This window comes from Pseudoalteromonas sp. GW168-MNA-CIBAN-0100, from assembly GCF_040309225.1.
Classification (GTDB): domain Bacteria; phylum Pseudomonadota; class Gammaproteobacteria; order Enterobacterales; family Alteromonadaceae; genus Pseudoalteromonas; species Pseudoalteromonas arctica.
On record NZ_JBEOOL010000007.1, the window covers coordinates 115,344 to 173,014 of the forward strand.

At 38.7% G+C, this 57,671-nt stretch carries 51 protein-coding genes and 1 tRNA gene (2 of these 52 cut by a window edge); 39 read left to right on the forward strand and 13 right to left on the reverse strand.

The window, feature by feature from the left end; translation table 11 throughout:
- Window positions 1-605: the 5' portion of a CAF17-like 4Fe-4S cluster assembly/insertion protein YgfZ gene (gene ygfZ, locus AAEY62_RS06090; protein WP_024609020.1), read on the reverse strand. 307 nt of this gene lie to the left of the window's left edge; 605 of the gene's 912 nt are visible here — the first part of the coding sequence; its start codon is at window positions 603-605; its stop codon lies beyond the left edge, outside the window.
- A 164-nt stretch (window positions 606-769) separates the two neighbouring features.
- Between ygfZ and AAEY62_RS06095 the strand changes: the two genes are divergently transcribed.
- Together AAEY62_RS06095 and AAEY62_RS06100 are read left to right on the forward strand one after the other, a co-directional pair.
- Entirely contained in the window at window positions 770-1,021 is a 252-nt protein-coding gene (locus tag AAEY62_RS06095; RefSeq protein ID WP_007581709.1) for an FAD assembly factor SdhE, read from the forward strand.
- A gap of 55 nt (window positions 1,022-1,076) precedes the next feature.
- Entirely contained in the window at window positions 1,077-1,433 is a 357-nt protein-coding gene (locus AAEY62_RS06100) for a hypothetical protein (RefSeq protein WP_350634720.1), read from the forward strand.
- Here AAEY62_RS06100 and nadB read toward each other — a convergent pair.
- Window positions 1,408-3,018: an L-aspartate oxidase gene (gene nadB / locus AAEY62_RS06105; protein ID WP_007581714.1), complete on the reverse strand. Its 1,611-nt coding sequence runs from the start codon at window positions 3,016-3,018 to the stop codon at window positions 1,408-1,410. The two genes, AAEY62_RS06100 and nadB, sit on opposite strands and share 26 nt — an antisense overlap.
- A gap of 246 nt (window positions 3,019-3,264) precedes the next feature.
- Here nadB and rpoE point away from each other — a divergent pair, with 246 nt between their 5' ends.
- The 10 genes from rpoE to pdxJ all read left to right on the forward strand — a co-directional run bounded on the left by rpoE (window position 3,265) and on the right by pdxJ (window position 11,973).
- Window positions 3,265-3,846 carry an RNA polymerase sigma factor RpoE gene (rpoE, locus tag AAEY62_RS06110; protein ID WP_002958721.1) on the forward strand — a complete coding sequence of 194 codons (582 nt, stop codon included), beginning with the start codon at window positions 3,265-3,267 and terminating at the stop codon, window positions 3,844-3,846.
- Between the two features lies 1 nt (window position 3,847).
- Window positions 3,848-4,465: a sigma-E factor negative regulatory protein gene (locus AAEY62_RS06115; RefSeq protein WP_007581717.1), complete on the forward strand. Its 618-nt coding sequence runs from the start codon at window positions 3,848-3,850 to the stop codon at window positions 4,463-4,465.
- Window positions 4,466-4,469: 4 nt separating this feature from the next.
- Window positions 4,470-5,420: a MucB/RseB C-terminal domain-containing protein gene (locus AAEY62_RS06120; protein WP_007581719.1), complete on the forward strand. Its 951-nt coding sequence runs from the start codon at window positions 4,470-4,472 to the stop codon at window positions 5,418-5,420.
- 19 nt (window positions 5,421-5,439) lie between these two features.
- A complete protein-coding gene (locus AAEY62_RS06125) occupies window positions 5,440-5,889 on the forward strand; it encodes a SoxR reducing system RseC family protein (protein WP_024589999.1) in 450 nt (149 codons plus the stop codon).
- A gap of 275 nt (window positions 5,890-6,164) precedes the next feature.
- Window positions 6,165-7,952, forward strand: a complete 1,788-nt coding sequence (lepA, locus tag AAEY62_RS06130; RefSeq protein ID WP_007581724.1) for a translation elongation factor 4 — start codon at window positions 6,165-6,167, stop codon at window positions 7,950-7,952.
- Window positions 7,953-7,968: 16 nt separating this feature from the next.
- On the forward strand, window positions 7,969-8,904 hold the full coding sequence (gene lepB / locus AAEY62_RS06135; RefSeq protein ID WP_024589998.1) for a signal peptidase I: 936 nt from the start codon (window positions 7,969-7,971) through the stop codon (window positions 8,902-8,904).
- Between the two features lie 2 nt (window positions 8,905-8,906).
- The gene (rnc, locus tag AAEY62_RS06140) at window positions 8,907-9,584 is read left to right on the forward strand and encodes a ribonuclease III (RefSeq protein WP_007581728.1); all 678 of its coding nucleotides are present in this window, start codon (window positions 8,907-8,909) and stop codon (window positions 9,582-9,584) included.
- Complete coding sequence (gene era, locus AAEY62_RS06145) at window positions 9,574-10,506, forward strand: GTPase Era (protein WP_007581730.1); 933 nt, start codon at window positions 9,574-9,576, stop codon at window positions 10,504-10,506. Before rnc ends, era begins: the two co-directional genes overlap by 11 nt.
- A 20-nt stretch (window positions 10,507-10,526) precedes the next feature.
- Window positions 10,527-11,219: a DNA repair protein RecO gene (gene recO / locus AAEY62_RS06150; protein WP_007581733.1), complete on the forward strand. Its 693-nt coding sequence runs from the start codon at window positions 10,527-10,529 to the stop codon at window positions 11,217-11,219.
- Window positions 11,220-11,241: 22 nt separating this feature from the next.
- Window positions 11,242-11,973 carry a pyridoxine 5'-phosphate synthase gene (pdxJ, locus tag AAEY62_RS06155; protein ID WP_007581734.1) on the forward strand — a complete coding sequence of 244 codons (732 nt, stop codon included), beginning with the start codon at window positions 11,242-11,244 and terminating at the stop codon, window positions 11,971-11,973.
- 82 nt (window positions 11,974-12,055) lie between these two features.
- On the opposite strand, the gene barA is transcribed toward pdxJ, so the two are convergent.
- Window positions 12,056-14,830 (reverse strand): two-component sensor histidine kinase BarA, encoded by a 2,775-nt coding sequence (barA, locus tag AAEY62_RS06160; protein ID WP_007583105.1) that lies wholly within the window; start codon window positions 14,828-14,830, stop codon window positions 12,056-12,058.
- A gap of 109 nt (window positions 14,831-14,939) precedes the next feature.
- Here barA and rlmD point away from each other — a divergent pair, with 109 nt between their 5' ends.
- The 5 genes from rlmD to eno all read left to right on the forward strand — a co-directional run bounded on the left by rlmD (window position 14,940) and on the right by eno (window position 22,438).
- A complete protein-coding gene (gene rlmD, locus AAEY62_RS06165; RefSeq protein WP_101164293.1) occupies window positions 14,940-16,265 on the forward strand; it encodes a 23S rRNA (uracil(1939)-C(5))-methyltransferase RlmD in 1,326 nt (441 codons plus the stop codon).
- Window positions 16,266-16,273: 8 nt separating this feature from the next.
- Window positions 16,274-18,430, forward strand: a complete 2,157-nt coding sequence (relA, locus tag AAEY62_RS06170; RefSeq protein WP_007583109.1) for a GTP diphosphokinase — start codon at window positions 16,274-16,276, stop codon at window positions 18,428-18,430.
- A gap of 2 nt (window positions 18,431-18,432) precedes the next feature.
- Window positions 18,433-19,230 carry a nucleoside triphosphate pyrophosphohydrolase gene (gene mazG, locus AAEY62_RS06175; protein ID WP_101164292.1) on the forward strand — a complete coding sequence of 266 codons (798 nt, stop codon included), beginning with the start codon at window positions 18,433-18,435 and terminating at the stop codon, window positions 19,228-19,230.
- A 162-nt stretch (window positions 19,231-19,392) separates the two neighbouring features.
- Entirely contained in the window at window positions 19,393-21,027 is a 1,635-nt protein-coding gene (pyrG, locus tag AAEY62_RS06180) for a CTP synthase (protein ID WP_010553216.1), read from the forward strand.
- Between the two features lie 112 nt (window positions 21,028-21,139).
- Window positions 21,140-22,438, forward strand: a complete 1,299-nt coding sequence (gene eno / locus AAEY62_RS06185; RefSeq protein ID WP_024589994.1) for a phosphopyruvate hydratase — start codon at window positions 21,140-21,142, stop codon at window positions 22,436-22,438.
- A gap of 191 nt (window positions 22,439-22,629) precedes the next feature.
- Here the strand turns inward: eno and mutH are convergent, their stop codons facing one another.
- The gene (gene mutH / locus AAEY62_RS06190; protein WP_350634721.1) at window positions 22,630-23,301 is read right to left on the reverse strand and encodes a DNA mismatch repair endonuclease MutH; all 672 of its coding nucleotides are present in this window, start codon (window positions 23,299-23,301) and stop codon (window positions 22,630-22,632) included.
- Window positions 23,302-23,985: 684 nt separating this feature from the next.
- On the opposite strand from mutH, the gene rppH reads away from it, so the two are divergent.
- The 17 genes from rppH (at window position 23,986) to AAEY62_RS06275 (ending at window position 40,227) form a co-directional block, all read left to right on the forward strand.
- A complete protein-coding gene (rppH, locus tag AAEY62_RS06195; protein ID WP_002958704.1) occupies window positions 23,986-24,504 on the forward strand; it encodes an RNA pyrophosphohydrolase in 519 nt (172 codons plus the stop codon).
- Between the two features lie 229 nt (window positions 24,505-24,733).
- The gene (gene ptsP / locus AAEY62_RS06200; protein WP_007583118.1) at window positions 24,734-26,998 is read left to right on the forward strand and encodes a phosphoenolpyruvate--protein phosphotransferase; all 2,265 of its coding nucleotides are present in this window, start codon (window positions 24,734-24,736) and stop codon (window positions 26,996-26,998) included.
- Window positions 26,999-27,088: 90 nt separating this feature from the next.
- Window positions 27,089-27,898, forward strand: coding sequence for a sulfite exporter TauE/SafE family protein (locus AAEY62_RS06205; protein WP_290293156.1), 810 nt, complete (start codon window positions 27,089-27,091; stop codon window positions 27,896-27,898).
- 13 nt (window positions 27,899-27,911) lie between these two features.
- Complete coding sequence (gene lgt / locus AAEY62_RS06210) at window positions 27,912-28,715, forward strand: prolipoprotein diacylglyceryl transferase (protein ID WP_007583122.1); 804 nt, start codon at window positions 27,912-27,914, stop codon at window positions 28,713-28,715.
- Window positions 28,716-28,725: 10 nt separating this feature from the next.
- A complete protein-coding gene (locus tag AAEY62_RS06215) occupies window positions 28,726-29,577 on the forward strand; it encodes a thymidylate synthase (RefSeq protein ID WP_350634722.1) in 852 nt (283 codons plus the stop codon).
- A 23-nt stretch (window positions 29,578-29,600) separates the two neighbouring features.
- Window positions 29,601-30,479: a UTP--glucose-1-phosphate uridylyltransferase GalU gene (gene galU, locus AAEY62_RS06220; protein ID WP_007583126.1), complete on the forward strand. Its 879-nt coding sequence runs from the start codon at window positions 29,601-29,603 to the stop codon at window positions 30,477-30,479.
- A gap of 342 nt (window positions 30,480-30,821) precedes the next feature.
- On the forward strand, window positions 30,822-31,505 hold the full coding sequence (locus AAEY62_RS06225) for an SPOR domain-containing protein (RefSeq protein ID WP_024589988.1): 684 nt from the start codon (window positions 30,822-30,824) through the stop codon (window positions 31,503-31,505).
- 372 nt (window positions 31,506-31,877) lie between these two features.
- Entirely contained in the window at window positions 31,878-32,432 is a 555-nt protein-coding gene (locus tag AAEY62_RS06230) for an SPOR domain-containing protein (protein WP_350634723.1), read from the forward strand.
- 115 nt (window positions 32,433-32,547) lie between these two features.
- The gene (locus AAEY62_RS06235; RefSeq protein ID WP_350634724.1) at window positions 32,548-33,150 is read left to right on the forward strand and encodes a DUF4402 domain-containing protein; all 603 of its coding nucleotides are present in this window, start codon (window positions 32,548-32,550) and stop codon (window positions 33,148-33,150) included.
- A gap of 3 nt (window positions 33,151-33,153) precedes the next feature.
- Window positions 33,154-33,636: a DUF4402 domain-containing protein gene (locus AAEY62_RS06240; RefSeq protein WP_350634725.1), complete on the forward strand. Its 483-nt coding sequence runs from the start codon at window positions 33,154-33,156 to the stop codon at window positions 33,634-33,636.
- 9 nt (window positions 33,637-33,645) lie between these two features.
- Window positions 33,646-34,476, forward strand: coding sequence for a fimbrial biogenesis chaperone (locus tag AAEY62_RS06245; protein WP_350634726.1), 831 nt, complete (start codon window positions 33,646-33,648; stop codon window positions 34,474-34,476).
- A 34-nt stretch (window positions 34,477-34,510) separates the two neighbouring features.
- Window positions 34,511-37,408 carry a hypothetical protein gene (locus AAEY62_RS06250; protein WP_350634727.1) on the forward strand — a complete coding sequence of 966 codons (2,898 nt, stop codon included), beginning with the start codon at window positions 34,511-34,513 and terminating at the stop codon, window positions 37,406-37,408.
- A 10-nt stretch (window positions 37,409-37,418) separates the two neighbouring features.
- Window positions 37,419-38,048, forward strand: coding sequence for an SPOR domain-containing protein (locus tag AAEY62_RS06255; protein WP_024609028.1), 630 nt, complete (start codon window positions 37,419-37,421; stop codon window positions 38,046-38,048).
- A 56-nt stretch (window positions 38,049-38,104) separates the two neighbouring features.
- Entirely contained in the window at window positions 38,105-38,698 is a 594-nt protein-coding gene (locus AAEY62_RS06260; RefSeq protein WP_007583140.1) for a FlgO family outer membrane protein, read from the forward strand.
- A 13-nt stretch (window positions 38,699-38,711) separates the two neighbouring features.
- Window positions 38,712-39,404, forward strand: coding sequence for a FlgO family outer membrane protein (locus AAEY62_RS06265; protein ID WP_007583141.1), 693 nt, complete (start codon window positions 38,712-38,714; stop codon window positions 39,402-39,404).
- Window positions 39,405-39,411: 7 nt separating this feature from the next.
- The gene (locus tag AAEY62_RS06270) at window positions 39,412-40,080 is read left to right on the forward strand and encodes a FlgO family outer membrane protein (RefSeq protein ID WP_101163255.1); all 669 of its coding nucleotides are present in this window, start codon (window positions 39,412-39,414) and stop codon (window positions 40,078-40,080) included.
- Between the two features lie 72 nt (window positions 40,081-40,152).
- Window positions 40,153-40,227: transfer RNA gene (locus AAEY62_RS06275), tRNA-Arg, on the forward strand.
- Window positions 40,228-40,304: 77 nt separating this feature from the next.
- On the opposite strand, the gene AAEY62_RS06280 is transcribed toward AAEY62_RS06275, so the two are convergent.
- The 4 genes from AAEY62_RS06280 to AAEY62_RS06295 all read right to left on the reverse strand — a co-directional run bounded on the left by AAEY62_RS06280 (window position 40,305) and on the right by AAEY62_RS06295 (window position 44,355).
- Window positions 40,305-40,898 carry a DUF4303 domain-containing protein gene (locus AAEY62_RS06280; protein ID WP_350634728.1) on the reverse strand — a complete coding sequence of 198 codons (594 nt, stop codon included), beginning with the start codon at window positions 40,896-40,898 and terminating at the stop codon, window positions 40,305-40,307.
- Window positions 40,899-41,018: 120 nt separating this feature from the next.
- On the reverse strand, window positions 41,019-41,951 hold the full coding sequence (locus tag AAEY62_RS06285) for a DHH family phosphoesterase (protein WP_024609032.1): 933 nt from the start codon (window positions 41,949-41,951) through the stop codon (window positions 41,019-41,021).
- Between the two features lie 144 nt (window positions 41,952-42,095).
- Window positions 42,096-43,544, reverse strand: coding sequence for a dihydrolipoyl dehydrogenase (locus AAEY62_RS06290; protein WP_350634729.1), 1,449 nt, complete (start codon window positions 43,542-43,544; stop codon window positions 42,096-42,098).
- A gap of 82 nt (window positions 43,545-43,626) precedes the next feature.
- On the reverse strand, window positions 43,627-44,355 hold the full coding sequence (locus AAEY62_RS06295; RefSeq protein WP_010553231.1) for a glutathione peroxidase: 729 nt from the start codon (window positions 44,353-44,355) through the stop codon (window positions 43,627-43,629).
- A gap of 112 nt (window positions 44,356-44,467) precedes the next feature.
- Between AAEY62_RS06295 and AAEY62_RS06300 the strand changes: the two genes are divergently transcribed.
- Complete coding sequence (locus tag AAEY62_RS06300) at window positions 44,468-45,367, forward strand: LysR substrate-binding domain-containing protein (protein WP_010553232.1); 900 nt, start codon at window positions 44,468-44,470, stop codon at window positions 45,365-45,367.
- Here the strand turns inward: AAEY62_RS06300 and AAEY62_RS06305 are convergent.
- Window positions 45,364-46,557 carry a flagellar assembly protein FlgT gene (locus AAEY62_RS06305; protein ID WP_350634730.1) on the reverse strand — a complete coding sequence of 398 codons (1,194 nt, stop codon included), beginning with the start codon at window positions 46,555-46,557 and terminating at the stop codon, window positions 45,364-45,366. The two genes, AAEY62_RS06300 and AAEY62_RS06305, sit on opposite strands and share 4 nt — an antisense overlap.
- 140 nt (window positions 46,558-46,697) lie before the next feature.
- On the opposite strand from AAEY62_RS06305, the gene AAEY62_RS06310 reads away from it, so the two are divergent.
- The 3 genes from AAEY62_RS06310 (at window position 46,698) to AAEY62_RS06320 (ending at window position 49,966) form a co-directional block, all read left to right on the forward strand.
- Window positions 46,698-47,156 carry an LPP20 family lipoprotein gene (locus AAEY62_RS06310; RefSeq protein WP_008168853.1) on the forward strand — a complete coding sequence of 153 codons (459 nt, stop codon included), beginning with the start codon at window positions 46,698-46,700 and terminating at the stop codon, window positions 47,154-47,156.
- Between the two features lie 147 nt (window positions 47,157-47,303).
- The gene (locus AAEY62_RS06315) at window positions 47,304-48,011 is read left to right on the forward strand and encodes a transglutaminase-like cysteine peptidase (protein ID WP_024589974.1); all 708 of its coding nucleotides are present in this window, start codon (window positions 47,304-47,306) and stop codon (window positions 48,009-48,011) included.
- Window positions 48,011-49,966, forward strand: coding sequence for a bifunctional diguanylate cyclase/phosphodiesterase (locus AAEY62_RS06320; protein ID WP_024589973.1), 1,956 nt, complete (start codon window positions 48,011-48,013; stop codon window positions 49,964-49,966). The genes AAEY62_RS06315 and AAEY62_RS06320 overlap by 1 nt, the downstream gene beginning before the upstream one ends.
- A 22-nt stretch (window positions 49,967-49,988) precedes the next feature.
- On the opposite strand, the gene AAEY62_RS06325 is transcribed toward AAEY62_RS06320, so the two are convergent.
- From AAEY62_RS06325 to AAEY62_RS06340, 4 genes are all read right to left on the reverse strand, one after another.
- Entirely contained in the window at window positions 49,989-50,576 is a 588-nt protein-coding gene (locus tag AAEY62_RS06325) for a response regulator transcription factor (protein ID WP_007583159.1), read from the reverse strand.
- Between the two features lie 23 nt (window positions 50,577-50,599).
- Complete coding sequence (locus AAEY62_RS06330; RefSeq protein WP_024608819.1) at window positions 50,600-52,021, reverse strand: HlyD family type I secretion periplasmic adaptor subunit; 1,422 nt, start codon at window positions 52,019-52,021, stop codon at window positions 50,600-50,602.
- On the reverse strand, window positions 52,018-54,156 hold the full coding sequence (locus tag AAEY62_RS06335; RefSeq protein WP_024589970.1) for a type I secretion system permease/ATPase: 2,139 nt from the start codon (window positions 54,154-54,156) through the stop codon (window positions 52,018-52,020). Before AAEY62_RS06335 ends, AAEY62_RS06330 begins: the two co-directional genes overlap by 4 nt.
- A gap of 120 nt (window positions 54,157-54,276) precedes the next feature.
- Window positions 54,277-56,253 carry a TolC family outer membrane protein gene (locus AAEY62_RS06340; protein WP_024589969.1) on the reverse strand — a complete coding sequence of 659 codons (1,977 nt, stop codon included), beginning with the start codon at window positions 56,251-56,253 and terminating at the stop codon, window positions 54,277-54,279.
- Between the two features lie 239 nt (window positions 56,254-56,492).
- Between AAEY62_RS06340 and AAEY62_RS06345 the strand changes: the two genes are divergently transcribed.
- Window positions 56,493-57,671 carry part of the coding region annotated (locus tag AAEY62_RS06345) for a beta strand repeat-containing protein (protein ID WP_350634731.1) on the forward strand (this coding region is incomplete at its 3' end). The annotated region continues 3,368 nt past the right edge of the window, so 1,179 of the 4,547 annotated nt are shown.

Here is a 57,671-nt window from a genome sequence, read left to right on the forward strand (position 1 = left end):
CCTTTTTTAAAGCTTATACCGCCAATAGCATGTAGGTTTACCATTTGAGGAACATACTCGCCAATTGCATCTGCACTTAACTGAGGTTCACCTGCAAGCATAGATGCTTGTTGCCAAGGAGCTTCGTTATCAAGTGTAGATACGTCATCAGGCATACTAAACTGGCTATCGACCATTAATAAAACACGGTTATCAGCTAATTTTAGTGCTTTACCGCTTTCAAAGTCACACGCGCTCGCATCACCTTCAAAGTTAATATCAAGTTGTGCGAGTACACCCGATAAATCATCACCAATGAGACCAATTAATCGCTTTGAACATGCACTAATGTCAACTTTTGCAAATACGGCATACTTTTTTAGCTCAGCTAACGATTTTTCTACTTCGTTTTCGCTGCCTGTAAGGTAGTAGCTGTCTTGATAAGTAAATAATTTAAATACGCCCCAAAGTTTACCTTTAGCGCTGCAATGGCCAGCCCACAAATAATTACTGCTGGTTAATTTATTTAGATCTTGAGTGATTTGCCCGTGTAAATAAGATAATTTATCAGCACCGCAGAGGCTAATAAGTTGATGAGATAACGGACATGCATAAACGCTCGACATAAAAACCTTCTTTGCAATATAAATGAAGTGACATAATAACGCAGTTGTTACGTATGGTACAGACAAGCGCTTATTCGTGCGGGTTTATTCTTTAATGAGAGATTAATAGCTGCTAAATAGGCTTGTGTTTGTTAAACTCGAGTCAATTAAGTATGAGGTTTAAAATGGTTGAAATTCATAGTAAAGCACGTATTCGTTGGGCTTGCCGTCGTGGCATGTTAGAGCTTGATGTTTTGTTTATGCCGTTTGTTGAAGAAGCATACGACTCTTTAAGCGCAGAGCAACAGGCTATTTTTCAGCGTTTGCTAACAGAAGAAGACCCTGACTTATTTGCATGGTTTATGGGTCATCAAGAATGTAAAGATGAGCAGTTAAACGGTATGGTTTCGCTGATCTTAGACCGAGTTCGTGTATAGGTTTACAGTTACTAATAATAACGCTGACCACAAACCTATTGTGGTCTTTTTTTGCATGCTCATTTTAATATTATGTTTATTTTTAGATTCGCTACTAGCTATGCTTTTTTGTTTGATAATTAATATATTAGCTGGCTTTTTAGTGTGGCAAAAAGTGTTGGTAATTCATCCAAACCATGGCGTTATAATTCTAGAACCCAAGCTATTTAGGTTTGAGGGTGAAGGTTTAAAAATTCAGGGTGAAATTAGTAAAAAAAGCCGTTTTTATGGCAATAATATATGGCTACATATTAAAGGTTTTAGTAACAACCATTGGCTTATAATTTCAGCCAATGGTGTTAATGAACAAAGCTATGCGCGTCTAAAACGTGCTACTTTAAGCGCGATTAATTGCGTTTTGGAGTCAAAATAGTCGGTGTTGGATTTTCATTTTGTTCAGGGTAATCAATAGTATAATGCAGGCCTCTGCTTTCTTTTCGTTCCATTGCACTTCTAATAATGAGTTCTGACACTTGTACTAAGTTACGAAGCTCAAGCAAGTTATTACTTACTCTAAAGTTTGCATAATAATCGTGTATTTCTTGCTGCAGCAACTCAACCCTATGCAGTGCACGTTCTAAGCGTTTAGTAGAGCGTACAATACCTACATAATCCCACATAAATAAACGTAGTTCATGCCAGTTATGGGTAATAACAATTTCTTCATCAGAGTTACTAACACGGCTTTCATCCCAATGAGGTAGAGCCATTGGCTCTGGTGCATGTTCAATTTTACTTAAAATATCTTTAGCTGCAGCGTGGGCAAATACAATACATTCCAATAATGAATTACTTGCCATACGGTTTGCACCATGTAGGCCTGTGTAAGCGACTTCGCCAACAGCATACAAGTTATCGAGATCTGTTTTACCGTTAAAGTCGGTCATTACGCCACCACAAGTGTAATGCGCAGCAGGTACAACTGGGATTGCTTCTTTTGTTATATCAAGCCCTACACTTAGGCATTTTGCGTAAATAGTAGGAAAGTGCTCAATAATAAAGTCTTTATCTTTGTGGCTAATATCTAAATAAACACAATTAGCACCTAAACGCTTCATTTCAAAATCGATTGCGCGTGCCACTATATCGCGTGGAGCAAGTTCTTCACGACTGTCAAAATCTTTCATAAAACGAGTGCCATCAGGTCGTTTTAAATAAGCCCCTTCACCGCGCATAGCTTCTGTAATTAAAAAGTTTTGTAGCTCTGGATGATAAAGGCTCGTTGGATGAAATTGATTAAATTCCATATTGGCAACTTTACAGCCTGCGCGCCATGCCATTGCAATGCCATCACCACTTGATACATCTGGATTAGATGTATACAAATACACTTTGCTTGCGCCACCAGTGGCAAGAGCAACAAATTTAGCTGAAATGGTTTCTACCTTTTTAGCTTTTTTGTTCCACACATACATACCTTCAATGTGTGAGCCTGTTTTTCCGGCGCTTTTATCTGTGATTAAATCAATAGCATTGTATTGCTCTAAGAGCGTTATATTCTTATGAATTTTAACTTGGCTAATAAGCGTGGTTTGCACAGCTTTGCCAGTAGCATCGGCTGCATGCAAAATACGACGATGGCTGTGACCGCCTTCACGTGTTAAATGAAAACGCTCTTTTCCTTTGCTATCAAACTCCATATCAAAGGGAACACCTTGGTCGATTAACCACTGTAGGCAATCGTGAGCATTGCTGGCAGTATAATGAACAGCGTCTCTGTCGCATAAACCGCCGCCCGCATCGAGTGTATCTTCAACATGAGATTCTATGCTGTCGTTTTGTTTATCAAATACAGCTGCTATACCACCTTGAGCATATAAAGTAGAACCTTCTGTAAGCGCTCCTTTACTGATCACGGTAACGTTACAATAATTAGCTAGAGATAATGCAAGTGATAAGCCTGCTGCGCCGCTACCTATAATAGCGACATCTGCAATGTGATGTTTATTTTGGTTCATGTCAGAGGTACTTTGCGGTTACAATGCTCGTATAGAGCAATATTTGTTTTTAATATCTGTAGTTGTACCATATTTGTCATACTACTACGTAGTGATTTTAAAGGCTTAGCGCCGTTATTTATCATCTATTTTATAAAAAAATAATATTAAGCAGAACTTTTTATTCATAAAGAGGTCAGAGTATTTGTGAACAATGACGACAATATGAATAACAAGCAAAAATCAGACATAGGAGTACCGGCTCGAATGAGCGAGCAGGAATTAGATTTAGTGCTAGTAAAAAGGGTCCAGCAAGGAGATAAAAACGCCTTCAACCTATTAGTAAAGAAGTATCAAAACAAAATTGCAGGTTTGATCTCACGTTATGTATCAAACCAAGGCGATATTGCTGATGTAGCACAAGAGGCTTTTATTAAAGCTTACCGTGCACTTCCTAACTTTAGAGGTGACAGCGCCTTTTACACGTGGTTATACCGTATTGCCGTTAATTGTGCTAAAAATTACTTAGTAGCCCAGGGGCGTAAGCCGCCAGCAAATGATATAGACGCTGAAGATGCCGAGTTTTATGATTGTGCAGATTCAATGCGATCTAATGCATCTCCTGAAAACCTACTTTTAAGCGAAGAAGTACGCGCTGTTATTTTTAATACGATTGATAGTTTGCCTGAAGATCTTAAAACCGCAATCACCCTTAGAGAAATCGAAGGGATGAGCTATGAAGAAATAGCAGTGGTAATGGATTGCCCGGTCGGGACTGTGCGTTCGCGTATATTTCGTGCCCGTGAAGCAATAGATAACAAATTAAACCCATTAATAGGCGAGTCTTAGTATGACAAAAGCACACCTTAACAAGTTAGATAACGAAGCGTTATCGGCATTACTTGATGGCGAGCAACATCTGACTGATGCAAAAATTGCAGAGCAAGATGTAACTACGTTTGGCCGTTATGCGTTAATTGGTGATGCGATGCGTGCTCAAAAAAATAATAACGACATACATATTGATATTAGCGATCGCGTTGCATTAGCACTTGAAAGCGAGCCTGTTTATGCTGACTTTAGTCAGTCAAAAACACAGCCTCAAGCAATCACTGAGACGGTACAAGATAATAAAGTAGTGGCTTTTAATTGGCGCAAGCCAGTTGCTCAACTAGCAATTGCAGCCAGTGTGGCAATGTTTGCTATTGTGGGCGTTAATACGCTTCCTCAAAGTAACAACGAGCAACAAAGCGAAATTCCATTACTACAAACCACACCGCTGACAGGTATGGCGTCGCCAGTAAGTTACTCATCTGAGCCTGCGCTTGAAAATGCAGAGCAAGGTTTACGTGAATTACAGCAACAACGTATTGGTGCATTAGTTCTTGAGCATCAACGCCAAGCACGAGTTGCGAATTCTTTAGAAACAGCGCAAACTAATACCAAAGCGTCTGAGGAAAAAAACTAATTAAATGAAAGTAATCACTTTTGTTCTGTCGTTGGTAGTAAGCTTTAATGCATTTGCCAACGACACAAATCCTGCCAAAGATTTATTACTAAAAATGGCTAATGCCGTTCACACCCGTAATTTTGACGCTTCGTTTGTGGTTGTCAAAGGTAAAACAATGGAACCCTACCGATGGGTGCATGCTTTACAAGGTGATACAGAACTTGAGCATTTAAGTTTACTTAATGGTGCTGGGCTTGAAATGGTCCGTATTGACAACCAAGTTACTTATTTTGAACCTCAGTCAGAACCATACTCCCTAAAAACAGATTCAATAGCGGGTCCAATCCCTGAAGTGCTTTTTAAAGACATAGATCGCTTAAGCGCGCACTATGATTTTGTACTAGGCGGGAAAGGTCGTATTGCAGGGCGTGCTGCACAACTAGTTCGCATAGAATCTAAAGACGAGTATAAATATAATTATTGGATTTGGCTGGATATGGAATCGTCGTTATTACTAAAAGCCGCGTACGTTAACCATGAAGGTGAGGCCTTAGAGCAGTTACAGCTTACTCACATTAGTGTGACAGAGCAGCCAGCAGGTATGTTACTTGAAGTGCTCAATCGAAACTTTCCAACGCCTTTACCAAACGATGCACTTATAAACGAAGACAGTACAGCTACTAACTGGCAAATTAGTTGGTTACCGGATGGCTTTGAATTACTAAAATCAGACAGACATAAGCTCGATTTAAATAACGAATTAACAGACTATTACTTGTTCTCTGATGGTTTTGTTGAAATTTCGGTATTTATTCAGCGTCCATTACCGGGTAAGCGTTTAAGTGGTGCACTAACCTCTGGTGCAACGACAGTATATGTGCATAATGGCGGTAATTTTGATGTATCGGTTGTTGGTAATGTACCGAGTATGACCGCAAAAGCGATTGCTGAGTCAGTTACCCGCGCATTATAAACGATTCGTAAGGATTGTTATGATTGAACAAACCCTCACTGTTGTGGCCCTCGATGGCCACATTGCTCATTTAGAAGCACAACAAAAACAAGCTTGTGAAGGCTGCAATGGTCGTTGCGGCTCACAAGTGTTTGGTAAGCTGTTTGGCACTGCAAAAAAAACCTTCCCTTATAAATTTGAATCCTCTGTTGAAGTAGGACAAAAGGTAACCTTGTCACTTGATGATAGTCACGTCGTTAAGCATGCATTTGCGGTATACATGCTACCACTGCTTTTAAGTCTGGTTTTTGCACTGATTGCAGCGCAATTATTTATGGCTTGTGAAGGTTGGCAAATTTTAGCTGCAGCTTTAGGTGGTGTTACTGGTTTCTTTATAGCTAAAACTCGCGTGAAATCGCTAAAGCACGATATAAAAGTTATAAAAATTCACCCAATTAGTATCCCTTTAACTCAAATAGATGGTGATTGACGCCAATTAAATGTAAAATTGCCGTTTTATACCAAAGTAACTTGGAAATACAGGGAATAGTGGTTTTTTAAATTATTTTATCTAGCTGAATTATGTAAGTTAAATAAATTTAACTTATTGTTATTCAATAAATAAAATGGTTTTAATCAATATTAAAAAGCATTCGTGATGTTTGTAATTTACAAACTGAGCTTATGGCATCCTACAGCAAGTATTTTCAAGTCACTTAGGTATTCATATTTAGTCCATTAAAATAGAAGTATAGAATCCAGTTTATGAAGCATATCCGTAATTTTTCGATCATCGCCCATATTGACCATGGTAAATCGACCCTTTCAGATCGTTTGATCCAAGTTTGTGGCGGTTTAACCGACCGTGAAATGCAAAAACAAGTTTTGGATTCAATGGATATTGAGCGCGAACGTGGTATTACCATTAAAGCGCAAAGTGTAACGTTGAATTACAAAGCGAACGATGGCGAAACTTATCAACTTAATTTCATTGATACTCCAGGACACGTTGATTTTACATATGAAGTATCGCGTTCTTTAGCTGCATGTGAAGGTGCACTACTCGTTGTTGATGCAGGCCAAGGCGTTGAAGCACAAACATTAGCTAACTGTTACACCGCTATTGAAATGGAATTAGAAGTAATTCCAGTACTTAATAAAATCGATTTACCGCAAGCGGATCCTTTGCGCGTTGCAGAAGAAATTGAAGAAATTATTGGTATTGATGCCCTTGATGCAGTGCAATGTAGCGCTAAAACGGGTGTAGGTATTGCCGAAGTTCTTGAAATGATTGTTAGAGATGTTCCGCCGCCAGTAGGCGATACAGATGGACCTCTACAAGCACTTATTATCGATTCTTGGTTTGACCCATACCAAGGCGTTGTATCATTAGTGCGTATTAAGCACGGTGAATTACGCACTGGCGACAAAATAAAAATAATGTCGAATGAGCATATACATACTGCCGACCAAGTGGGTGTGTTTACACCTAAGCAAACTAACACCGGTATTTTAAGAACAGGTGAAGTAGGGTTTGTTATTGCTGGCATCAAAGAGATACATGGTGCGCCAGTAGGCGATACTATAACTCATCAAAAAAATGCGGCTCCACTTCGTTTACCTGGTTTTCAAAAAATTAAGCCTCAGGTTTATGCAGGTATGTTCCCAATTGCATCAGATGAGTATGAATCATTCCGTGATGCGCTTAATAAATTAAGCTTAAACGATGCGTCGTTATTCTTTGAACCAGAGAATTCAACTGCATTAGGTTTTGGTTTCCGCTGTGGCTTTTTAGGTATGCTACACATGGAAATCATTCAAGAGCGTTTAGAGCGTGAATACGATATTGATTTAATTACAACGGCACCTACGGTAATCTATGAGATAGTTACTAAAGAAGGTACATTCCAGATTGATAACCCGTCTGATTTACCTGCAGTAAACGATATTTTAGAAATACGTGAGCCGATTGTTGAAGCTAATATTTTGGTACCACAAGAATACTTAGGTAATGTTATTACTTTGTGTATTGAAAAACGCGGTAGCCAAACAAAAATGACCTATCACGGAAAGCAAGTAGCTGTTACGTACGAGCTACCTATGGCTGAAGTGGTAATGGACTTTTTTGATAAATTAAAATCAACAAGCCGTGGTTTTGCATCGCTTGATTATAACTTTAAACACTTTCAAACATCAGATATGGTGCGTGTTGATATTTTAATCAATAGTGAGCGTGTTGACGCACTTGCGATTATTGTTCACAGAGACGGTGCACAGTCTCGTGGTCGTCAATTAGCTGATGCATTAAAAGAGCTTATTCCTCGTCAAATGTTTGATATTGCGATTCAAGCAGCGATTGGACAACACGTTATTGCACGTACTACGGTAAAACAGTTACGTAAAAACGTAATTGCTAAGTGTTACGGTGGCGATGTGAGTCGTAAGAAAAAGCTACTTAAAAAGCAAAAAGATGGTAAAAAACGTATGAAGCAAGTAGGTAATGTAGAAGTGCCTCAAGAAGCGTTTTTAGCTATTTTAAAAGTTGGTAAATAAAAACAAAGGATTATAAATGGCTGGTTATTTTTCAGTTTTATTGGTGCTATTAACCTTAGGCTCAGGCTTAATATGGTTAATAGATCACTTAATGTATGCACCTAAAAGACAGGAGCGCTTAGCGATAGCGCAAACGTCTGCTGGAGCTCCGTTAGATGAAGAAACTGCGGCATTAATTGCACCAGAACCAGTACTAACAGAAACAGCAAAGTCGATTTTCCCGATGATTGCAGCAATTACTATTTTTAGATCATTTATTTTTGAACCGTTTCAAATTCCATCTGGTTCAATGATGCCTACACTGTTAGTGGGTGACTTTATTTTAGTACAAAAGTATTCATATGGAATAAAAGACCCAGTTTGGCGCACTCAGTTAGTTGATGTCGGTGAGCCTGAACGTGGTGATATTGTTGTTTTTAAATACCCTTTAGATGAAAGTGTTGACTATATTAAACGTACGATTGGTTTACCTGGCGATAAAATTGTTTATCGTGATAAACGTTTATATATTCAGCCAAACTGTAAAGAAGGCGAAACCCAACAGGGTGAGCTTTTATGTAATGAATTCAATAAAATTGATTTTAAACTAATTAATGATAACGAATTTAAACAAGGCCCAATGCCTCTAGCTCGTGTGAATGAAAATTTAACAACAGTTACGCATGATATATTAATCAACCCACAAGCGCCTGAAAGAAAAGGGCGTTACTATCAGCAACCGGGCACGCCTTCTGATGAATGGACTGTTCCTGCTGATCATTATTTTATGATGGGTGATAACCGCGACAACAGCCAAGATGGTCGCTTTTGGGGCTTTGTACCAAAAGAAAACTTGGTGGGTAAAGCTGTCTTTATATGGATGAGTTTTGAATTTGAGAATGGCCCTGATGATATTTTACCAGGATGGGTTCCAACTGGTGTTCGCTTTGAACGCCTAGGTAATATTCAGTAACGATGAAAAAAAATGTAACAGAATTATATAAAAAAATTGGCTATGAATTCGCTGATCAAGGTTTACTTGAACAAGCAATGACGCACCGCAGCCACAAAGGCCAACATAATGAGCGACTAGAATTTTTAGGCGACTCGATTTTAAGCTTTGTGATTGCCAATGCACTTTATGCCAAATTCCCTAAAGCGCGTGAAGGCGATTTAAGCCGCATGCGCTCAACACTTGTGCGTGGTCAAACACTTGCTGAGTTTGGTCTTGAATTTGGTCTAGGCGATTATTTACGCTTAGGGCCGGGCGAGCTTAAAAGTGGCGGCTTTCGTCGCGAGTCAACGCTTGCTGATGCAGTAGAAGCTATTATAGGCGCTGCATTTCTAGATTCAGGTATCGACAGTTGTGGCGATCTTATATTGGCGTGGTACCAATCACGTTTGGATGCTATTTCACCAGGGCTTAACCAGAAAGATCCTAAAACCCTGCTGCAAGAGTATTTACAAGCCCGTAAATTATCGTTACCGGGCTACACAGTGGTTGATACACAAGGCCAAGCACACAATCAAACATTCACGGTTGAATGTATTGTTGATGGAATGGATAGCATAATTTCTGTTGGTAGCTCGCGCCGTAAGGCCGAACAAAAAGCTGCCGAAAAAGCATTGAAGATACTTAAAAATGAACCTTGATACCTTAATACAGCCTCATGAACGTGATGTAGATACATTTTGTGGAATGGTGGCGATTGTCGGTCGACCAAACGTAGGTAAATCGACTTTGCTTAATGAAATCATTGAGCAAAAAGTGAGTATTACCTCACGTAAACCACAAACTACACGTCATCGTATTATGGGTATTCATACCGTAGATAAACACCAAGCGGTATACATAGATACACCGGGTCTACACGTTGAAGAAAAGCGTGCTATTAACCGTTTAATGAATCGAGCAGCGTCTAGTTCTATCGGCGATGTAGAGCTTATTATTTTTGTCGTTGAAGGCACTCATTGGAATGCAGATGACGATATGGTACTTAATAAAGTATCGCAAAGTGGTAAGCCTGTATTATTAGTTATTAATAAAATTGACCAAGTTAAAGACCGTGATCTTGTATTGCCTCATATGAAGTGGTTAAGTGACAAGTTTGATTTTGTTGGAATTATGCCAGTATCGGCAACGCAAGGTAAAAACGTTGATTTAATCAAAGCAGAGGTAACTAAACGCTTACCTCCTTGCGAATTTTACTTTCCTGAAGATTATGTAACTGACCGTTCAATGCGCTTTATGGCAGCTGAAGTTATTCGTGAAAAGCTAATGCGTTTTATGGGTGAAGAACTACCGTATTCTGTGACTGTTGAAATTGAGCAGTTTAAATGGCAAGACAACGGTATTTGGCACATCAATGGGTTAATTCTTGTTGAGCGCGAAACACAAAAACGCATGGTTATTGGTAATAAAGGCGAAAAGCTAAAAACCATTGGCCGTGAAGCTCGTAAAGACATAGAAGAAATGCTTGATAACAAAGTATTTTTAGAGCTTTGGGTTAAAGTTAAGTCGGGTTGGGCTGATGATGAACGTGCACTAAGAAGCTTAGGTTACAGTGAAGACTAAACCAAGCAGTAGCTTAGTGAATGGATAGCGACTTCTACACCGCGTATTTATTACATAGGCGTCCGTATAGTGACTCCCAGGTAATGTTAGATATGCTTGTAGAAGGCGTTGGTCAGTTAAGAATGCTGGCCCGAATTAGTGGTCGCCAGGCCACTAAACATAAAGCACAACTTCAGCCGTTCCAGGCACTCCTTGTTAATTACAGTGGCAAGTACGATTTAAAATATATCAATAAGTTTGAACTGCATGGTAACCCGCACTTTTTAAAAGGTGATGAGCTTTATTGTGGTTTTTATTTGAACGAACTGACTAACCGCATCGTTCCTGTTAATGAGCCAATTGAACAAGTATTTGAGCTATATAAATCCCACCTAGGAAACCTAAACAGCGGAGCCAATTTACAAGAAGTGCTTCGCTCGTACGAATTTCAATTATTGGAATTACTCGGTTATGGCGTGGATTTTAGTTTTGATGCCAGTGGTGAACCAATAGATGAAAAGCAGACGTATAGTTATTTCCCCGAACTTGGTTTTTTAGTACAAGAAGATACGCGTTCTGGATTTAGTGGCAAACAACTCAACGCCATAGCAAATCATGACTTTAGCCAAAGTGATGTGCTATATATGGCAAAGCAATTAAGTCGCTATTTATTAAAACCCTTATTAGGTAGTAAACCATTAAAAAGCCGTGAGCTATTTATGGCCTCTCAATAAACGTAATTTTACAGGTAAGAAAATGAAAGATATTCTTTTGGGTGTAAACGTAGATCATATTGCAACACTTCGTCAAGCGCGTGGAACAAGTTACCCAGATCCAGCGCATGCAGCCAGTGTAGCAGAGCATGCAGGCGCAGACGGTATTACGATTCACTTACGTGAAGACAGACGCCATATTCAAGATCGCGACGTTTATGTGATGGCTAAAACTATCCAAACTCGCATGAATCTTGAAACCGCTGTTACCGATGAAATGATACAGATAGCGCTTGAAGTAAAACCCGAGTACGTGTGTTTAGTACCTGAAAAGCGCGAAGAGTTAACCACCGAGGGCGGCTTAGATGTAGCGGGTAATATAGATAAAATTAAAGCCGCAACAAAAACGCTTACCGACGCGGGTATTAAAGTATCGCTATTTATTGATGCAGATAAAGCACAATTAGATGCAGCTAAAGAATGTGGTGCTCCTTATGTAGAAATACACACAGGCGCGTATGCTGATGCAACAAATGATACTGATTTACACAAAGAGTTAGAGCATATTCGTGAAGGTGTTAAATACGCAGCAAGCTTAGGTTTGATTGTTAACGCTGGCCATGGTCTTCATTACCATAACGTTAAACCCATTGCCGCGATGCCTGAGATTTATGAGCTAAATATTGGCCACGCTATTATTGCTCGTGCAGCGATAGATGGGCTCGATAAAGCCGTACGCGACATGAAACGATTAATGATTGAAGCAAGAATGTAATACGAATCTACATAAGTATTTAAAAAGCTTAATTAAAAAAACGCGGTTAATGCCGCGTTTTTTTGTATCTAAAATTCAAAGCTTATCTTTGTAGCTCAGTTACGCTTGCATCAGCAAGTAAGTTTTCAAGCTCGTCCTGTAACTCAAATAATTCAGGTTCAATATTCTCTAACAAGCATTTATTTTTAAGTGATGTTTCAATTGTTTCTGCGAGTGATTTAAGTTTTGGTACACCAGTGTAACAACATGCGCCATGAAACTTGTGGACAATACTTAGGACTTGCTGACAATCATTACTCTCTATCGCTTTAGCAAGCAATGTAAGAGTTTCAGGGACGCTTAGAAGTAGCATATTAAGCATCTCTAGCGCTAACTCGCTCTTTCCTCCAGCACGCTGCAGGGCTTGTGCCCAATCAATTCGACTACTTTGAAATGGAGCCGGGCTTTGTGGTGTATCTGTTTTAGCTTTATCGCGATTAACCGGGGTCTGTGGACTATGATCGCTAATAATTTGTTTAAGCATATCTTCATCAATAGGCTTAGTTAAATAGCCTTTAAAGCCATCTTTTAGTAGTTGCTCTTTTTCGCTTTGAAGGGCGTGTGCCGTTACAGCGATAATGGGTGTATCTTCATTAAGTGATGATTCTTGTATAAGCTTGCATGCGGTTATACCGTCCATAATTGGCATCTGGATATCCATAAAAATTATGTCGTATTTATGACTTTTACTTAAGCTGTATGCTTGTGAACCATTATGTGCCGTTTCTATTACTTCAATCTGCTCACTTAATAAAGTATGGAGAAGTTTTAAGTTGGCATCGTTATCATCAACAACCAATACTTTTAACGGCAGCAAAGCTTGATCGTTTTGTTCAATATTATGAGTAGGGTGGTCAAGCCTATAAGGTGCAGCAAGTACTTCACATAACTTACGGTGATTAAGTGGTTTACTTAAACACGCATCAGCACCGCTACCTATAAAGGCTTCTCGCATATTGTGCGATACAGTATTAAGCATTAAATATAAGTAATCAGTAGATTCACGCACGGCTTTTACATAGCTTTTTAGTTGCTGCATATCATCAACTGATGCCATATGGCCAATTAAGCAAACATCATATTTATGTTCAGTATTTTTTATAGCGTCTAAAAAGCTAGTCTCGTTAAAACATGCCGTTACGCTTGATTCCCACTGAGTCAATAACGAAAGTACAGCGTGATGTGTATGCTCGTGTGGCTCTAAATACAAAATACGCTTACCAATGAGCGATTTAGTCGGTAAGTCGTTAGTAAATACATGATTGGGCAAACTAAACACACTATTGAATGTAAAACAGGTACCGTTACCTGGTGCAGAGTTTAATGTTATGCGGCCATTCATCGCTTCAACAATATGCTTAGTAATAATGAGGCCAAGACCTGTACCACCAAACTTACGTGTAATGCTTGAGTCTGCTTGCCCAAATGGAGTAAATAAAGAGTCTTGCTTATCCATAGGTATACCCACGCCAGTATCTGTTACTGACACAAGTAAAGAAGTACGTTCGTCGTCGAGTAACCGATGGCTTATGTCGACCTTAATGGAGCCTTTTTCAGTAAATTTAATCGCATTACTTAATAGGTTTATCAGCACTTGTTTAAAGCGAGTGGGATCGCCCGTTAAGTCATCTGGTACTTGTTGGTTAATGTAAATGGATAGCTCTAATTGCTTATCGTGTGCGCTAGGAGCGAGTAGCGTCATCACTTCATTTACAGCATCACGAAGTTGAAACTGAATCGACTCAAGTTCCATTGCACCCGCTTCTAGTTTGGAGAAATCTAGAATGTCGCTAATAATAGTCATTAAACTATTTGCTGATAGCATAATAGTATCGAGATAATCTTTTTGATGCTTGTTTAGTGGTGTTTTATAAAGCTGGCGTGTAAATCCAATAACACCATTTAACGGAGTACGAAGTTCGTGACTCATTTTAGCTAAAAAGTCTGATTTTACGCGGTTAGCATCTTGCGCTTCTTTTTTTGCAAATGAGAGCTCTATATTTGAAGTTTCGTATTGCTCTAGTGTTTCGCGGTAGTCGCTAGTTGCTTGGTCAATATTTTTTTGCATTTCATCTTTTTGCATCACCATAGTGTGAGCAATGGTATTTAAGCCTTCTCGCAATAGCTCAAATTCACCTATCATGTTGTCGTTAAGGCCAGTACTTCTTTTACCTTCGACTAACTTGTCGGTTGCAAGTACTAACTTATTAAGCGGCGTCATAAACATGCGGCTTAACCTTAAAGCTAAAATTGCTGCAAATACCAATGATAAAATAATTACAATACCGCTAATTAATAAAGCACGTTGCTGCCCTATAACCGCTTGGTCTTTGTTTAGCTGTATAATAACGGTGCCCAGAGATGACTGAAAAGCAGATGGATCCCATTTAGAGTCGTGACTTGTATGGTTAATAATGGGCGTGAAGAATGTAACAAGCTCATCTGACTTTTGCACGTGGGTCGTTTTTAAATTTATGAGCGTCTTTTGATTAATTAACTTTTCAAATGAGCGGTGATAATTACTCGTCATTAATAGCGCATTATTTTTATCAAAAATTGCAATCGACTTAATTGTAGGGGAGTGCTTGTTATGTGTGTAGCTTATAAGGCGATTCAATAGCTGTTTGTTTTTTTCGAGCATGGGTTGCTCAAGCGCAATAGCAAGTGGCTCAGAAATAGTAGTACCTTGCTGATATAAAATTTCATCAAGCTCAATGTAACGATTTATTGTAAAATAGCCACCAAGTAGTAATCCTATGATCACCGTTGGGATCAGGGTCAGTGTTAAAACAGAATCGCGTAAGCCTAATTTGGTCATAATGGGAGCGTTTTATCGTTATTAGTATGATTTGAGTATATACGGTTCAACACGCATTCTAAAGCATCTAAATATAGGTGCTTCATAAATAAACTGAAGGTAATGCCTAATGGCGCAAATTTTTAAAGCGAAAAAGAAACCGCTTAAGCAACAAACATTAGAATTAAATATAACGGGAATGGATCATCAAGGGCGTGGCATTGCGAAGCATAATAATAAAGTATGTTTTGTAAGCGGTGCATTACCAAATGAAACAGTTAAAGCAATGCTCGTCGAAGATAAAGCTAAATACAGCAGTGCAAAAGTAATTAAAGTTATTAAAGCGAGTGAATCAAGAGTAGACGCTTTTTGTGAGCACTATAATCAGTGTGGTGGCTGCCAATTACAGCATTTAGAAGTAAGCCAACAAGTTGTAGAAAAACAAACTGCAGTTACTCAGCTATTTAGTAAGTTTGCTAAATTAAATACCTTAAACTGGCAAGCTCCATTATTAAGTAAGTCTGTGCATTACAGGCGCAGCGCCCGCATAGCCGTTATGTTTGATAAAGCAGCTAAAAAAATGCGTGTGGGTTATAGAGCAAGTGGTTCAAAAAATATTGTAAGTATTAATAAATGTGCAGTACTTGATGAAGTATTTGCGGATGTTTTTACACTTTTTGATGGTTTAATTAATCAACACAAAGCGCTGCACAGTATAAGCCATTTACAGTTATGCCAAAGTGATGAGAAAAACTTTGTTGTTATTCGTCACACTAAAGCAATTAACGATGATACAAAGGCTTTGGTTGAGCACATAACAAAAAGCCAACAGTTTGAAGTTGTATGGCAAAGCGAGAGCGATGTAATTGCGCATTCACACTTAGCCATGCCGTTTTATTACCTTAAAGAGTTTGATCTAAAATTTGAATTTGGTTTAGGTAATTTTATTCAGGTAAATTCGCAAGTTAACGAAGCTATGTTAAAGCAAGCTGCAAATTGGCTTGATTTAAAAGGTGATGAAAATTTATTGGATTTATTTTGTGGCATTGGTAATTTCTCATTAGTGCTGGCAAAACAAGCAAAATCTGTAATTGGCGTAGAAGGTGTGACTTCAGCGGTTGCAATGGCTGCTCAAAATGCGCAAACTAACTCTATTACCAATGCGCAGTTTCATTGCTTTGATTTAACGCAAAGCATACAGAGCGCCACATGGTTTAGTAAAAACTTAGATGTGCTTGTACTCGATCCTTCTAGGACTGGTGCAATGGCTGTATTAGAGCAATTATCTTTAAAGCAGTTTAAAACTATTTTATATGTCTCTTGTGACCCTGTTACTTTAGCCCGTGACAGCGCAATTATTTCACAAGCTGGCTTTGATCTTAATAAAATTGGGCTAATGAATATGTTTCCTCATACAGGGCATATTGAAACTATGGCGTTATTTCAACGGAGGTAGAACGCATTATGGTAGCTACACGACAATCACATCAACAAGATGAGACAACAGATTTTAGCACTCGGCTTTCATTTCTTGCCTTGTCTGAAGAAAAAACAGAGCTACTTACTAAAGCGCAAGCGCTCTGCGTAAAATGTGATAATGAAAGCAGGCAAACTACTGCAATCGAAATGGTTGAAATTTTAGCTGAGCTAAATCTCGACCCCGAATCGTTAGCTACTGCGTATTTAACCCCGTATTTTTTAAACGATTTAATATCACTAGAAACCATAGAAGAGCAGCTTGGTAGTAATATAGCCATGCTGTTAACTGGGGTTGCACAAATGGCCACTATTAGTACTTTATCGCATCAAGGTAAAGGAACTATGCAAGTTGATAATATTCGAAAAATGTTATTAACCATGGTTGAAGATGTGCGCGCCGTGGTCATTAAGCTTGCCGAGCAGGTATGTCATTTACGTAATGTAAAAAATGCGGATGAAGAAGACCGCGTCATTGCCGCTAAAGAAACGGCTGATATTTTTGCACCATTGGCAAACAGATTAGGAATAGGGCAATTAAAGTGGGAACTGGAAGATTTATCGTTTAGATATTTGCACCCAGGCACCTATAAAAGCATAGCCAAACAACTTGACGACAAACGTCTTACGCGCGAAGCCTATATGGAAGATATGGTTGAGCAAGTAAAAAACCGTTTAAGTGAAGCGGGCATAGAGGCCCAAGTTTATGGCCGCCCCAAGCACATTTACAGCATTTATAAAAAAATGCAGCAAAAAAACTACGAGTTTGATCAGCTTTTTGATATTCGTGCAATGCGTATCGTCGTTGAACGCCTACAAGATTGTTATGGAGCGCTGGGTATTGTGCACACCAATTGGCGTCATCTTAATAAAGAGTTTGACGACTATGTAGCAACCCCAAAACAAAACGGCTATCAGTCAATCCATACCGTAGTATTTGGGCCTGAAGGTAAAACAGTAGAAATACAAATTCGTACCAGCGATATGCATCAAGATGCTGAGTTGGGTGTGGCTGCACACTGGATGTACAAAGAAGGTGCATTACCGGGACGCGGCTCGGGTTATGAGCAAAAAATTAGCTGGTTGCGTAAGTTACTTCAATGGCAAGAAGAAGTGGTTGATGGTGGTGATTTAGCTGAAGAGCTTAAAAACCAAGTAGTAGAAGACCGCGTATACATATTTACCCCAAGCGGCGATATTATCGATTTACCACTTGGCGCTACACCGCTTGATTTTGCTTACTACATTCACTCAAATGTAGGGCATCGTTGTATTGGCGCAAAAATTTTCGGCAAAATAGTGCCGTTCACGCATCAACTTACAACCGGGGATCAGGTAGAAATACTGACCCAAAAACAACCAAATCCAAGTCGTGATTGGTTAAACCCGTCATTAGGATACATTAAGTCATCGCGCGCTAGAGCCAAAATTCATCACTGGTTTAAACAGCTCGACCGCGACAAAAACTTAAGTGCGGGGAAAGAAATTCTCGACAGTGAATTACAAAAGCTTAATTTAACATACAAAGATTTAGAGCCAGCCATCAAGCGTTTTAACTTTAAAGAACTTGATGACTTAATGGTTGCAATTGGTGCGGGTGATGTACGTCTCAATCAAATGCTTAACTTTGTAAGTGATCGGACAGAAGATGAACCGGTTATTCGTATTAAAGCGCCTAGCAAAGTAACCGGTGACAAAAACGGCATAGTGGTTGATGGCGTTGGTAGCTTAATGAGCCATGTAGCCAAATGCTGTCGTCCTGTCCCTGGCGATGAGATAATAGGTTATATAACGCAAGGTCGAGGAATAGGTGTTCATAAGGAAGACTGTGATTCGTTTAATAACTTAAAAAATCAGCATCCAGAGCGTGTTATTTCGGTAAGTTGGTCTGAAGATATCAACGGCTCGTACGCACTAAGTATTAAAATAGAAGCAACCGATCGTTCAGGGCTAATACGCGATATAAGCTCAGTACTTGCTAACGAAAAAGTAAATGTTTTAAACATGAACGTAAATACGGTTGAAGATAATCAGTTAGCTATATTTACGATGCAAATAGAAGTACATGACTTATCGGGTACTAACCGTGTTCTTTCTAAGTTACACCAAATTGAAGGTGTACACGATGCCAAGCGTGGTCATTAATCATGAATGATAATGCAGCGCTTACACAACTTCTTAGCATAATGAAAACACTGCGAGATCCCAAGGGCGGTTGCCCGTGGGATCTCAAACAAGATTTTAAATCTATTGTGCCGCATACACTAGAAGAAGCATACGAAGTTGCCGACTGTATTGAGTCAGGCAACTTAGATGAGCTTAAAGGTGAATTGGGTGATTTGTTATTTCAAATTATTTTTTATGCGCAGCTTGCACAAGAGCAAAATCTATTTGATTTTAATGATCTAGTAGAGCAATTAAACGATAAGCTTACCCGTCGTCACCCGCATGTGTTTGGTGAAAAAAAAGAGCTAACAGACGATCAATTATCGCAACAGTGGCAAGCAATCAAAGCACAAGAACGCAGTGCTAGAGCGCAAACAGAATCACCTTCTTTTTGGCAAGATATTCCTGCCAATATGCCAAGCTTAAGTAAAGCTAAAAAAATTCAACAACGCGTTGCCGCACTTGGTTTCGATTGGCCAACGTATCACGGTGCACTTGATAAAGTGAGCGAAGAAGTGCTTGAAGTAAAAGAAGCGATTGAGCAAGACCCGTTATCTGATCATACAGCGGAAGAACTCGGCGACTTACTTTTTGCCACTGTTAATGTTGTACGCCATGTTAAACGAGACCCCGAACAGCTGCTTCGTAGCGCTAATGATAAGTTTTCAGCGCGTTTTGAAAAGGTAAACGCCTATTTGCATGCGCAAGGTAAAAGCTTAGATACAGCAACCTTTGAAGAAATGGACAGTGCATGGGATGCGATTAAAAAAGTAAAATAGGCTTAATGTTAAATAGTGCACATTTTTTGTGCGCGCATTAGCTAATTTTAGCTGGATTGATAAGCAGTGTTTTGGTACAATTTCGCCCCGTCTTGATGATATACCCTTAGGCTCTTCTTTGGGTGTTATATTCCTTTTAATTCCTGATATTCTAGGGTTCGCATGAGTACAAAATTTATCTTCGTTACTGGCGGAGTTGTTTCTTCGTTGGGTAAAGGTATTGCCGCAGCTTCACTGGCCGCTATTTTAGAAGCCCGTGGTTTAAATGTTACCATTTTAAAGCTGGATCCTTACATCAACGTTGACCCAGGCACAATGAGCCCAATTCAACACGGTGAAGTTTACGTTACAGAAGACGGCGCAGAAACTGACCTTGATTTAGGTCACTACGAGCGTTTTATTCGTACCAAAATGACTAGTCGTAATAACTTCACACAAGGCCGTGTATATGAAGACGTATTACGTCGTGAGCGCCGTGGTGAATACCTAGGCGCTACTATTCAGGTTATTCCACATATCACTAACGATATTAAGCAACGTGTATACGACGGTGCTGAAGGTTATGATATTGCTATTGTAGAAATTGGCGGCACTGTAGGTGATATAGAATCACAACCGTTTATTGAAGCAATTCGTCAGATGGGAACTGAAATTGGCCGCGAACGCGCGCTATTTATTCACTTAACGTTAGTGCCATTTTTAGGCCCTGCAGGTGAAGTTAAAACAAAACCAACTCAGCACTCTGTTAAAGAGTTACGCTCAGTAGGTATTCAGCCAGATATTCTTATTTGTCGTTCAGACCGTAAACTACCTAATAATGAGCGTGCAAAAATCTCATTATTCACAAACGTAGAAGAAAAAGCGGTTATTTCATTACCTGACGTAGACAGCATTTATAAAATTCCAGCGCTATTAAAAACGCAAGAATTAGATAACTTCGTATGTCGTCGTTTTCACTTAGATCCACCAGAAGCTGATTTAGCTGAGTGGGAACAAGTACTTTATCAAGAGTCTAACCCAACGGGTGAAGTGACAATTGGTATGGTTGGTAAATACACTGAATTACCAGATGCGTACAAATCGGTTAACGAAGCATTAAAGCATGCGGGCCTTAAAAACCGTTTAACAATTAATATTCAATACGTAGATTCACAAGATTTAGAAAACAAAGGTGTTGAATTACTTTCACACTTAGATGCTATTTTAGTACCAGGTGGATTTGGCGGACGTGGTGTTGAGGGTAAAATCTTAGCGGCTAAATACGCACGTGAAAATAAAGTACCATACCTAGGTATTTGTTTAGGTATGCAAGTAGCATTAATTGAATATGCACGTAATGTTGCAGGCTTAACGGATGCAAACTCTACAGAGTTTAATGCAAATTCAGAAGCGCCAGTAGTTGGCTTAATTACTGAATGGCTAGATGCTGAAGGTAATGTTGAAACACGTAGCGAAAAATCTGATTTAGGTGGCACTATGCGTTTAGGCGCACAAAAATGTCATTTAACACCAGGTTCTAAAGTACGCGAAGTATATGGCAGCGACGAAATTGTTGAACGTCATCGTCATCGCTACGAAGTAAATAATAACTTTGTAGAAATACTTGAAAAAGCAGGCTTAAGCTTTACTGGTTTATCAGAAGATAAAAAACTGGTAGAAATTATCGAAAATAAAGATCACCCATGGTTTATTGCCGCGCAGTTCCACCCGGAATTCACGTCAACTCCACGTGATGGTCATCCGTTGTTTGAAGGGTTTGTAGCAGCCGCGCATATCCACCAAAAAGCGAATTCGTAATTTTAAAAGCCGTGCATATTGCACGGCTTTTTTGTTTTAAGGGCTGACTAAGCTATATAAAACGTAGTAAAGTTAGCTGAACTCACCATTTTGGGAATATAGAGGAATCAAGATGTCAGAAATCGTAAAAGTAATCGGTCGCGAAATTATGGACTCGCGTGGTAACCCAACTGTTGAAGCAGACGTACATTTAGCAGATGGCTCTTGGGGTCGTGCAGCAGCACCTTCAGGCGCATCTACTGGTACTCGTGAAGCATTAGAGTTACGCGACGGTGATAAATCACGTTACTTAGGTAAAGGTGTATTAAAAGCAGTTGGTTATATCAATAACGAAATTGCTGATGCTTTAAAAGGCCAAAGTGCATTAGATCAAAGCGCTGTAGATAAAGTGATGCTAGATTTAGACGGTACCGAAAATAAAGAAAAATTAGGTGCAAACGCAATCTTAGCTGTATCACTAGCAACCGCGAAAGCAGCTGCACAGTCTAAAAAAGTTGAGCTTTATGAACATATAGCTGACTTAAACGGCACGCCAGGTGTTTACTCTATGCCACTTCCAATGATGAACATCATCAATGGTGGTGAACATGCAGATAACTCTGTAGATATTCAAGAATTCATGATCCAACCTGTTGGTGCTAAAAACTTCCGCGAAGGCCTACGTATGGGTGCTGAAGTATTCCATAGCCTTGCTAAAGTACTTAAAGCTGATGGTCATTCAACAGCGGTTGGCGATGAAGGTGGTTTTGCACCAAACCTTGCATCTAACGAAGCGGCTCTTGCTGCAATTAAAGTAGCTGTTGCAAACGCAGGTTACGAGCTAGGTAAAGATATTACTTTAGCGATGGATTGTGCTGCATCTGAGTTCTACGACAAAGAAGCAAATATCTACGACCTTAAGGGTGAAGGCAAAAAATTCACTTCTGAAGAATTTAACTTCTTCTTACAAGATCTTACTAATCAGTACCCAATCGTTTCTATTGAAGATGGTCTTGATGAGTCTGATTGGGATGGCTTTGCACATCAAACTAAACTAATGGGTGATAAAATCCAATTAGTAGGTGATGATTTATTTGTAACAAATACTAAGATTTTAAAACGTGGTATCGACAACGGTATTGCTAACTCAATCTTAATTAAGTTTAACCAAATCGGTTCTTTAACTGAAACTTTAGCTGCAATCAAAATGGCTAAAGACGCTGGTTTTACTGTTGTTATTTCTCACCGTTCTGGTGAAACTGAAGATTCAACAATTGCTGATTTAGCTGTTGGTACTGCTGCAGGTCAAATTAAAACAGGTTCATTGAGCCGTTCTGACCGTGTTGCAAAGTACAACCAATTGCTACGTATTGAAGAGCAATTAGGTGATAAAGCACCGTACAACGGTCTTAAAGAAGTTAAAGGTCAGTAATTCTATTTTATATAGAATCTAATTTTTAATTTTAGATGATAAAATCCTCGCACAAGCGGGGGTTTTTTATGCCTGATACTTTTATTCAAAGAGATGAGAATAAGTTGTAGCGTTAAGCTGCTGGCGCGCGCACGCAGTGCGAAAAGAGGGTACCACAAAAATGGCTCAACAATTAATATTTTATAACACAGTTAAAGCTGAAACTGCTGTTTTAAAATATCACCTGTAAAACTGGTTTTTAAGTAAAAGCCACGGGGTAGGGTTTTAATTATTTGCCCATTTGGACCAATAGCATCAGTCACTATTTTACTATGAGCAGCTTTAGGGCGTATTTGCATCGCATCGCCTAAATGGCCTGATATTTCGTCGACTCTACCTAGTGCAATTAGCTCCATTTGCTCTTCCCAGTCGCGTTGTAATAAAGCGTCTTGTTCAGGTGAGGGTTGCCATAAAAAGCCGCTGCCGATGGTTCTATCAAACGGCGCAATATCACGTTCGCTTAAAATTGGCAGCCATAAAACATGATTTAGTTTTTTACGTACAGAGCTGGTATGCCACGTCATTCCTGTAACGTTCATTAAAGGTGTAACCGATACAAACGTAGTTTCCAGTGGCCTACCTTTATAGGAAATAGGGAGTGTTTTTAGCTCAATTCCTAAATCTTCAAAATCCGGAAGTGGTTTTGAGCCCGCAGTAGCACCTAGTACGTATTCAATTGACTGACCAGTCCAACCTTTTTCGCGCAGTAAATCATCTGGCGTTTTAAAATTATACTTGTTAGCAAGCTGCCCTAGAGTTAATCCGGCAATATTATTAACGCGTTGCATTAAATCGTTAATTGAGTGTGGTTTTGTAGGTCGCATGTCATGCCAATTTTATTAAAATATGAATATTATAGAGGTTTAATAACTCACTAACTACGTTGAAATTACTTATGCGGAGAAACTGCATATGATAGTTTTTTGTTATTGAGCTACTTTTTATTGCGATTATAAATATCAATTCAACGTAATCAGTATTCTTAATTTCGGTTGTATAAATATCATAGCCATGATAGCAAATAGGCTAAGCCTTGGATATCTCTAGAGTTGTGTGTTTTTTGCTCGCTTGTTGTTTGTGTTAATTTTGAACATATTGAAATTAAGCTGCTTTACTTTAAGTTACTGACTCAGTTGGTTTTTTTAATGTTGTACATTCAGTTTTGATTAAGCAATTTAAAAGTTGTAAGGATAAATACAACTATATGAACATGTTTATCCACAGAATCTGTGGAGAAGCCAAGTTTTTAGATCTAATATTGTGGATTTGTTTGCAAAATGAGCGTGTTTTACAAAAGTTATGCACAAACTGTGAGTAACTAGAGGAAAACAAGAACCGCAATAGCTTTGCTGAGTTATTTTCTAAATATTTACCTATTCCCTATTAATTTATCAACATACTAAAAGCTCAAACTTAGCTCACTAATTGGCTTGGGTATAATAGTATTTGCCGTATTGCGGCTAATGTGGAACAATCATTAAAAATCGACTTACAAATGAGGCACTAAGGTGATTGATGCCGAAGGTTTTCGTGCCAATGTCGGAATTGTGATTTGCAATAATCAGGGACAGGTTTTTTGGGCCAGACGTTATGGTCAACACTCTTGGCAATTTCCCCAAGGTGGTGTTGATGATGGCGAAACTGCAGAACAAACCATGTACCGTGAATTACACGAAGAAGTAGGGTTGCGACCAGAAGATGTAGAAATAGTCGCAAGCTCAAAACATTGGTTACGCTATAAATTACCCAAACGATTAATCCGCCGAGACTCTAGTCCGGTGTGTATTGGGCAAAAACAAAAATGGTTTTTACTAAAATTACGCTGTAAAGACGAAGATGTAAATTTACTTAAAACCCATCATCCTGAATTTGATGATTGGCGCTGGGTAAGTTATTGGTATCCTGTAAGACAGGTTGTATCGTTTAAACGGGATGTTTATCGACGTGTAATGAAAGAGTTTGCTCCTTTCGCCATGCCTTTTAATAAGAGAGAACAACATAAAGATCATTGGCGAAGTAAAAGGTAGTTAACTAGGTAACCTGAACTCTGGATAATAAATCTATCTCGAGCAGCTATTTTCAGCGCTAACTACGTTGAATTTACTTGCAATAGGCCAGCTATTGACGCGTAAGTTCGCCTTGTTTTCACTGAAAATCTCTGGCTAGAGAAAATAAAGTTAAATATCACCATGATTCAATATGTTAGTAAATCTCTTAACCAGAGTTCAGGTTAAGTATAAAATAAAGGAGCAGGACATGCTGGCTACACTGAGATCTATTGCGGAGTCTGTATCGCGACAAGCGAATTTAGACAGCGCATTAGTGTGCTTTGTGCAAATGGTTAAAGATGCCATGAAAACCCAGTGCTGCTCCATTTATTTTGCAGATTACAGCCAGGACAATTTTGTACTTATGGCAACCGAAGGGCTAAATCCCGATGCGGTAGGTAAGTTTAGAATTGGTTTTACCGAAGGTTTAGTTGGCCTAGTAGCGCAACGCGAAGAACCTATTAATATTGCATTTGCTAAATCGCATCCTCGTTTTAAGCTCTCCCCCGAAGTAAACGAAGAAGGCTACAACGCTTTTTTATCTGTACCCGTTGTTCATCAAAAAAAAGTACTGGGCGTTATTGTTGTCCAACAAAAAATGGCACGTGTATTTAGCCAAGACGAAGAGTCGTTTTTAATAACGCTTTCTGCTCAACTTGCATCACAGTTAGCGCATGCTGAAATTAAAGAAATACTACGCCAAGATGAGTCATCTCATCAAACGTCTGTTTTAAAAGGTGTATCGAGCGCGCCAGGAATAGGTATAGGACAAGCATTTGTTGTATTACCAAAACTTGATTTTAAATCTATTGAGCTTTTAAAAGACAGTGACGTCACTGAGCAGCGTCGTTTGTTTACTCAAGCTGTAGCTGCAACGCGCAAAGAATTTAATACCCTATCGATGACGCTAAGCGATTCTATTCCGCACGAAGCTCTTGCGGTATTTGATGTGTATCAACAACTGCTTGATGCTAAAAGTTTAGGGCATAATGTTGAAATGCAATTACAAGAAGGCTGGTGTGCTAAAAGCGCCCTAAAAATTGTAATAGAGCGTTTAATATCTCAATTTAATGCCATGCAAGACCCTTATATAAAAGAGCGTGCTGTTGACGTTAAAGACATTGGTCTTCGCGTATTACACCACCTTGTAAATACCGAGCACGCTGTTAAAAATTATCCGGCCAACACTATTTTAATTGCTAATACCTTAACACCCGCCATGCTTGCTGAAGTGCCAAAAGGTCATTTAACAGGCGTTGTAAGCGTAAATGGCTCTGCAAATAGCCATGCTTCTATATTAACGCGTGCGATGGGCATTCCTGCTATTTGGGGTATAGAGGATTTACCTCTACTGCAGTTTAATGGCAAACCGATGATTTTAGATGCATTTGCTGGGCGTTTATATATATCGCCTTCGCAAATGTTGATGGACGAATACACAGAGTTACAGCATCAAGATAACCTACTAAATAACCGCTTTTTAGCTGAGCAAGACTCAGAATCAATTACGCTTGACGGTGAACATGTTAGCTTATTATTAAACGCAGGCCTTGAGCTTAATACCGAGCAAAGTAGCGCGCATATTTGTGACGGTGTGGGGCTTTATCGAACCGAAGCGTGGTTTATGCAAAAGGGTCAGTTTCCTTCGCAATCAGAGCAAGAAAATTGGTACCGAGAAGTACTAACTAGCTACCATCCAAATCCTGTGGTTATGCGTACATTGGATATTGGGGGCGATAAGGTACTTGATTACTTTAATATTACCGAAGAAAACCCATTTTTAGGTTGGCGTGGTATTCGTATTAGCCTTGATCATCCAGAGTTATTTTTAGATCAACTAAAAGCGATGCTTAAAGCAAATATTGGTTTGGGTAATTTAAAAATAATGCTCCCTATGATCAGTGGCACTGAAGAAGTTGATGAGTCACTTGCGTTATTTGAACAGGCTTATTTTGAGTTAAGTGAAAAATACCCAGAGCAAACCATAGAAAGACCCGACATAGGAATAATGCTGGAAGTACCTTCAAGTGTATTTATGCTTCCAGAGTGGTCAAAAAAAGTCGATTTTTGCTCAGTAGGCAGTAACGATTTAACACAGTATTTATTAGCAGTAGACAGGGCTAATGCACGTGTAGCCGAACTTTTTAACCCTTATCACCCAGGTGTACTAAGAGTACTAAATAAAGTGGCGCACGAATGTGAGCAATATGAACTGCCATTTAGTTTGTGTGGTGAACTAGGCGGCGATCCTGAAGGAGCTATTTTACTTATTGCCATGGGTTACAGACGCCTGAGTATGAATTTATCATCGCTTAATAAAGTGAAGTGGGTACTTAGGCGTTTAAATGTCAGTGACATGGAACAACTACTAAGTGAATGTTTAGCGCAATCCACAGCCAAACAAGTACTACGTTTAACGCGAAGCTTTATGCTAGAGCATAAATTAGGTGATTTGTTTTACACCCCAAAATAAGCTTGTACACCTAATTAATTGCAATACACAGATGCTATTAGTTTTATAATCCTTTAATATATAAACCTTAAAAGGGTATTTGAGATTACTATGTATGACTTAGGTTTGTTAGTCGCAAGCTGCGCACTACTAGGCTGTATTGTTGGGTTTTTAGCTGGGTTACTAGGCATTGGCGGCGGTTTAATTATCGTTCCAGTACTAACCACTCTGCTACTCTCATTTAATGTAACGTCGGCTGATCATGTATTAGTAATTGCTATTGCAACCTCACTCGCTTCTATTTTATTTACTTCAACGTCTTCAGCGCTGGCTCATCATAAAAATGATAATGTGCCTTGGGCAATCGCCCCGTGGGTTATGTCGGGTGTGGCTTTAGGTGCACTTATTAGTGGCTTTGCAGCAAGTTTAATCCCTGAACAAATATTACGTACAGTGTTTGCTATAAGTGTTGTATTTATTGCAGCAAGAATGGTGCTCTCCGCGCGTAATAAACCGATGTCAGAAAAACCGTTGCCGGCTGGTCCTATTTTAGGGGGCGTTTCTGCAATAATGGGCGGGTTATCAGGTTTAATAGGGATTGGCGGCGGAGCTTTAATAGTACCGATGCTTAATTATTTTTCGGTTGATATAAAAAAAGCAATTGGCTGCGCGGCAGCGTGCGGAATTGTTATTGCATTATTTGGCTCGATTGGTTACATCAGCGCAGGCTGGCATGTTACCGATTTAGAGCGTGGTTTTGCCGGGTTTGTTTATTTACCTGCATTATTTGGGATTGTTATTACCTCGTGGTTTGTTGCGCCCATTGGCGCCAAAGCAACTCACTATTTACCTGTTAATACAATTAAGAAAGTTTTCGCGGTGCTGCTTGTAGTTATCGCAATTAAAATGGTTTTTAGCTAAAGGTTTATTTTTTATGGCACTTGAGTTTCCTCAAATTGATCCAATTATTTTTTCTGTTGGACCGCTAAGCGTACGTTGGTATGGCTTAATGTACTTAATAGGTTTTGCATTTGCGATGTGGTTTGCTAATCGTCAAGCGTCAAAGCCAAATTCGGGTTGGACTAAAGACCAAGTAAGCGATTTACTGTTTTACGGCATGCTAGGGGTAATACTAGGTGGGCGTATTGGCTACGTATTGTTTTACCAGTTTAGTTATTTTATAGAAAACCCACTGTATTTATTTAGGATAGATCAGGGCGGTATGTCGTTCCATGGTGGAACACTTGGCGTTATAACCGCCGTTGCAATTTTTTCGTGGACGCGTAAAAAGTCACTGCTTCAAGTAGGCGACTTTGTTGCACCACTGGTTCCTGTAGGGCTTTTAGCTGGACGTATTGGTAACTTTATAAACGGTGAGTTATGGGGCCGAGTTACCGATGTGCCATGGGCAATGGTATTTCCAACGGGCGGTCCGCTTGCGCGTCACCCATCGCAGTTATACGAAGCATTTTTTGAAGGCTTAGTGCTGTTTTTAATCCTGCAATGGTTTATTAAAAAACCACGTCCAGCAGGCAGCGTAGCCGGTGTATTTTTATTAGGTTACGGCGTGTTTAGATTCTGTATTGAATATTTCCGCCAACCCGATGCACAACTAGGTTTATTTGCCGACTTTATTTCAATGGGACAAATACTTTCACTTCCTATGATAGTGGGTGGTTTAGGTTTATTAATTTGGGCATATAAGCAACCACAACACGTTAAAACAGCTAAGGCATAATAAGAAAAGCATGAAACAATATTTAAAATTATGTCAGCGTATTGTTGACGAAGGTCAGTGGGTCGAAAACAAACGTACAGGTACGCGTTGTTTAACCGTTATTAATGCCGATTTAGAATACGATGTGGCTAATAATAAGTTTCCGATGATCACGACGCGCAAAAGTTACTACAAAGCAGCGATTGCTGAGTTACTAGGATATTTACGTGGTTACGACAGCGCTGAGCAGTTTCGTGAGATTGGCTGTAAAACGTGGGATGCTAACGCAAATGATAACAATGCATGGCTTAATAATCCTCACCGTAAAGGCGAGGATGACATGGGGCGTGTTTATGGCGTACAAGGCCGTGGTTGGCAACGTCCAGATGGCTCAACGCTTGATCAGCTTTCCAAAGTTATTGATAACTTAAAAAATGGCATTGATGACCGTGGTGAAATAATCACGTTTTATAATCCAGGTGAGTTTGAGCTTGGTTGTTTGCGCCCGTGTATGCATACGCACACTTTTTCACTACTTGGCGATACGCTATACTTAACGTCATACCAGCGAAGCTGTGATGTACCGCTTGGCCTTAATTTCAATCAAATTCAGTGTTTTGTGTTGCTTGCGTTAGTGGCTCAAATTACCGGCCACAAAGCTGGTAAGGCGTATCATAAAATTGCTAATGCACATATTTACGAAAACCAACTTGAACTGATGCGAGACGTGCAGTTAACGCGTGAGCCATTTGCGTCACCTCAGTTAAAAATTAATCCAAAAATTACATCATTAGAAGACATAGAAACGTGGGTAACACGAGACGACTTTGAAGTAACAGGCTATCAATGCCATGAAGCGATTCAATATCCATTTTCAGTATAATAAAAGATTAAGGAAAACATAAAATGAAAGCAGTGATCCCAGTAGCGGGCCTTGGTACTCGTATGTTACCAGCCACTAAAGCAATTCCTAAAGAAATGCTTCCAGTGGTAGACCGTCCTTTAATTCAATATGTAGTAAACGAAGCCGTTGCTGCAGGAATTAAAGAAATAGTGTTAGTAACGCACTCAAGTAAAAATTCAATCGAAAATCACTTCGATACAAGTTTTGAACTAGAAGCTACTTTAGAAAAGCGTGTTAAGCGGCAACTACTTGCCGAAGTGCAAGCAATCTGCCCTAAAGACGTAACCATTATTCACGTACGCCAAGGTGAAGCAAAAGGCTTAGGCCATGCTATTAGTTGTGCAGCGCCTATTATTGGTAACGAACCGTTTGTAGTTATTTTACCAGATGTAATTATTGATGATGTAGAGAGCGATCTTAAAAAAGATAACTTAGCAGAAATGATCGCTAATTTTGAGAAAACTAAGCACAGCCAAATTATGGTAGAACCAGTACCAATGGCACAAGTGAACCAGTTTGGTGTGGTTGATTTAGGTGATGTTGACTTAAAGCAAGGTGAAAGCTCGCCAATTCTTAATATGGTAGAAAAGCCGCCAGTAGATGAAGCTCCATCAAACTTAGCTGTAGTGGGTCGATACGTATTAAGCGAAAATATCTGGCCGTTACTTGCAAAAACTCCGCAAGGTGCAGGCGACGAAATTCAATTAACTGACGCAATTGCGATGTTAATGGAACACGAAAAAGTAGATGCATACGCTATAAAAGGCCGTAGCCACGATTGTGGAAGTAAAATTGGTTACTTAAAAGCAACGATTGAATTTGCACTTCGTCGCGATGAATTTGCCGATGAATTAAAATCATTTATTAAAAAATTGATTTAACAGTTAACGTAAAACATGAAAGGCGCCTATATCGGCGCCTTTTTTTATGAGTTTTATCAGGATCAAAATTAGAAAAGGAATAGCTCTAAAATAAAAGTTTTTAAGTCATTACAGACATATTGTTATTTATGTTGTAAAGTTTGTGTTAATTGGCATTGAATTTGTATTAAATAATGCTCTCAAGGAAGGGATGGAGTATGCAACGTTGTGTTTTACGAAACACTGACAAGCATGCGAAGAGCTAGTTTTATGGCTCACAGCTTAAATAAAGTTAAACGCTTTCTTGTGAGAATGTTTAACTGAAATGTAGTGTAAAAACACTGCTTTCAGGACAACTAATACATGTTTATATATAAAAAAAATAACATTGGGCTTTTACTTAGCTTGCTAATGCTTTTATTTGGTACAGCATGCAGCGTCTCGCCTGAAATAAAAACCATTGATGAACAACCTCAAAGTAACTCGCCTGACTACGTATCAATTACAGCCCTTGAACTTGCTCAGCTAAAAGATGCCGCAATGCAGTGGCAACAAGCTCGTGAAGGCATAGAGCGAATTTTAAGATTAGAAAAAGAAATAACTTACCTCGTAAATCATATTGATATTATAAACAGCAAAGCTATTGCGCAGTCTAATCAAGGGTACAGCAGTAAGTCTGTACGCTCACCACGAAACACACGTAATGTTAAGTCACGCCAACAAGCTAAACAAAACTACAGTGATAAAAAACAAACTGTAAAATTAAATACACCTAAACATGTATTTGCTTTGCAAGTAGCTTCGGTTGACTCAGAGCAAGGTGTGGCTAAAGCATGGCAAGAGCTAAATGCTAAAGCAGCGCCGTTGTTTAGAGACAAAATATTGACTAACGTAGAAACCGCCAAAATAAACGACAAAATGTTTTACAGGCTGAAACTTGGCTCTTACCAAAACTTTAAAAATGCAAAAGCAGACTGTGACGTATTCAAACTGTACAAACTCGATTGCATAGTAAGTAACTACACTGATAAGCCAGTAAAGCTTTAGCGCACAGCATGTAATATCAATCTACAATAATACCTAATCAATTTGAAGGATTAGACCTGACGCTAACTTCGCTAATAATTTTTGATATACGACGGCATGTATGCCGGAGTTAGAGCAATGCAGCAACAATTAGTGATACCAACTAAATGATGAAATTTTGCCTTGTTATCGATATGGCTTTTCTTACCTCAAAATAGACTACTTAATTAAAAAAGTTGCTATAAAGTGGCGCAAAATTTGCTTTGATTTATTATCTTGGTTAGTAGAGTGCATTTTGCAATGCGGTATTTTAAGTCTTGTCATTTAATATCAGTTTTATTCTTATCTTTTTATTTATATGGATGTAGCAGCGCAACTGTAAATAACGAGAGCGTGCAGCATTCTTTAATTACTGATAAACAAGTAAAAGAGTATGTTTCGCAGTGGCACTTACAGCAAGAAAGCATTGGTCGTTTAACTGCTATGGAAGATGATTTACAGCTGTTAATTATGGCGTTATCGTCTCGAAGTGAATTAACTGAAAACCCTCCTTTACTCATGCAAAATAAAACCGATATCACCTATGGTAATCAGCCTTCACAGAATTTGGAACCGACGGCACTAAATAACACTCCCGAAGTAAAAACACCAAACTTACAAAATTCAGAACTCACCTTAACAGATGAAACTAAAATTGGAGCACAGCTTGGTTGGTATTTAAAGCCAGAGCTTGTTAAAGCAAGAGTCGAAAGGCTTAAGCAATTATACCCCAGTGCATTTACTCAATTTAATTTTACTATGTTTGAACGTAAAAATAATAATATGACTTTGTATGGATTACGTGTAGGTCCATTTAAAAACGATGCTCAAGTAAGTGCGTTTTGTTATTTAGCTAATCAGCTTGATCAAGTCTGTAATATTGCTGCTTTTGTCGGAAAACCAATATAATTAATAAATTAGGCTTTTTAAACTTATATAGTATTAAAGTATTTGTACTAATAGTCGATACTAACTATAGTTGGGCAAATATTTGATAAAGCCCATTTTCTTATAAGGATTTAGCATGAAGTTTTATTTATCTGCATTAGCTGTAGCCACCGTGGTCAGCTCGTTTAGCACTTATGCTGCTACAGAGTCATTTGAAGCGAAAGTAACAGTACAAAATGCTGTAATACTCACAAAAGATAACGATTTAAATTTTGGTACTATTCGTGCTATTTCAGATCCATTAGGCGCCGAACAAGCAACGCTGACAGTTAATCCTGATCCAGCTGCGAGCCCTGTTACTTCACAAGATAATCCAACTGGTAACGCTGCGAGTATCTCAATAATTGAAGGTGGTGAAGCGGGTGCTTTTAGTGTGTCAGATGTAGTACCAAACTCTATTTTAACCATTAGCGACCCAGTAAATACTTTAATACTACCCTTAGCTGGCCAAGGCTTAAATGAACCTGATTTTACTGTAGATGCTTGGACTTACTTTATAACGAGCGGAACAAATGCAGGAGCGCTTTATACGCAGGGTACTCCTAACCTACAAGCTGGTGCTGATGGCGCTGTATCATTTAATATAGGCGCGACTCTTTCTACTTCATCAAACGCATCAAGTGTGGATTACCCTGATGGTGAGTATTCTGGTAGCTTTAATATTGAAGTGTCATATTAATTAGTGTTTAAACAAACAATGCGTTTTTTGTATGCTTCTGCTTGGCTTTCGTTAATGTTTAGCGAGCAAGCCTATAGCGCAAGCATACAACAAGAAGCGCTTAATTTTGGCACTTTAGTTATCCCTCAAAATAATACTTTAAGCTCTATCACGATTAACCACGATGGTGAAATAACCACATTTGGTAGTATTTACGTATTAACTGAGGGGAATCCCGCAGAACTTTTATTTACCGATTTACCTCCGCTTACTCAAATATCGTTTAACAAAATGAGTGACTCTACATTGCAAAGTGAAGTACTTGGAGCTAATAGTGCCAAGTTTTCGGTTGTATTAGTGGATTTACCAAGAACGCAAACTAGCGATGAATTTGGAGAGCTTTTACTCAAAGTAGGTGGCCGTTTAATAACGACAGGGACTAGCCAAAGTTACTTAGATGGTAGTTTTATTACTGACACCCAATTAGAAATTACGATTGATTACTAAAGGAAAAACATGTTTTATAAAGTTGTAGTGCTGCTCGCACTGAGTGTATGTATTTTAGGAAAAAATGCATACGCAAATTTACTTATCTCTCCAACCCGTATTAGTTTTGATGAACGTCAACGAACCGCTAAAGTTACCGTAATTAATACGGGTGATGAATATCAAACATATCGTGTTTTATGGAGTGAGAAGCAAGCGCAACCTAGCGGTGGCTACATACAGTTGGCAGAGGCTACAAGCGAAAGTTTAAGTTCAATGGCACGTTTGTCACCAAAACAAATGCGTTTAGCACCTGGTGAAAAACAAACAGTAAAAATAGCAATACGTAAACCTAAAAGCCTAGCTTCTGGTGAGTACCGCTCTCATCTTCTATTTCAAGCATTGCCTGGTGAAAATACTAATAAAACAAGCTCAATAAAAGTTAATATGATTATGAGCTACAGCATTCCTATTTTGTTACGTAAAGACATGAAACAGCCAGAAGTTGCCATAGAGCAAGCTAAGCTAGTGCTAAATGAAAGCAATCAACGTCCTCAGTTTTTATTGAATATAAAACGAGAAGGTAAGTTTAGTAGCTACGGTAAATTAAGTGCTTACTTTGTTGATAGTAATAACGAGCAAGTTAAAATTGCAGAAATTGGTAATTTAAGTATTTATCCAGAAGTAGATAATGCGTTTGTAACCCTTAGTTTATTTAGTGACAAAAATTTAGATAAAGCAGGAAAAGTCATTTTTAAATATGAAGGTAGTCAAGAATATAAAGACCTTACATTTGCACAATACACTCTGCCTTTAACTTCACAATCACTTAATGTTTTAACTGTGAATGACGCTAAATAATTTATTGTATGCACTATTACTAAGCATAAGTAGTTTGCTTAGTAATAGTGTAATAGCTAATCCCAATTCTTCCGTGGGGGATGCTTTAACAACACTACGCGCAATTGAACTAAAGCTAACTAAGCCCGTTGAAGTAATTGATTATAAAAACAAAGAAAATCAGCAACAGCGAATCGCCACAGGCGAGTTATTAATACTTTCGCTTTATTTAAACTCATACTACTTAGGTGAAGTTGCAGCAATTAAAAGCGAGCAAAGTGTACAAGTTAGTTTAAGCGACTTATTTGATATTCTACAATTTGCAATGAATGTTGATGCTAGCAATCGAATTGCTCAAGGTGTTGGAGCAAATCAACAACCTCTTTTTCTAAATGCAGCGGTTACACCCGCTGTATTTACTAGTCCTACACAGAGCTACTTATTAGCAAAAAATCAAATTACCATTGAAGATGATATTTATGTAGATATTCAAAGTTTACATAATGCTTTAAATCTAGAGTTTAATATTGATTACCCAGATTTAGAATTACTTATAAGCTCAGAGAGCCCCTTACCGGTTGAACAACAAAGATACAGACAGTCGCGCAACCTTAAATCACCTAACAAAAGATCGCCACCTACGCTGCCATGGAAAGCTAGCCCATATAAAGCGCTATCTTCTCCGGTTGCCGACTTACAACTAAATTTTACCGCGAGCGATGATAGACATTCTACGAACTATTCACTTTTAGGCACTCAAGACTTTGCGTATTTATCTGCAGAGTATTTTTTGTCTGGACGAAGTACTGACTTACTTACCAACTCTAGGTTAACGTTTACAAAGCAAAACTTAGACAAAGAAATAAAAAACAGCTTCATGCCTACTGAAATATCTTTTGGTGATGTTATCGCCACGCAAGTGGGTAATAGCTACAGTAGTCAGTATGCCCGAGGTGTTAAAGTTTCTAATAATGTAACCAATAGAAAAATAGTCAATAATCAAGTTAACTTAAGCGGTGCTATACAGCCAGGTTGGGATGTAGAGCTGTATCGTAATGAAATATTAATAGACCAGCAGCTTAGCCTCGCAGATGGGCGTTATATTTTTGATAATATAAACCTATTATTTGGAGCTAATAATTTTGAGCTTATTTTTTATGGGCCTCAAGGTCAAGTTGAGCGTAAAAGTGATTATTACTTTGTGGACGGAAATCAACTTAAGCAGGGACAAGGTCACTATGAATTGTCGGTTACTGAACAAGGTAAGCAGTTACTAAATAACAATGTTTCAAGCTCGCAGGGGCAGGGTTGGCAAATTGCGGGTAGATATGAGCAAGGGCTTACAGATAATATATCTGTATACACTGCTACATCAGGTCAAAAAAATACAGATGACGATCTACTTAAGTATGCATTTGGTACCAACATAAGCTTATTTGACCGATTATTATTAAATGCGAATGTTGAAAAAAATAATAACAATGAACAAGAATTTGAATTTACAGCCCGAACTCAAATTGCCGAACAATCACTACTTTTTAGCGCTACAAATCGTACCGACGAACAGCAGCAAGATTTTAACAGCTACCAAATAAATTTAGCTGGTGGGCTAATGAATAATACCTATGGACGCCTTTCTTATCAAAATAACGTCCTATATGACGATAGTGATATTAGAGGGCGTTTTAAACAAGTACGCAACCAGTTCAACTACTCATATTCAGGATTTGCACTAAGTAACCAATTGCTGTGGCAACAAGACGATAGCTCTAAGAGTACTTTTGGAACAACACGTTTTCAAAAGCGCTTTGGGAGAACCTACACAAGGTTTGGTATAGATTATAGTATATCGCCAGTAAGTGAGCTTGTTAGTTACGAGGCTGAGTTTAGCCGCAACTTGGGCCGAGATTTACAAGCGGAACTTACTTTAACTGATTCACTTCGTAATAATATCCAATCGGCCGAATTAGGGCTCAATTGGCAAAGCGACAAGTTTAGTTTAACGAGTAACTTAAACTACAACAGTAACGATGATTGGCGGCTCGGTATTTATAGCCGTTTTAGCTTAGGTTTTGATGTTGAACACAATACATATTTTGTCTCTAAGCGCAGCTTAACTAACACGGGTAGCTTAATGTTACGCGTATTCTTAGATCAAAATAATAACGGTATTATGGATGATGATGAGCACGGCGTTGCCGGCGTAAAAGTAAAAGGCGTTCACAATTATCGTCAAGCAATTACAGACGAACATGGCGTTGCGCTATTAACTTCAATGCCAGCAAATCGTACAACAGATATAATACTTGATAGAAATAGTTTTGAAGATCCGTTTTTAATACCAGCTAACGAGGGTTTTTCTATTACCCCAAGGGCTGGTTTTGTAGAGTATATGGACTTCGCATTAAATAATGCAAGTGAAGTGGAGGGAGTTGTTTATCAACAAAAAGGTGATACAACACAGATCCAACCCTTTGCAAATATAGCGCTGTTGAATGAGAAAGGGGATCAAGTTGCACAAACTCAAGCAGCATATGATGGCTATTATTTATTTACAGACCTTAAACCGGGGCAGTATAAAGCAGTAATTGATGATGAATATAAACAACGCAAGCAGCTAAAAAACACTCAAAATATAACAGTTAATTTATCGCCTCAAGGAGATGTAGTAATGGGCGTTGATTTAACGTTAAAGGCGCTCAGTGCAACAACTGGAAGCATTGCCAATGCAGGAAGTTTTAGTTCGTTAAATATCTTAAAAATTTATTACCGTTTAATAGCACCACGAATAGAGCAGCAAGAAGCTTTTTATATGCATGATAAAGCTAAAAATAAATTTATTTTAGCCTTAGCGTACGCAACAAACAGTTCGCCAGAGCTTATTTCTGTATGCGACTCAGTAAAAGCGCAAGGATTAAAGTGTGTTGTTGAAACACATAAAATACTCCATTAAAGGAATTAGGATGAAAAGAGTTCAATGTATATTTTTAATCAGTGCAATGTTGCTAAGTTATGGTTGTGCAAATAATAAAGCAATTGATGGAAGTGCTACTCAGACCAACGTAACTGACGAAAAAAGCTACGTAAAAATAACAAAGCAAGAACTTGAAACTTTAAAAATAAGCTCCCAGCAGTGGCAAAATATGAAGCCAGAACTTGCGCGTTTATTACTTATTGAAGAAGACTTAAGCTTACTAATATCGCAACTCAATACAATTGCAAAAGAAAATGAGCAGAAAAACGCACCAGTAATAAAAGCAGAAATCGTTCATACCAACAAAATTAATCGCTCCAATTTACAATTAAAAAAACCAGTTGATCCTAAATTTGCTTTACAAGTGCTTTCAATAACGCAAAAAGAACAACTCTCTTTAGCTTTTAGGCAACTACAAAAAAAGCTTCCTAGCTTACTAGGCGATAACTTTGTGATGAATGTTGAAACAATAAATGTAAAAGGAGTTATGTATAACCGTTTAAAGCTAGGCGCATACATAGACAAAAAAAACGCTATGGCTGACTGTCAAAAATTAAAGAGCCAAAATATAAATTGTTTAGTTAGCTATTACGTAGATCAGCCCTTTATCGCACAATAGTTAAGTCGGCATACAAATTGCTTCATCCTCAGTATGTTTTGAAGAGGATGGCAATTATGCGCCTTTTACTGCCTTTATTATTTTTAAATTTAGCTGCTTGTAACTTGGTGCCGCCGCCAGAACCAAGTGTGCCTACAGATGCACCTAAAGCAGCCATGGCTCCTTTTACGGTTAATGACTATGTAGTTAATTTAACGTCGCAACTTAACCACCTAAACGGAGCATTAAATGCTAATGCACGTGTTGGCGTTAGTAGCTTCTTTTATGCAGATGCACTAGATACAAAATTAGTGACAGGGCAGGCCTCAGGCTTAAGTCAGCAGATCCAAGAAAGTCTGCTTACACAATTTACTCAACTGGGTTATCACACCGTTGAGTACAGACTTGGGAATAACCTCTCTTTATCAGAAAACTCAGACAGTATTTTAAGTCGCGATTTAAGTAAATTACGTAATCGCCAAAATATTGACTTAGTTATCACAGGAACAGTGACTCGTCAGCAGCATGCATACATAGTTAATGCACGGCTTGTGAATATAGAAAATAAACAGGTGCTCTCTGCGGGAAGTACCGAGATCCCAATTAATGTAATGTGGGGCAATGAGAAAATTCAGCAGCGTGACGGACTTTTATACCGAAGCGAATACTAATTTGGAGCACAAAATGAAAAACCTATTAATTACATTATGCTTACCACTGGGCTTTGGTTGCTCTCAAATACTAGGCACAATGAATACAGACACCACAACACCACAAAGTGAGCAAAGCAACCAACTGGTGAGTAACCAACGCGACGTTGCAGCGCCTGTTTCTGACGATAACTTATTTCAGTCAGGAATGGCTCCACAAGATAACTACACAAAAGCAACACCGCCAATGCGCAAAAATATTAACCATTATGTGCGCGGCATAATGCAAGACATGGTTGAAAACTTACAGTATGTAAGTGAACAAACACCGTTAGCTGTTTCGAGTTTTATTTTTTTAGATGAAGACTACAACGATGGTAGCTTACTAGGAAACCAAATTGCAGAAAGCTTCATGCATGAATTACACAGCTTTGGTGTACCCGTTATTGATTTTAAAACAACTGATTATATGCGTGTTACCTCAACAGGCGACTTTGTATTTAGTCGCGACTATTTAGAGCTAAATCAAGATCAAAACTTTAAATATGTACTAGCCGGTACGCTTGTAAACCATCAAGGTGGTGTACTTGTTAATGCACGTATTGTTGGGCTAGAAAGTAAGGCCGTGGTAGGTTCTGCACAAGGGTTTATTCCACAGTCAGTTGTTGATGCGCTTAATAGTAGCTATCGCACTGATGGCATAATGTTAAAACAAGCAAGCAAGTGAGATAATTATGTATAGTAAATTATTTAACCGCTTTATCGTTTTTTTTGCTTTAGCTAATTTAACTGGTTGTGCCTTTACTCAAAATAATGAAAGTGCTGAAATGAATGCATCTTCAACCACACAAGTAAATTATGACTTAGCAAGCATGCTTAAAACAGCCGAGCAAAAATCAACTCAAGATGATGCTAACGGCAATCAATTTACACCACTTCAGCACCATAAAACACTTGCTAACTATGTAGAGCAAATGGCGCTTGATTTGGTTGATACGCTTGAGTTTGAAAGTGATACCAACGCCAATATTAATATTGCCGTTACTACCTTGGTCGATCTTGATTCATCGCTTACTAAAAGTAATCAATTGGGTAATCAAATATCTGAGACGTTAATTCATCAGTTACAAAAGTTTGGTTATGGCGTGGTTGATTTTAAAACAACCCAAACAATAGATGTAAATAGCCGTGGTGATTTTGCTTTTTCGCGCGATATTGAAAAGCTTAGCGAAGAGCAAATGGCGAGCCATGTATTAGCGGGTACATTAATTTATCGCCATGATGCTGTTGTTGTAAATACACGTGTAATTAACGCGCATACAAAAAAAATCGTCGCGAGTAGTCGAAAACTAATCCCAATTTATGTACTAAATAAAGAAGATATATACTTATCAAGCAATTAAGTTCAGTTGTCGCTTGATATAAAAAACCAGATGCCGTTATAATTCACACTTCTAAGCACACAGCTTATTTGTGGCCTCTTAGTTAAATGGATATAACGGCCCCCTCCTAAGGGGCAGTTGCAAGTTCGATTCTTGCAGGGGCTACCAATAAAATCAATGAGTTATATTTTAACCTCCCTCCCTTATACTTTGTGTATATCGTATATGTAGTAGTGTTGCACTTTTTAATTGAAGGCGTTTAAAGCTTCTTGCTCGCATTTTTCACGCTCTGTAATCATGGCTTCAAAGTCAGTTTGAATTTGTGCTAGAACAGTTGGTGGGTTAAGTCGTTTGATTCTTTTAAATTGAATACTTTCTTCTTCATTATAGGCGAGTATTGCTAAAGTAATTTTTTCGCGTTCGATACCATTTGAAAATATTCCTTCGGTATCTAATTGTATGAGCACTTTCTCCATGATTGTAAGCCATTGATGCCAATTATCCATTGCTTCTATATCTGATTGAAACAAATCAATGCTGTTTTCTAGTTTTTGACACTCTAGAGTTGTTTCATCAAAGTATTCGGAATAATCCTCAAGCGTGGGGTAGTCTTCTGGATTCCATTTAGCCATGTAAAAACTACTTACATCATTGCCGTACTCTTCTTCAAATACTTTTTTTAAATCCGATAAGGTATTAAACATTGGAAGTAGTGAGTAGCTACCTGTGTGGTAAAAGCCCATTACATAAAGATCGTTACCGTATTTTTGTATAATGTTTTTAAACGCTTTTTTGGTATCTTGATAAAGTGTTTTTTCGAAGTTTTTAGTATCTAACATGAGGTCATTATTTCTTTTATTATTACAGAAATTTATATGAAAAAGAGATCGATTAAAGCTCACTCTACTAAAATAAAATAACCAGAGCTATTATATGACTCTGGTTATTGTAAGTTAATATTAGCCATCACTTGTAATCGTATCGATTAGCTCACTAAGTACGGCTTCAGATTTACTTGTTTCTACTTGGCAAGTACCTGCATTTAAATGACCACCACCGCCGTATTTAAGGCACAGTTCGCCAACATTGGTGTTTGAGCTGCGGTTAGTGATTGATTTACCAACGGCATAAACTACGTTTTGTTTTTTAAGGCCCCACATTTTATGAATCGAAATATTGCAGTCGGGGTACATTGCATAAATAACAAATCGGTTTGTGGCGTAAATAGTTTCTTCTTGGGTTAAATCAAGAACCACTAAGTTTTTATGAACGGTAGCGCATTGAGAAATTTGCTCTTTGGCTTTTTCGTTATGCTCGTTATATAAAGCAACACGTTCGGCTACGTCTTCCATTTGTAGGATTTCTTCGATGCTCTGATCTTTACACGCATCAATCAGTTTCATCATTAATTGGTAATTTGAAATTTTAAACTCGCGAAAACGGCCAAGTCCAGTTCGCGCATCCATAATAAAGTTCATTAAGACCCAATCGGTTGGGTTTAATATTTCGTCTTTTGAAAACTGAGCAGCATCGCCTTTATCTACCGCGTCCATCATTTCAACAGAAATATTTGGAAGTTTTTCAGCGCCGCCATAATAGTCATAAACTACGCGAGCTGCTGATGGGGCTTCTGGATCAATAATATGATTTTTTATGTCGCTTGAGTTACGAACGGTTTCGCTAAGGTGATGATCAAATGCGATGTGACAGCCTGCAACGTAGGGGAGGTTGGTCGTAATATCGTTTTCGGTAATGTCTATTTTGCCATCTTGCATGTCTTTTGGATGAACAAACAAAATATCGTCAATTAGGTCTAAGTCTTTAAGCAATACGGCACAAACTAAGCCATCAAAATCGCTGCGAGTGACTAGTCTAAATTTATTATTGGGCATAGCTATTCCATCTTTTTAATTGAATTACCAATTAAGTGTAACAGCTAAATTTTTTTTTGAGAGGTCAGCTTAAAAAAATTATAAAAAAAAGCCAAAACGTTAGTTTTGGCTTTTGCTAGCAAGTTTGTATGTGTGGCAAATAGTTTATGCGCCTGGGCCACATTCCATACATGAATTTACAATGTCTGGGCCAAATTTAAGTTTGGCGTTTAAATCGCGAAGGGCGGTACGTAACCCTTCTTCAATTACTGGGTGGTAAAATGGCATCTCAAGCATTTCTGGTACGGTCATTTTGTTTTGTACAGCCCATGCTAGTAAGTGAGCGATGTGTTCGGCTTGTGGGCCAATAAATTCTGCACCTAAAAATAAGCCTGTACCTTGCTCTGCATATACACGCATATGACCTTTGTTTTTAAGCATTACTCGGCTACGGCCTTGGTTTTCAAAGCTGACTTCGCCTACTTCAAAACAACCACATGGGCCTAAACGGTCGGTAATTTGCTTGTAGCTTTCGCCTACCATTGCTATTTGTGGGTCGCTAAATACAGCTGCAATTTTAGCTCTGCGCAGACCTATACGCACATCTGGGAAGCGCCCGGCATTTTGACCTGCAATAGCACCTTGGTCTGATGCTTCGTGTAACAATGGGAGCATGTTACTCGCATCGCCTGCTATAAATATGTTCGATTCACCACACTGCATTGTGTGTGTGTCTGCGTGCGGTACGCCGCGTTCATCAAGTTCAATACCGGTGTTTTCAAGGCCTAGTTTATCTACGTTAGGTACTCGGCCTGTGGCTGCAAGTACGTAGTCAAACTGTTCGGTGTGTTTTTCACCTTGTTTGTCGGTGTAAGTTAGCTGTGCTTTGTCACCAACTTGCATCATGTCAGATACGTTTGAGTCGGTATCTACAAAAAATTCTTCAGCAAAAACAGTATTTGCATAGTCTTTTACTACTGGGTCTGTAAGTGGGCCAATTGCGCCGCCTACACCAAATAGTTTTACATTTACGCCTAGTCGGCTAAGTGCTTGGCCAATTTCAAGACCTATTACACCAGGGCCAAATACAGCGACTGATTCTGGTAGGTCATCCCAATCAAATACGTCGTCGTTTATAATAAGTTTGTCGCCAAAGTTATTAAATACGCCAGGGTACGAAGGGCGTGAACCGGTGGCAATTACAAAGCGTTTTGCTGTAATAATTGTGTGGTCGTCTATTTGTATGCGGTTTGTGTCTAAAAATTTAGCGTAACCACGAATTTTATCACCATCTGGTAATTCATCTACGGCTTCTACTACGAATCCTGCAAAACGATCTCGTTCACTTTTAACGCGTGCCATAACTGCTTTGCCATCAATGACTGGCTTTGAGCTATGAACACCAAATGCAGGAGCCATTTCAATTGCGTGTGCAGCTTCTGCGGCTGCAATCAATAACTTGCTTGGCATACAACCAACACGTGCACATGTGGTGCCGTATGGGCCTGATTCGATCATTAATACATTTTGTGTGAACTGTTTAGCATTACGATAAGCACTTAAACCAGCAGTGCCTGCGCCTATAACAACAACATCGGTTTGCAATTCTTTCATCGTATTTTTTCCTCTAATAAATAGGGGCATAAAAGCCCCTATTTTTTACCTACTAACGTTAGGTATTTAATTTACTTATTAATTAAGCAAAGTATTTTTCTAAGTCGTCTGAACCACCGATGTGTTTACCACCAATGAATATTTGTGGAACAGTGTCACGACCAGATACAGCTTTTAAACTTGTTAGTGATGCGCCTGCACCCATAACAATCTCTTCATATGCGAAGCCTTTTTCTGCAAGAAGCTCTTTTGCTTTTTTACAGAAAGGACAGCCAGGTTTAGTAAAGATGCTTACTGGTTCTGGTTTAGCTTGCTTAGGGTTGATGTAATCAAGCATTGTGTCTGCATCAGATACTTCAAACGGGTCACCTGGTAAATCTGGTTCGATGAACATTTTGTCAATCACGCCATCTTTAACAAGCATAGAGTATCTCCAGCTGCGCTTACCAAAGCCTAGGTCGTTCTTGTCTACTAACATGCCCATGCCGTCAGTAAATTCGCCGTTGCCATCTGGTAATAAAGTAATGTTTTGCGCTTCTTGATGCTCAGCCCATGCGTTCATTACAAAGGTATCGTTTACTGATAAACATACAATTTCGTCAACGCCGTTTTGCTTAAGTACGCCTGCTAATTCGTTGTAACGTGGTAAGTGAGTTGATGAACATGTTGGTGTGAATGCACCTGGTAGTGAAAACACTACAACAGTTTTACCTTTAAAAATGTCATCTGTTGTTACTGATTTCCAATCGTTATTTTGACGAGTTGCAAATGTAACACTTGGGATTGTTTGACCTTCGATATTGTTTAACATAATTTTTGTTCCTCTTGATTTGTTGATAGCCATTATGGTGAATAATTAAATATAGTTCCAATCGTTTGTTTGTATTAAACTGATAGTTATAAACTATCACGTAGAGCTGAATATGAACTTAAAAGATTTTGAATATGTAAAAGCAATAGCGCAATATAAACATTTTCGCAAAGCTGCCGATGCATGTTTTGTAAGCCAGCCTACATTAAGTGGTCAAGTAAAAAAACTCGAAAATGAGCTTGGCGTTACTTTGTTTGATCGCTCAACCAAGCAAGTTACCTTAACAGCAAAAGGTGAACGTTTGTTGACGCAAATAGAGATTATTTTAGAACAAACGCAAATACTCAAAGAACTTGCTGCTACTTCTAACGAGCCTCTACAAGGTAAATTAACTATTGGTATTATTCCTACCATTGCGCCTTACTTGTTGCCTGCGTTATTAACATCGATGAAAGCGGCATTTATTGATAGCCAGTTTTCGTTTATTGAGATGCAAACAGCAACAATTTTAGAAGCTTTAAACAAGGGTGAACTCGACTTTGCTATTTTAGCCGATGTGCCAGAGCTTATTAATTACCATACGGTTGCTTTATACAAAGAAGATTTTTTAGTGGCGGTATCACACGATAACGCGCTGTCTAAGCATAAAAAAGTAGCGCTGAGCGATCTTCAAGGATGCAGCCTATTAATGTTAAGTGATGGCCATTGCTTTAAAGATCAAGCCCAAAAGTTTTGTTTTTCTGCAGGAGTCGATGTATCTAACCAGTATAAAGGTAATAGTTTAGAAACATTATTAGCGTTAGTGGCTATGGATGACGGTATTACATTTGTACCAAAGTTGGCATGTACCGACCGTGTAGGGATTGATTACTTGCCTATATTTCCTAATCAGCAGCGTAATGTGGTGTTTGCATGCAGAAAGCATTATCCGCATTTATCTGGTGTAGAACAATTGGGCGAGTGGTTATCGGCTCACCCTAATTTAAAAGCTAAATTGAGTAAAAAACTCTAAAGATCTTGGCTGATTATTTCTACAACATCGTTAATTTGCACGCCAGGTAGTGGTTTGTCATCAATACTGACAGCTACTGCAGTTTGCTGATAAAGCTGCTCTACGCGAATTTTATTAAGCGTGGTGATGGTGTGTGGCATAACATTACCTGCCGCGTCGGTTAAATAGTTATGGTGCGCAATGCTTAGCATTTGGCCTTTTTTTAACCCATGAGCTTTACCTAAGTTAATAACGATTTTGCTATTTTCCATATGCATTATTTTACCTTGAGTAGGTAAACACGCCATAGCTGCTTGAATGTCATAACTTACTGATTGGTTGATATCGGTTATGCTTTGCCCATAAGGCGATTGCCAAAATCTATCACTATTAACATCAACTATGGTTGTTTTTTCAAATGGCCAAATTGCTTGAGTATGGTAACTATTTTGCCAAAGTTGCTCATAGGTAGTGCCATCAAACAGTGCAAACTCAATGTTGTAACTGCGCTCATACGCCTCGTCTTGCCAAAATGCATAATCGTTATTGAGTTTGTCGCTAGTCGAAAGGCTGGTTATTTGGCTAAGCAGAACATATTGAGCGTTACTTCGCGAAGATATTTCTTCTAATTGAGCGTTTGAATAGTCGTGCTGCTGCGAAAAGTATTTATCAACGCTTATTGCATTATTATAGTAAGCAATAGGTACTGCGCTCATTTTTGATTTTTGCAGGGAAGTAAAAATATTTTTGCTAATCGCTTTGCTTACGTCAAATATTTGACCCATTTTGGCGTGTTCACGATGAACAAGTTGGCTTTGTGTAACGGCCACAAACTTATTAAAACTATTTTGTGGGCATTGCTCTGTTTGAGAAAAAATATCGAGTCGTAATGTAATCGCAAATTTATTGTCGTATTTATTTTCGCTGATCAGTTCAATTTTTTGAATTTCGCCGTGGCTGCTAATTTTTAGCTGATCTTGCATTAACACGCCATCTACTAAGGTTTGTACAGAGCTAACCCGTGCGCCAGAGAACACTAGCGCTTGTGTAATCGCATCTTTTATAGCGGCAGATTTAGCCGCGCTTGTATCACCATTTTGAACGTTCGCATGGCCCGTTGATTCATACCACTGCGCTTTAGTAAAAGTGGAGAACGTTAATAATGCCGTTGCACTTAACCCTGCAAATGCCAATGATAAAAACGACTTCATACTTTTACTCCAATTAAACGTTAGCTATTAACTAGGTAGAGCAAGGACTGTACCAATGTTATTTGGTAATTATTAGTAATGCTATAAATGGCATTAAACGTGCATATGTACTGCTAATTACTATACAAGGGCTAAATGCTATGCGAGCAATTTCATTACTTATTACACTTGGGTGTTTAACCTTAGGTGGTTGTAGCAGCGTTTTTGATAAGCATGTTGAATATAAATATGTAGAGCCAAATAATTACCCCGTTTTAAAAGCGATAGGGTATGCACCTATTAGCTTGCAAAAAGGCGCTAACGCGTCGCAAAAACAACTTATGGCCATTAAGGCTTCTAAGCTTGAAGCTTACCGCGAGCTTACTGAGCAAGTATATGGGCAAAAAATTACCGCAGGAACAACGGTGGAAGGTTCAATTGCTCAAGACGATTACTTAGAAAGTAAAGTGCAGGGGCTTATTAAAGGTGCACAAATAATTAAAACTTACGCGGTAGATGACACTTACGTGACCGAGCTTGAGCTTAATATGAAGCGTGTGCACGATTTATACATAGGTGAAGTAAAACCACGCGAAGTTAAAAAAGTAACTTATTACTAAATAACCCAGTTGATTAAAAAAGTTATTCAAAATATCTCATCCTCTTATATTGAGTGCTATGCTGTTGTTAGGATTAATTTTTAAGCAGATTGCGTAGTGCTCAACAGATGTATTTTATTGCCACTTATATTAACAGTGGCTCTGTAAATGGCGTTTAAGCCAACTCATTTAAATCCTAAATTATTTATATGGTGCAAAGCCAATTTGCGCTACCTATTACTGTTTTTTGTACTCTCTAGTGGTGTGCTTGCAAGCCGACTAACTATTCAATTTAATACCTTTATTGAGCTGATGGGTCAAAAATATGGACCTGCGCGAGCGGCTGTTGCACGTAACTGGCAAAGTATGTTGGTACAAACTCAAAACAAACCAGAGCAACAACAAATTCTTATTGTTAATGATTTTTTTGCGCGTAATTTACGCTACCAAACTGATATTTTGCTATGGAAACAAAACGATTATTGGGCAACCCCTTTAGAAACGTTAGGCAGAGGCCTAGGTGATTGTGAAGATTACGCAATAGCAAAGTATATAAGCTTGAGAGCCCTAGGGGTGAGTGACGACAAGTTACGCCTTATTTATGTAAAAGCAAAAATTGCGGGCACTAACAAAACGCAAGCACATATGGTGTTAGGTTATTTTGCTACACCAAACGCTCAGCCACTTATTTTAGACAGTTTAATAACAAAGGTTTTACCTGCTGCAAAACGTGTAGATTTAAGCCCTGTTTTTAGCTTTAACAGCCAAGGTTTATGGGCTAATAATTCAACCAAAAGTGTAGCCAGCCCAACAGCAAGACTTTCACGCTGGCGTAAAATTTTGGAGCAGACAACCAAAGAAGGAGTTATGTGGTAATGGCATCATTTTCCTTATCTAAGTATCTTAAAAAACGAAAAATAACACTCAGGCAAGAGCTGTGGATTGCATTATTAATTGTTATTTTTGTAGGCTTTATAAGTAGTGTTTTAATTAGCACTAATTCGGCTAAAAGTTATTTTTCGACCCAGCTGTACTTAAAAAATGTAGATAACGCCAGTTCACTCGCGTTAATGATCAGCCAATTAGACAAAGACCCTGTTGAGCTTGAATTATTAGTATCGGCCACATTTGATACCGGTCACTATAAGCGAATAGAACTACAAAACCCTAATGGTGAGGTGATTGTTAAACGCACGTTTACCGATGAACTCGAAGCGACGGCTCCGCAGTGGTTTAGAGCAATGTATGGATTAAATGTACAGCCAGGGGTTGGGCAAGTAAATGATGGTTGGCAGCAGTTTGGTACTTTGTTTATAGAAAGCCATAGTCAATATGCTGAGCAAGCCTTATGGGAAAGTGCGCTTAAATTATTTTTTAGTTTTTTAATTGTCGCTTTTTTTGCTTGTATAGTTAGTGCTTACTTTTTAAGTAGGATTTTAAAACCATTAGATGATGTTGTGTATCAGGCTAATGCATTTGGTGAAAAACGTTTTATTAAATCCACTGTTCCTCGTACATTTGAGTTTGCACGTTTAGTGCAGTCTATGAACCAATTATCTACCCGTTTTAGTCGTATTATTAAAGAAGATAGTAAACGTTTAGAAGAGCTTAGATTTAAATCGCAACACGATGAGCTAACTGGTTTAGCAAATAGAGAATACTTTGGTGCAACGCTTGAGGCTCACTTACAAAAATCGAAAGATCATGCCCATGGTGCTTTGTTTTTATTTAGGGTTGTAAACCTCGATCGCGTAAGTGAGGAAGTGGGACGAGTAGAAATGGTTAACTTTCTACGTCGATTTTCACAGATGTTGGTTAGCTTCTTAGAGAGCAACCAAGAACACTTTTCTGAAAATTACATTGCACGTATTTCTCACAGCGATTTTACAGTTTTATTTAGTGATATTGATGATATTCAAGCAATCAGTGAACGTATTTTATTGATGCATCAATCGTTTGTTGAAGAGTATAAAAACGTTAAGCTAGCGATACCTCACAGCTGTACTTATATTCAAAAAGACGACACGCGATTTGATGTATTAAAGCGTGCGGATGAACTTTTAAAATCATCGGGTAAACGATCTGATGTACAAGCAAAAGTAGCTCAAATCAAGCAGGAAAGTGAGCTGTTTGATAATGCAACTAGCTGGAAAAATGCCATAGAAAAGGCACTCAACAATAATAATTTAGAAATAAATACTTATCCAGTAACTAGCTTTACAGGGCAGGTAATGCAAAATCAATTAGGGTTGAGCCTAAAGCTTGGTGGGCAAGTATACCGTGCTAGTTACTACTACCAGTGGGCTAATCGATTAAAGTTATTAGCGCGTTTAGATTGGGGTTTAATTAAGGCGTTGGTGGCTCATTATAGTATTGAGCCACCAAGTGAACTGATTTCGGTTGAATTATCTGCTCAAACGTTACTTGATGATGCTGCACTTGCTTCGATTCTTACGTACCTTTCGGCGTTTCCTGATTTAGCCTCTAAAATTTGTTTTGATATTCGTGAAAGTATTGCCGTTAGCGAAATTGAGATATTTAAAGATTTTTGTGAGCAGGCTCGATGTATGGGCGCTAAGGTAGCATTAAAACGTGTGGGCCCTGAATTTACTAAAATTAATAAAATTCAGGAGTTTGGGCTTGAAATGATTAAGGTTGATAGCGTTTACGGACACAATATTAGTTACAGCCAAGATAACCAAACATTCTTGCGGGGAGTGTGTACGTTAGCGCATTCTATTGGCATTAAAGTGGTGGCTCAAGGTGTAACAAGCCAAGATGATATAGATACGCTTATTAACTTAGGTTTTGATGGGGTTATTAAAGAGTAAGTAATAGGCATTAACTGTGCGGTTAATGCCCTTTTACAACTAACATTAATTGAATACGGTCGCGAACTTTTAGCTTATTAAATATAGAGCTCATATGCTCTTTAATTGTGCGTTCTGTAATATTTAAAGATTCTGCAGCTTGCTTATTAGTTGCACCTGTTACAACAATATCGACTACTTGACGTTCTCGCTTTGTGAGTACATCAAGCTCGCATGTGCTCGCATATTTAAACGGTGTATTTGATAAAGCTCCTACTAAGTTAGATAGTAATTGCCCTGGTAACCATATTCCGCCGGTACAAATTGTCTCAAGTACTTGTTCAATAATTACTTTAGTAGCAAGTGCTTCTACGTACCCCCTAGCTCCTGCTTCAAGCGCACTTCTTAGTTGATTTATTTCTAGTTCGTTGGTCATAACTATAACCAGTAAACGTTGCTGAGAATACTTTTTAACAAGCTCAAGCCAATTAGGTGTGCCGGCCAAAACCCAAATAATACTTGATGCCGTGACTCTGTGTGGTTCTTTTGTGCATATTAAACAACCAGGAAACGCTGTATGCCAGTGTTTCGATTCAAATTCAGGCTGTGTAATAAAAATACTTTGGCGCATTACTTCTCCATTTATAAAATGTTTTAACGCTCTGTCATTGCTTGCGATGTAGCTCTAAGAACCGGTTTTAAAATATACTCAAGTACGGTTTTTTTACCGGTAATAATATCCACTTGAGTGGTCATTCCTGGAATAATAGTCAGCTCTTTTGAAAAATTATTTTTGGTGGTTTTTAGCTGCACCAAATAAAAGGTATTCTCGCGGTCATCTGTAATTGTATCGGCACTTATATGTAATACTTCGGCTTCAAGGCCACCATATACGGCAAAGTCGTAGGCACTAAATTTTATCATTGCAGATTGCCCAGGGCGTAAAAATGCAATGTCTTTAGGCGGGATTTTTGCCTCTACTACAAGTTGATCGTCAAGCGGGACAATTTCCATAACATCACTACCTGGCTGTAAAATACCGCCAACAGTATTAACTAATAATCGTTGTACAGTGCCTTTAACAGGAGAGCGTATTTCAGTTTGAGTTACTTTATCGGCTAAGCCAGATTCAGTTTCTTTAATTGAATCTAGTCGCAGTAGCGCTTCGGAGAGTTCATTGTTCCAGCGGTTAATCATAACGAGCTCAACTTCGGTTACCTTATTTTTAGCTTCGTTAATGGCCGAAAGACTCCTATTTATAACTGCTTTGGTTCTGTTTATCTCGCCGTTTAAATCAACTATTTGACGCTCTAAACGAATAATATCTATATCCGAAATAGCACCGGTGCGTAACAATGGGCGGGTCACTTTAAGCTCCCTGTTTGTTAAGCGTAGCGCGCTGGTATGCTGCTGAAGTGCCGCTTTTGCTTCAATATAATCTTGGTGTCGCTGCTCTAGTTGGCGTTTGTGTATACTTACCTGTTGCTCCAACTCTTGGCTGTTACTCAAATAAAGAGAGCGTTCGTGTTGAACCACCTGAGGTGCATTTTTTATAACATCTTCGTTAAATACGAGCTCCTTTTTTTGAGTGAGCGCTCTGAGCCTCGCAACTTTTGCACTTAACGATTCAACCTTGGATTGATTTTCTCTAAAGCTAGAAATAAAGCGGGTAGGGTCTATTTTAATGAGTACATCCCCCTCGTTTACTATTTGGCCTTCTCGGACATTTATTTTTTCGACCATACCGCCGTCATAAGATTGAATAAGCTGTAATTTATTAGAGGGAATAACACGGCCCTCGCCACGAGCAACTTCATCCAAATTAGCAAAGCCAGACCACACAATGAGACATATAAACGTTAAGCAAATTAAATAAAGTAGTAACCTAGCGCTTGCTGGTTCCTGCTGCATTTTTTCCCACTGTGCATCTACTACCCAGTCTTGAGTATTTGGCGGTGAGATCCATCCTTTAAATAGTTTATTAAATACGGATGGCTTACCTTGTTTTCTTGCTTCTATTGCTTTGCTAACAGATTCAAAAGAGCGTTGTTCAAGTGGTTTTTTGTTATCACTCATGAGGCTTGCTCCACGGTTTTATTATTTAACGCCGCAATTACTTTTTGTTTCGGTCCATCAGCAACTACTTTTCCGTTATCTAAAACTATAATACGGTCAACAAGCTCGAGTAATGATGAGCGGTGAGTCACTACAATTAGGGTTTTATCTTTAGAATAATTTTTTAAATTGTTAATAATTTTACTTTCACTATTATGATCTAGCGATGAGGTTGGTTCATCTAGTAATAGTATTGGTGGGTCGTTAATTATGGCTCTTGCCATACCTACAGCTTGGCGTTGCCCTCCTGATAATTGGCGGCCTTGCTCGCCTACTTGTAAATCAAATCCGTCTGGGTGCGAATTAATTAAATCAAATAATTGGCTTCGCTCACAGGCTTCAATAATTTGCTCGTCTTTGGCATGCCAAGCGCTTATCGTAAGGTTGTCTTTTAAGGTCCCATAAAACAGGGCAACGGTTTGCGGTACATAACCAATATTATGGCGAAGCTCTGCAGGGTCAATTTGATGTATATCGTTATTGTCCATCAAAATTGCTCCTGAACAGGGTTCATATAGCCCTAAAATAAGCTTTTCTAATGTACTTTTACCTGAGCCATTGCGCCCTAAAATTGCAACCTTTTCACCAGCTTTAATTTTAAAACTAACGCCGTTGAGTGCATTATGAGATTCGTCAGAGTATTTAAAGCATACATCTTTAAATTCTATATCGCCCTTTAAAATAGGGTGTCTTAACCAATGCTTACCAGGTGGGCGCTCGACCTCTTTTTCCATAATCTCATTTAGTGATTGCATTGCTATTGCGGCATGATGATATTGCGCTAAAACAGCGGCTGACTGCCCAATAGGGCCCATAGCACGAGATGATAATAAGTAGGCTGCAATTAATCCGCCTTGAGTTAGCTCACCTTCAATAACGAGGTGTACGCCTATTATCATTATTATCACGCCTACACATTGCTGTATCCACGATGCTGTATTTGATATAGAGCTAGAAACGAGTCGACTTTGTGCGTTTACTTGCGCAATGTAAATGGTCGACTTTTCCCATACAGATTGTGTTTTACACTCTGAGTGAAAGCTTTTTACATCTTCAATATTGGTTAAACTTTCTACTAATACTGCATTTCGCATTGAGCTTGCTTTCATTGTTTGCTCTGAAAGGGCTTCAAGTTTGCGGTGTGCGGCTATAGCGTAAGCTAATAATATAAGTGCGCCCGCGATAATGGGTAAACTTAGAGGTACGCCAATAATGGCGATAACAATTAAATATAAAACTACGAATGGTAAGTCGACTAATGCGACAAGCGTTATGGAGCTAAAAAAGTTACGTACAGCTTCAAATGATTGAATATTGCTAGCAAAGGAGCCAGCTGATGATGGACGGTTTTTTAGTTTCATACCTAATACCCGCTCCATAATTACAGCCGATACTTTGACATCTATTCTGCTTGCAGCAAGCTCTACAAAATAGCCTCTTACTAAGCGTAAAACAAAGTCAGCAGTGAGTGCTATTAAAATACCAATGGCAAGTACCCAAAGGGTTTCTGTTGCATGGTTAGGCACTACGCGGTCATATACATTCATTACAAATAAAGGCATAGCAACCGACAAAAAGCCCAAAGCAATAGCTGAAATGATTACGTCTTTATAAAGTGAGCGGCATTCTTTAATTACTCCCCAAAACCATCCGTCTTTTGATAGTTTTTCAAGTACAGGTGTTCGCTCATCAAATGCAAATTCTGGTTGTGCATAAATAATTAAACCAACACTGTTGCCTGCTAATTCATCAATGCTTTGTTCGATAACTGATTCGGTAAGCTCTGGGTAAATTACACTCACCACCTGCTTATCGTAATCAATAGAATTAATAACACAGGCTTGATTGTCTTTTAAAATTAAGATGGCAGGCAGTAGTGCTGTATTAATTTTTTGTAGTGGCTTATTAACTACTTTCGATTTAAAGCCAATGCGCTTAGCTGCGCGCGAAAAACCTGATGGAGTAAGATTTCCATCAGTTAGAGGAAGTCCATTTAATAGTGCTTCTCTTGAAAACTCTTTATCATGATGGCGACATAAAACTGCTAGGCAGTCAACGAGTATGCCACCATGATCAAGTACATCGTTTAATTCCATAAACCATCCAATGTTATGTAGAACTGCATGCGGTTGTTACTACTAAACCTAAACTCGAGAAATAAATTTAGCTTAAATATTTCAAGCCGAGTTTAGGTTATTTACATAACGTTAATTGACTTAGCTATCAGTAATTACAGCTTCGATACGTCGATTCGCAGCATTCGCTCTTACTGATATTTCGTTTACTCGAGGTTGATCAATACCGTACCCGAACGATTTAACACGTTTTGGTTTTATATCGAATTGTTTAATTAGAATTTCAGCAACGGCAAACGCACGTTTTTCAGATAGTTTGCGGTTATATGTTCGATCTCCATCTAGAGATGCATGACCTCGTATTTCAACCTGCTTATTTGGGTTTTCTTTTAAAAAATCTGCAAGCCGACTAATTTCTTGAATATATTGAGACCTTACATCGCTTGAGTCAGCAGAAAAAGGGATACCAATCTCTATATTCGAGGTTGATGCGCTATAAATTGTACAGCCAGATAAATCAACATTAGTTGACAGCGGTGTACTCGGACAAGTGTCTTGCTCGTTTGGTACGCCGTCACCATCATCATCTAAAAAGTTACTTGGTGTAGTGTCGGTTTCCAACGGTATATCTAAGTACCTTGGCATAGCGGTTACACTCATGTAGGCATTATCTTGCTTCGCTTTTTTTTGTAGAAATGCCTTGCGGCTAAAGGTGGTTGCTACATCGTAACTCGGACAAATATTTTGTGCGTTATGCACAATAGGATCGTCAGTTAGCTCTTTTAATGTAGGGTATTTACCTGACATTACGTCAAGTGCTGGCAATAATTTCCCCATTTCTTTTAGCATAGTTAAAATAGCCGATTGGCGGTCGTATAGCGCAACTATGTATGAACGTGTTGATTGGAACGATTCGTTTTCGGCATCAAGCACGTCTAGTAGAGTTCGTTGGCCTATATCAAATTGATCTTTATATGCAATTTTAACTTTAGTTGATGATTCGCGGTGTTGATTAAGCGCTGGCAACTTTTGCTCTAGTATAGTGACGTTGTAGTAGGCAATTTGCAGACTTTGACGAATATCAATACAGGCTTGATCTCGTTGATATTTTGCAATGTTTATATCTTGATAAGCTTGTTCTAAATTAGCGCTATCTAGACCACCGTTATACAAGTTATAACTAATATCTATGCCGACTCGCGCTTCTGTTCTGGTTTCATTTTGACCAAGCTCATCTCTATCTTGGCTACCGTAGCGGGCAGATAAATCTACGTTAGGGTGAAAGGCCGCTTTTTGTGCTTTGGCGTTCGCTTTTTGCGCTTCAATATTATACAAAGAGGCATAAAACGAAGGGCTGTTTTTGTAGGCGACGTCTAGCGCTTGGTTAACCGAAATTGGTATATTGTTTTCATCAAGGTCAGCTTGCTTTATATCGTTCATAGGCAGCTCACCTACAACCCTTAGGTAGCGAGCGCTTACATCATGTAAATTTGAGTACTCCGTTAATACATTAGATTGCGCTAGAGATAAACGGCCACTAATTTGTTCTAGGTCTGCTGCGCGCGCTACACCGGCGCCTACGCTTTGCTCTATTTGTTGGTATACAGACTCGTGCTCTTGTAAATTAGCTTCTGCAAGTTGTACTAACTCTTTGAATTTTTGTACGTCAAGTAGTGCAATCGAGGCTTCAAGTGCTGTTTGTTCTGTTTGAGAAATAAGCTCAAAGTACCTAATAAGTTGAATACGTTTAAAACGGTCAACTGTATTCGATGTTCTAAAACCGTCATAAAGCATTTGAGTAACGCTTAATTCGGCTGTATTACGGTTATATTCTTCTTCAATACCGTAATTTCTTCTTTCATATCCTGCACTTGCTGATACATCAACACTTGGTAAATAACCTGAACGGGCAGCATCCACTCCATAAATAGAAGATTTAAAAGCATGCCATGCTTCTTGTACTTCAGGATTGTTTTCAATCGCTTTACTTGAAACGTAGGTAAGTGGCATTGCTGATTGTTCGTTTGCATGCACGTAGTTTGATAAAGTTACGGCTGTAATCGCTAATCCGATTAACATAGTCCCTTGGTGCTTTTTAAAAGTGTTTTTTATAATCATTTCTTCCTCTTAGATCCTGTTAAGACCAAAAATACTCTCTTAAATATTTAGTAAAGGAGTACTTATTTTGCAAGTAATCTTTTCGGGTAGCATAAAAAAAAATTTCTACCACTTTTTTGTTGATTTTTTATTTTTGAATTTTTCTTCTAAACCTGTACTTGAGTCCAGTATCTATGTGCTTTTTTTGTTCTACCTTTAACTTATTAGATTGTTATTTTAAAAAGTTTGAGGGTACCTAAATGGAAGCAAATCAACTTGTAGTTATTGATATTCAGGGTTCGGCGGGTGTTGTGTTAGATGATGGATCGGTAAGAGCCTTAAACGTGGGTGACATTATTACCGTAGGTGATTTAGTTGTTACTGCTATTAAGTCGTCGTTACAAATAGATGTGCAAGGTGAAACCTTATCTATACCCGCAAATCAAAAGGTAAAAATAACACCAGACCTATTAGCTAAAGAAGCAAGAGACGCTAGCGAAACAACTGTTTTTGATGAAAGTTTAGATGAAGCAATCGCAAGCTTAGGTACAGAACAAGACTCATCAACAGCAGCTAATTCAGACGTTACAGATTTTTTAGATGCATTAGAAGGTGATGGAGACCTTTTAGATAGCTTAGAAGCAACAGCTGCTGGTGGCGGCAACGCTGCTGGTGCAGATGGAGGCAGTTCGTTTGTACAGTTAACCCGAATTTCTGAAAGTGTTGATCCTAGTAGTGTTACTTTTGATTCATCTTTTGATCAAAGCGCTACTGAAGCTTTTAATTTAAGAGATACCTCTGATGGTATTGTGCCTGACGCAACTTCAGCTTCTATTTCACTTAATGAGCTGGGTGTTACCAATTCATCACAACCAACAATTACTGGTACGAGCGAAAACTTAATTGGCGAAACAGTTAATGTAACGGTAACTGATGTTGATGGAAATTCTCAAGTAGTTAGTGTTGTGATTGGCCCTGATGGTACCTTTGAAATAACCCTACCAACTCCAGTTGCGGATGGCCCTGTGACCGTTGTTGTTGAAGCAACAGATCCTGTTGGCAACCCTATAAACGACACTATTTCTATAGAAATTGATACAACACCTCCACTTATTGCTATTGATCCTGTTGCCGATTCTGCTTCGCAAACAGTGACAGTAACAGGGACTGTATCTGGGTTGAACACTGGGGATAATGTGTCAGTCACGTTAACGGATAGTGCAGGTACGGTACAAACAATTGTTACTCAGGTTGATGCGCTAGGAAATTGGGTTATTACTACTACCTCACCTTTATCTGAAGGAGAGTTTAACGTAAGCGCAGTGGCGATTGATGCCGCTGGAAATCAAGCTGTAGATCAAGCTTTAGCGAATGTAGATTTAACTGCTCCGGTAATCACAGTAAATGTAACTGATGAAACAAATAACGCGACACCACCA

Bases quoted from the DNA above. Each gene is read 5' to 3' on its own strand.
- AAEY62_RS06095 (WP_007581709.1), top strand. From the start codon at position 770: ATGGTTGAAATTCATAGTAAAGCACGTATTCGTTGGGCTTGCCGTCGT.
- AAEY62_RS06100 (WP_350634720.1), top strand. From the start codon at position 1,077: ATGCTCATTTTAATATTATGTTTATTTTTAGATTCGCTACTAGCTATG.
- nadB (WP_007581714.1), bottom strand. From the start codon at position 3,018: ATGAACCAAAATAAACATCACATTGCAGATGTCGCTATTATAGGTAGC.
- rpoE (WP_002958721.1), top strand. From the start codon at position 3,265: ATGAGCGAGCAGGAATTAGATTTAGTGCTAGTAAAAAGGGTCCAGCAA.
- AAEY62_RS06115 (WP_007581717.1), top strand. From the start codon at position 3,848: ATGACAAAAGCACACCTTAACAAGTTAGATAACGAAGCGTTATCGGCA.
- AAEY62_RS06120 (WP_007581719.1), top strand. From the start codon at position 4,470: ATGAAAGTAATCACTTTTGTTCTGTCGTTGGTAGTAAGCTTTAATGCA.
- AAEY62_RS06125 (WP_024589999.1), top strand. From the start codon at position 5,440: ATGATTGAACAAACCCTCACTGTTGTGGCCCTCGATGGCCACATTGCT.
- lepA (WP_007581724.1), top strand. From the start codon at position 6,165: ATGAAGCATATCCGTAATTTTTCGATCATCGCCCATATTGACCATGGT.
- lepB (WP_024589998.1), top strand. From the start codon at position 7,969: ATGGCTGGTTATTTTTCAGTTTTATTGGTGCTATTAACCTTAGGCTCA.
- rnc (WP_007581728.1), top strand. From the start codon at position 8,907: ATGAAAAAAAATGTAACAGAATTATATAAAAAAATTGGCTATGAATTC.
- era (WP_007581730.1), top strand. From the start codon at position 9,574: ATGAACCTTGATACCTTAATACAGCCTCATGAACGTGATGTAGATACA.
- recO (WP_007581733.1), top strand. From the start codon at position 10,527: ATGGATAGCGACTTCTACACCGCGTATTTATTACATAGGCGTCCGTAT.
- pdxJ (WP_007581734.1), top strand. From the start codon at position 11,242: ATGAAAGATATTCTTTTGGGTGTAAACGTAGATCATATTGCAACACTT.
- barA (WP_007583105.1), bottom strand. From the start codon at position 14,830: ATGACCAAATTAGGCTTACGCGATTCTGTTTTAACACTGACCCTGATC.
- rlmD (WP_101164293.1), top strand. From the start codon at position 14,940: ATGGCGCAAATTTTTAAAGCGAAAAAGAAACCGCTTAAGCAACAAACA.
- relA (WP_007583109.1), top strand. From the start codon at position 16,274: ATGGTAGCTACACGACAATCACATCAACAAGATGAGACAACAGATTTT.
- mazG (WP_101164292.1), top strand. From the start codon at position 18,433: ATGAATGATAATGCAGCGCTTACACAACTTCTTAGCATAATGAAAACA.
- pyrG (WP_010553216.1), top strand. From the start codon at position 19,393: ATGAGTACAAAATTTATCTTCGTTACTGGCGGAGTTGTTTCTTCGTTG.
- eno (WP_024589994.1), top strand. From the start codon at position 21,140: ATGTCAGAAATCGTAAAAGTAATCGGTCGCGAAATTATGGACTCGCGT.
- mutH (WP_350634721.1), bottom strand. From the start codon at position 23,301: ATGCGACCTACAAAACCACACTCAATTAACGATTTAATGCAACGCGTT.
- ptsP (WP_007583118.1), top strand. From the start codon at position 24,734: ATGCTGGCTACACTGAGATCTATTGCGGAGTCTGTATCGCGACAAGCG.
- AAEY62_RS06205 (WP_290293156.1), top strand. From the start codon at position 27,089: ATGTATGACTTAGGTTTGTTAGTCGCAAGCTGCGCACTACTAGGCTGT.
- lgt (WP_007583122.1), top strand. From the start codon at position 27,912: ATGGCACTTGAGTTTCCTCAAATTGATCCAATTATTTTTTCTGTTGGA.
- AAEY62_RS06215 (WP_350634722.1), top strand. From the start codon at position 28,726: ATGAAACAATATTTAAAATTATGTCAGCGTATTGTTGACGAAGGTCAG.
- galU (WP_007583126.1), top strand. From the start codon at position 29,601: ATGAAAGCAGTGATCCCAGTAGCGGGCCTTGGTACTCGTATGTTACCA.
- AAEY62_RS06225 (WP_024589988.1), top strand. From the start codon at position 30,822: ATGTTTATATATAAAAAAAATAACATTGGGCTTTTACTTAGCTTGCTA.
- AAEY62_RS06235 (WP_350634724.1), top strand. From the start codon at position 32,548: ATGAAGTTTTATTTATCTGCATTAGCTGTAGCCACCGTGGTCAGCTCG.
- AAEY62_RS06245 (WP_350634726.1), top strand. From the start codon at position 33,646: ATGTTTTATAAAGTTGTAGTGCTGCTCGCACTGAGTGTATGTATTTTA.
- AAEY62_RS06255 (WP_024609028.1), top strand. From the start codon at position 37,419: ATGAAAAGAGTTCAATGTATATTTTTAATCAGTGCAATGTTGCTAAGT.
- AAEY62_RS06260 (WP_007583140.1), top strand. From the start codon at position 38,105: ATGCGCCTTTTACTGCCTTTATTATTTTTAAATTTAGCTGCTTGTAAC.
- AAEY62_RS06265 (WP_007583141.1), top strand. From the start codon at position 38,712: ATGAAAAACCTATTAATTACATTATGCTTACCACTGGGCTTTGGTTGC.
- AAEY62_RS06270 (WP_101163255.1), top strand. From the start codon at position 39,412: ATGTATAGTAAATTATTTAACCGCTTTATCGTTTTTTTTGCTTTAGCT.
- AAEY62_RS06280 (WP_350634728.1), bottom strand. From the start codon at position 40,898: ATGTTAGATACTAAAAACTTCGAAAAAACACTTTATCAAGATACCAAA.
- AAEY62_RS06285 (WP_024609032.1), bottom strand. From the start codon at position 41,951: ATGCCCAATAATAAATTTAGACTAGTCACTCGCAGCGATTTTGATGGC.
- AAEY62_RS06290 (WP_350634729.1), bottom strand. From the start codon at position 43,544: ATGAAAGAATTGCAAACCGATGTTGTTGTTATAGGCGCAGGCACTGCT.
- AAEY62_RS06295 (WP_010553231.1), bottom strand. From the start codon at position 44,355: ATGTTAAACAATATCGAAGGTCAAACAATCCCAAGTGTTACATTTGCA.
- AAEY62_RS06300 (WP_010553232.1), top strand. From the start codon at position 44,468: ATGAACTTAAAAGATTTTGAATATGTAAAAGCAATAGCGCAATATAAA.
- AAEY62_RS06305 (WP_350634730.1), bottom strand. From the start codon at position 46,557: ATGAAGTCGTTTTTATCATTGGCATTTGCAGGGTTAAGTGCAACGGCA.
- AAEY62_RS06310 (WP_008168853.1), top strand. From the start codon at position 46,698: ATGCGAGCAATTTCATTACTTATTACACTTGGGTGTTTAACCTTAGGT.
- AAEY62_RS06315 (WP_024589974.1), top strand. From the start codon at position 47,304: ATGGCGTTTAAGCCAACTCATTTAAATCCTAAATTATTTATATGGTGC.
- AAEY62_RS06320 (WP_024589973.1), top strand. From the start codon at position 48,011: ATGGCATCATTTTCCTTATCTAAGTATCTTAAAAAACGAAAAATAACA.
- AAEY62_RS06325 (WP_007583159.1), bottom strand. From the start codon at position 50,576: ATGCGCCAAAGTATTTTTATTACACAGCCTGAATTTGAATCGAAACAC.
- AAEY62_RS06330 (WP_024608819.1), bottom strand. From the start codon at position 52,021: ATGAGTGATAACAAAAAACCACTTGAACAACGCTCTTTTGAATCTGTT.
- AAEY62_RS06335 (WP_024589970.1), bottom strand. From the start codon at position 54,156: ATGGAATTAAACGATGTACTTGATCATGGTGGCATACTCGTTGACTGC.
- AAEY62_RS06340 (WP_024589969.1), bottom strand. From the start codon at position 56,253: ATGATTATAAAAAACACTTTTAAAAAGCACCAAGGGACTATGTTAATC.